We start from the raw sequence: 57,671 nt of genomic DNA, 5'->3' as shown, positions 1-57,671 counted from the left end.
TGCGGCGTGTAGAGCATGACGCCGTCATAGCCCCAGCCACGCGTGCCGCCGTACTGGGCGATGGGCAGCAGCTCCAGGCAGGTGACGCCGGTATCGGCAAGGTGATCGAGCTTGCGGCAGATCGCGTCGAACGTACCTTCCGGGGTGAAGGTGCCGGTGTGGAGTTCGTAGAATACGGTTTCTTCCCAGGGACGCCCCTTCCAGTCACCCGTCTTCCATTCATAGGCCTTGGGGTCCCACAGGCGGCTCGGAGAGTGGACGTTGCCGGTCTGGGCGCGGGCGGCGGGATCGGGGATGCAGAAGCCGTCCGGCAGGACGAAGCGATAGCCGCCGCCGACCGGCACCTCGTCGGTTTCCAGCTCGAACCAGCCGCCGTCCGTCTTGGTCATCGGAACGTCGCGGCCGCTTTCCTCCGACCGCACCTGCATCGTCTCCGATGTCGGCGACCAGATCCGGAAGCGTGCGCCGCTCCCGGAACCGCTCCCGCCGATCAGCTCCGAGCCCCATTGCTTCTCAAACTGGAATGTCTTGCCCATCACGCCCGCCTGCCGCGCCAGCCGCCCTGCGCGGCTCATCGACCTGTCTCGCTGCGTCGACCCTGCTCTCGAGAAGAACAAGTGACCGTGCTTCAAGGGTGAAAGCGGCTCCGGGTTCCAGCGATTCCTCTTCGGGAAGGATTGTTCCTGTCGCCGTGTCCGTGAGAACCTGCCACGACGTCACCTTTCCCTGCTCCGGCAAGGTGAACGGGATCGCGTCGTGATGGGAGTTGACGAGGATCAGGAGCCGCTCCCCGTCGGCGCCGGAGAGCAACAGGCCGAGCACCCGCGATTGCGGGTTGGTCCAGTCCCCGTCCTGCATCTCCAGCCCGTCCGGCCGCAGCCAGACCACGTCTCGCGTGCCATGATCGTCGACCGGGCAGGCATGAAGGAAGCGGCTCTGGCGCAACAGCGGCCGCGTCTTTCGCAACGCGATCAGCCCGCGGGTGAATTCCATCAGCGCCTTGTCGCGGTCGCTGATCTTCGTCCACTCCATCCACGCGAGGTCGCTGTCCTGGCAATAGGCATTGTTGTTGCCGTTCTGCGTCCGGCCGTTCTCGTCGCCCATCAGCAGCATGGGCGTGCCCTGCGAGAAGAACAGGGTGGCCAGCGCGTTGCGCCGCATGCGGTCGCGCAGATTCAGGATCTCGGGGTTGCGGGTCTGGCCCTCGACGCCGCAGTTCCAGCTGCGGTTGTCGTCATGCCCGTCGCGATTCTCTTCCTTGTTCCCGGCATTGTGCTTCTCGTTGTAGGAAAACTGGTCCTTCAGCGTGAAGCCGTCATGGGCGGTGTAGAAATTGACGCTCGACCAGGCGCGCCGCCCCCGGCGCTCGAACATGCCGGACGAGCCCAGCGCGCCCGCCGCGAAAGCCGGGAGCATGCCCTCGTCGCCCTTCCAGAAGCTGCGCATGTCGTCGCGGTAGCGCCCGTTCCACTCCGCCCAGCCCGGCGGAAAGTTGCCGACCTGATAGCCGTTCGGGCCGATGTCCCAGGGTTCCGCGATCATCTTGACGTGGCTGAGCACAGGATCCTGCTGGACCGCGTCGAAGAAGACGGCGCTCGGGTCGAAGGAATCGTATTCGCGGCCCAGCGATGTCGCGAGATCGAAGCGGAAGCCGTCGACGTGGCAGTTCTCCACCCAGTAGCGGAGGGAATCCATCACCATCTGCAGCACGCGGGGATGGCGCAGGTTCAGCGTGTTGCCGCAGCCGGTCGTGTCGTAATAATAGCGGCGGTCCTGCCCGAGGAGGTAGTAGTTGGCGTTGTCGATGCCCCGGAAGGACAGCGTCGGCCCCATCCGGTTGCCTTCCGCCGTGTGGTTGTAGACCACGTCGAGGATCACCTCGATGCCGGCCTCGTGCAGGCGGCGCACCAGTACCTTGAACTCGTGCAGGTCCGCCCCCGGCGAAATATAGCGCGGCGACGGGGCGAAATAGGCGATCGTGTTGTAGCCCCAGTAGTTGGTGAGGCCCTTCTCCACGAGGAACCGGTCGTCGAAGAAGGCCTGGATCGGCATCAGCTCCACGGTGGTGACGCCGAGCTTCACGAGATGGTCGATGTTGCGGGGGTCGGCGAAGCCGGCGAAGGTGCCGCGCAGGCGTTCGGGCACGTCCGGCCGCTCCGCCGTCATGCCCTTCACATGCGCCTCGTAGATGATCGTATCCGCCCACGAGGTCTTCGGGCGGCGGTCGTCGCCCCAGGTCACGGCCGGGTCGATCACCACGCATTTCGGCATGACGAAGGCGGAATCGCGCCGGTCGAGGCTCATGTCCTCGCGCGCGGAGCCGACGCGATAGCCGAAATGCGCGTCGTGCCAGCGAAGGTCCCCCTGCAGCGCCTTCGCATAGGGGTCGATCAAGAGCTTGTTGGGATTGAACCGGTGTCCGTTGCGGGGATCGAACGGCCCGTGCACCCGGTAGCCGTAGAGCTGGCCGGGCCGCACGTCCGGAAGATAGCCGTGCCACACCTCGTGGGTATGCTCCGGCAGGACGACGCGGGCGATCTCCCGCCGCCCCGCCGGATCGAAAAGGCAAAGCTCGACTTTGTCCGCGTTGGCGGAAAACAGGGCGAAGTTCACCCCCGAGCCGTCCCACGTCGCTCCCAGGGGGTGCGGTGAGCCCGGCTCTACGCGTGTCTGCGCCATGTAATCGCTGTTCCCTTATCCCGTATATTCAAGCACGATTGTCGAGAGCGGGGGCAAGGTCACGATCAGCGAAGCCGGACGGCCCTGCCAGGCTTCCGCCTCGGTCTGGACGCCGCCGCCATTGCCGACATTGGAGCCGCCATAGATGCCTGCATCCGTGTTGAGCTTCTCCGCCCAGTAGCCTTCCAGCGGCACGCCGAGCCGATAGCCATGGCGCACCACGGGTGTGAAGTTGGAGACCACCAGCACGGGCCGGTCTCCCTCCTCGCCGCGGCGAAGATAGGCGAGCACGCTCTGGTCGGCATCGCTGCCGTTGATCCACTCGAAACCGCTCGGGTCGCAATCCCTGACGTGCAGGGCGCGGCTGTCGCGATAAAGGTGGTTCAGGTCGCGGATCAGGCTCTGCACGCCCTTGTGCAGCCCGTCCTCAAGCAGGTGCCAGTCGAGCGAGAAATCGTGCTGCCATTCCCGCTCCTGGCCGAACTCGCCGCCCATGAAGAGCAGCTTCTTGCCCGGATGCGTCCACATGAAGCCGAAATAGGCGCGCAGGTTCGCGAACTTCTGCCAGCGGTCGCCCGGCATCTTGTTCAGGAGCGAGCCCTTGCCGTGCACTACCTCGTCATGGCTCAGCGGGAGGACGAAGTTCTCGCTGAAGGCGTAATGCAGGCCGAAGGTCATCTGGTTGTGATGATAGCGGCGATGGATCGGATCCTGCTGCATGTATTCCAGGGTGTCGTGCATCCACCCCATGTTCCACTTGAAGCCGAAGCCGAGGCCGCCGGCATGAACCGGCGAGGTCACCTGCGGCCACGCCGTCGATTCTTCCGCCATGGTCGTCGCACCGGGCGCGTCGCCGAAGGAATGCGTGTTGACGGCCTTCAGGAACTCGACCGCTTCGAGGTTTTCCCGCCCGCCATGGACGTTGGGAACCCACTCGCCGGGATTGCGGCTGTAGTCGAGGTAGAGCATCGAGGCGACCGCGTCGACGCGGAGTGCGTCCACATGGTAGCGCTCCAGCCAGAACAGGGCATTGGCGAGCAGGAAGTTGCTCACCTCTCGCCGGCCGAAATTGTAGATCAGCGTGTTCCAGTCCTTGTGGAAACCGAGACGCGGATCCTCGTGCTCGTAAAGCGCCGTGCCGTCGAAGCGGACGAGGCCGAAGGCATCGCTGGGGAAGTGGGCGGGCACCCAGTCCACGATCAGGCTGAGGCCGGCGTCGTGGCAGCGTTCCACGAAGCGGGAGAAGGCTTCCGGATCGCCGAAGCGGCTGGTCGGCGCGAACAGGCCCACCGGCTGGTAGCCCCACGACCCCGAGAACGGATGCTCGCTGACCGGCATGCACTCGATATGGGTGAAGCCGAGATCCTTCACGTAGGGGATCAGCTCGTCCGCCAACTCGTCATAGCCGAGCGTGACGTTGCCGTCCTTGCGCCGCCAGGAGCCGAGATGCACCTCGTAGATGGAGATCGGTGCCGTGCGGTCCTGCTTGGCCGCACGTTCGGCCATCCACGCGCCGTCGTTCCATTCGCGGCTGGGCAGGCCATGCACGCGGGAGGCCGTGGACGGCGGGTGCTCCTGCGAGAAGGCGAGCGGGTCGGCCTTCTGCGGCAGGAGCTCGCCATGCGGCCCGACCAGTTCGAACTTGTAGAGCGCGCCGATCTCGACGCCGGGAACGAACAATTCCCAGATGCCGGCCTCGACCCGCTTGCGCATCGGATGGCGACGGCCATCCCAGTAATTGAATTCGCCGATGACGCTGACGCGTTGCGCGTTCGGCGCCCAGACGGCGAAGCTCACGCCCTGCACGCCGTCCACGGTGGCGGGATGTGCGCCCAGCCGCTCGTAGATGCGGCGGTGGCTGCCTTCGGCGAAGAAGTAGACATCCATCTCGCCGAGGATCGGCGGGAAGCGATAGGGATCTTCCGCTTCCCAATGCTGGCCGTGGCCGCCAAGCCGCAGCCGGTACTTGAAGGGGGCGTTGCGTCCCTTCACCGGGCCGGCGAAGAACCCGGAAGGATGGATCTGTTCGAGTTCCCCCACCGTCTGCCCGGAGACGGCATCGAGAATCTCGACGCTTTGCGCACCCGGCCAGAATACGCGGACCGAAAGCGTCCCGTCGGAGGCCGTGTGCATGCCCAGGAGCCCGAAGGGATCGCCATGGCGCCCGGAAACCAGGGACTCGACGGCCGCGGGATGCGGCCGCCATGCCTGCGAAATTTCAGTCACGTCCGAGCTCATGAAAGTCCCTTCGCTTCTGCAATCAGCTCAAGCACGCCCCGAACGGGGATGCCGAGCCAGGCCGGACGGTTCGCCGCCTCATAGCCCACTTCGTAGAATGCCTTCTGCAGAAGGAAGAGCTGCAGCAATCCGTTCCGCGTGCTTTCGTCTTCCGGCAGGAAGCAGCCCGAGGATGCGACCGACGAGTAGGCCCCGATGAAGTCCTTCTCCGCGCTTGCCTGCCAGGCCAGCGAAAGCTCGCGCAGTGCCGCTTCCTTCTCCGTGGAACGGGCGCGCGCCCGGTCGAAGGCGGTGAAGGCGGCATAGTCGAAGGAGCGGATCATGCCGGCCACGTCGCGCAGGGCCGAAGCCTTGGCGCGGCGTTCCTCCAGCGGGCGCTGCGGCTCGCCTTCGAAGTCGATGATCATGACATCGTTCTGCGCCACGAGCACCTGGCCGAGATGATAGTCGCCGTGGATGCGCGTCTTGCAACCGGACGGCTTCAGGCCGCGGAACTTCTCCAGCTTCGACAGGATCTGCTCGGACGACGAGAGAAGCTTCTCCGCGTTGGCCCGCGCGGCGTCCGGCAGGCCGGCCTTGGTGTTCTCCAGCGTGGCGAAGGCCTTGCGGGCCTCGCTCAGGGCGTCGTCCACCCAGGCGGATATATCGGTCGCGGTGATCTCTTCGCGGGCGAAGGCCGGATTGTCGGTCTCGGTGGAAAGGGCGGCGTGCATTTCCGCCGTGCGCTGACCGAGAACGCTGGCGATATCCAGCGGGAAGGGGAATTCCGCTTCCGCGCCGGTGTTTTCAGAGGTGATCTGGAACGTATCGAGGTGATGGTCCAGAGCATCCACCAGCGCGCTCCACGCATCGCCCTGGTTGGCGACGAAGCCGAAGACCGCGGCCAAGGCCGTGGGCTCGCCCTCGTTCGGCACGTATTCCGCCGCGGCGAGGAAGGGAGGCGTGTTCTTGAAGCCCGCCACTTCCGTCAGGAAGCGCGAGATCTCGATTTCCGGCTGCTCACCTTCGCGCGCCTGACGGTAGATCTTGAGCAGCGCGCTCTGGTCGAGAGCGATGGACGCGTTGCTCTGTTCCACCGAAAGCGGACGGATCGGAACGTCGAGGTCCAGTTCGTCGAAGGCGGCGGTCTTGGTGAAGCGAACCACACCGCCGCGAATTGCGCGTTCGCCGCCTTCCTTCATGGCCTTCAGCGCCTGAACGGTGAACTGCTCGTCCTGGACCGCGTCGATCAGCGCGCCGATGCGGGCCCCATACCGGGCCTTGGCCAGCGTGTAGGAAAGCTTCGGAGCGCCGAAGCCGAGGTTTTCCTCGCCCCACAGCACCGACATCGGGAAGAAGTATTGCTGCTGGCGGTCGTCGTTCAGCGTCACGTCCAGAACGACAAGCTTCTGCGAGGGCGAGATCGTCGCCAGCGGCTTGACGCTGACGCTCTTGATGCCCGTGCTCTTGGCCGCGAACCAGCGCTGACGCATCAGGAATTCAGGGAGGGCCACCTTTTCCAGATGCTGCAGCTCGCGCCCTTCCAGAGCCCGGTCGAGATTGCCGCCGGGGATGGTGAGGGTGACGAATTCCGGCAGCGGCTCGGGAGCCTGCGTATGCCAGCGCGGCGAATCCGCCTCGCTTGCCAGCACGAACCAGAAGAAGCCATAGGCCGGCAGCGTCAGCATGTAGGGCAGATCGCCGACAGGCGGGAACGCAGCGCGACCGATCATCTCGATCGGCACCGCGCCCTTGAAGGCGGAAAGGTCGAGCGTCACGGCCTGCGCGGTGCGCGACAGGTTCGCGACGCACAGGATCTTCTCGTCGCCCTCCTCGCGGAGATAGGCGAGCACCTTGCGATTGTTGGGATAAAGGAAGTTGATCGTGCCGCGGCCGAAAGCGCGATGCTCCTTGCGCACGGAGATCATGCGCCGCGTCCAGTTCAGGAGCGACGAGGCGTCGTTCTGCTGCGCTTCCACGTTCACGGCCTGGAAGCCGTAGATCGGATCCTGAACCGGCGGCAGGTAAAGCGCCTGCGGATTGGCGCGCGAGAAGCCGCCATTGCGGTCGGCCGACCACTGCATCGGCGTGCGCACGCCGTCGCGATCGCCGAGATAGTAATTGTCGCCCATGCCGAGCTCGTCGCCGTAATAGAGGACGGGCGTACCGGGCATGGAGAGCAGCAGGGCGTTCATCAGCTCGATCTTGCGCCGGTCGTTCTCCATGAGAGGAGCCAGACGGCGGCGAATGCCGAGATTGATACGGGCGCGCCGGTCGTTGGCGTAGGTGCTCCAGAGATAGTCGCGCTCTTCCGAGGTGACCATTTCCAGCGTCAGCTCGTCATGGTTGCGCAGGAAGATCGCCCACTGGCAGGCCTCCGGGATATCCGGCGTCTGGCGCATGATATCGGTGATCGGATGCCGGTCTTCCTGGGCGACCGCCATGTACATGCGCGGCATCAGCGGGAAGTGGAACGCCATGTGGCATTCGTCGCCGTCGCCGAAATAGGGGCGCGTATCTTCCGGCCACTGGTTGGCTTCCGCCAGGAGCAGGCGGTCGGAATAGCGCCGGTCGAGCTCGGTGCGGATGTCCTTCAGGACCTCGTGGGTCTCCGGCAGGTTCTCGTTGTTGGTGCCGTCGCGCTCCTTCAGGTAGGGGATCGCGTCCAGGCGCAGGCCGTCGACGCCCATTTCCAGCCAGAAGTTCATCACGCGCAGCACTTCTTCCAGAACGCGCGGATTGTCGAAGTTGAGATCGGGCTGGTGGGAATAGAACCGGTGCCAGAAGAACTGCTGGGCGACCGGATCCCAGGTCCAGTTCGATTTCTCCGTATCGAGGAAGATGATGCGCGTTTCCTCGTACTTCTCGTCCGTGTCGGACCAGACGTAGAAGTCGCGCGCGGCCGAGCCCTTCTTGGCAAGGCGGGCCTTCTGGAACCAGGGATGCTGGTCGGAGGTGTGGTTGATGACCAGTTCGGTGATCACGCGGATGCCGCGCCGGTGCGCCTCGGCTACGAACTCCTTGAAGTCGCGCATGTCACCGTAGGACGGGTTGATGGCGCGGTAATCCGCGATGTCGTAGCCGTCGTCGCGCAGCGGCGAGGGGTAGAAGGGCAGGATCCAGATCGCCGTGACGCCCAGGCTTTCGACATAGTCGAGCCTCTGCATCAGGCCGGCGAAATCGCCCATGCCGTCATTGTTGGAATCCTGGAACGCCTTGATATGCAGCTGATAGATGATCGCGTCCTTGTACCATTGGGTATCGGTGCGATCGATCTTGCCGTCGCGCGACGGCCGGCGGCGCGGCCTGGCGACTGCCTGGTCGTTCGTCATCTCGGGGGACACGGCTTCTTCTTGTGTCACTTTCGTATCCATCAGCGGATTTCTCCAGGCGGAACCAGACGCCAGATTGCATAGGGGCGCTGGTTCGGATCGAGCCACCAATGCTGTGTCTTGCCGTGCCAGACGATGCGCTCGCCGGTCACGAGATCTTCCATTTCGATCGATCCCTCGTCGGGCAGTCCGAACTCCCAGAGCGGAATTTCGAAGTGCGCGCCCTGCGGGTTATGCGGGTCGAGATTGACCATGAAGAGCAGGAAATCGTCCCGGCCCGGCGTCGCCTTGCCGTAGAACAGGATGTTGTCGTTCCAGGCGTTGTAGAAGGTGACGTTGGTGAAGCTCTGCAGCGCCGGATGGTCGCGGCGAAGCTTGTTCATCAGCCGGATGTCCGGGCGAATGTGGCCGGGACGGTCCCAGTCCCAGGCGCGGATCTCGTATTTCTCGGAGTTGAGATACTCTTCCTTGCCCGGCACCGGCTCCGCGTCGAGAACCTCGAAGCCGTTGTAGATGCCGTAATTGCCGCCGAGCGTGGCCGCCAGCAGCAGCCGGATCTGGAAGCCCGCGCGCCCGCTGGCGTGCAGGAAGACCGGGTTGATGTCGGGCGTGTTGGCGAAGAAATTCGGCCGCATGAAGTGGCGCGTTTCCGACGTCGTCAGCTCCGTCAGGTACTGCGTCAGCTCCGCCTTGGTGTTGCGCCAGGTGAAGTAGGAATAGGACTGGTTGAAGCCGACCTTCGCCAGCCGCGCCATGACCTTGGGGCGGGTGAAGGCCTCGGCCAGGAAGATCGTCTCGGGATAGCGATCCTGCACGCCGCGGATCATCCATTCCCAGAAGGGGAAGGGCTTGGTGTGCGGATTGTCGACGCGGAAGATCTTGATGCCCTTCTCGCACCAGAACAGCACGACATCGCGCAGCGCATACCAGAGCGACGGGAACGCGCCTTCGCGGTAGAAGTCGACGTTGACGATGTCCTCGTACTTCTTGGGCGGATTTTCCGCGTATTTGATCGAGCCGTCCGGCCGCCAGTCGAACCATTCCGGATGCTGCTTGATCCAGGGATGATCGGGCGAGCACTGGATCGCGAAGTCGATGGCGATCTCCAGCCCGTGGTCGCGCGCGGCGTCGATCAGCCGGGCGAAATCCTCGAAGGTGCCGAGTTCCGGATGCAGCGCATCGTGGCCGCCCTCTTCCGATCCGATTGCATAGGGGCTGCCGGGATCCGTCTCCGAAGGCGTCAGGCTGTTGTTCTTGCCCTTGCGGTTCTTCTTGCCGATCGGGTGGATCGGCGGGAAGTAAAGCACATCGAAGCCGAGGTCGCGCACGTAAGGCAGACGCTTGATGACGTCGTCGAAGGTGCCGTGGCGGTTCGCGTCGCCCGACTGCGAGCGCGGCATCATCTCGTACCAGGCGCTGAAGGCCGCTGCCTTGCGGTCGACGATCAGCTCCAGTTCGTTGTCGTAGCGCGAGAGATCCGTGCGCGGCCCGGCGCGCTTCATCAGCGCGGCGGTATCGTGCGCCATCAGGTGCGAGAGATGGTCGCCGTCGTCCTCGGTGGCATCGATGCAGGCAAGAAGATCCCGCAGCGCCGCCTTGTCCTTCTCGCCGCCGCGCTCGCCCTTGAGCGCGCGCTCCACGAGAGTCCGGCCCTCCATCAGCTCCAGATGGATGGGCACCCCGGCGCCGTGCTTCTTGGTGACCTCATAGCGCCAATAGGCGAAGAGGTCGCGCCAGGCGATGACGGTGTAGAGATAACGCGTGTTCTGGCCCAGCACGACGGAGCCGCGCCAGCGGTCGTTCTCGACGAAGACGAGCGGGTGCTCGTGCCACTCCGTCTCGTCATGCCGGCGGACCAGGAAGGCGGCGTCGATCTTGTCGTGGCCGTCGCAGAACACGTCCGCTTCGACCTGGAAGGGCTCGCCCACAGCGATCCGCGCGGGAAAGCGGCCGCCGTCGATTTCAGGGGAGACGTTCTCGATGGCGACCCGGTTCCCGGCGATCTCCTTCAGGAAATCGCCGATGTCGTGGGTGGTCTCGACCTGCGCTGCTTCTGGGCTCTTGTCCTTCCGGCCTTCCTTAACGTGCTGTGGGGTCTGAACTTTGTTCATGGGGGACGGCCTCTGAGCGCAGCGCGTTTCGGGTTGATGGCCCGCCGGGGGTCGCCGGTTGACCGTTCGTCTCGTGAAGGACGGCGAGGAAGCGTTCCCGCCACCATCCTACGCTCTCGGACACGATCTGGTTCCACAAAGCCTTGTGCCGCGCGCGACGTTCTCCGAGCGGCATCTCCAGCGCACGGCGGATCGCCGTGGCGGTTTCCGCCGGATCGTGCGGGTTCACCATCAAGGCTTCTTCCATCTGCTCCGCGGCGCCGGCGAACTGCGACAGCACGAGCACGCCGGGATCGGCGGGATCCTGCGCGGCCACATATTCCTTGGCGACGAGGTTCATGCCGTCGCGAAGCGGCGTGACGAGGCCTACGCGCGAGCGGCGGAAAAGCCCGGCCAGCATCGCCCGGGGCACCGGACGGTTCACGTAGCGCACCGGCGACCAGACGAAATCGCCGTAGCGGCCGTTCACCTCGCCGGTGATGCGCTCCAGTTCCGAGCGGATCTCGTCATAGGCCTGCACGCCCTCGCGGGTGGGCGGCGCGATCTGCAGAAGCTGCACCTTGCCGATATAGTTGGGCCACTTCTCCAGAAGGGAGCCCATCGCGCGCACGCGCTCCGGCAGGCCCTTGGAATAATCGAGCCGGTCCACGCCGACGATCAGCCGCTCGCTTTCCACCTCGCGGGCGAGCGCCCGAAGCTCCGGAGCCCGCGCGTTCTTCTCCGCTTCCGCCGCGAAGCTTTCCGCGTCGATGCCGATCGGGAAAGCCTCGATCCTGAGCGTCCGGCCGAAGCCGCGCAGCCGCCCGTCGTTGAGGCGGCGGCAGTTCAGATACTCCTCGGCGTAGCGGGCGAAGTTCTCGCGGTCGCGCACCGTCTGGAAGCCGACGAGATCGTAGGCGAAGAAGGTCTTTGCGAAATCGCGATGATGCGGCAACGCGGAGAACAGCTCCGGAGCCGGGAACGGGATGTGGAGGAAGAAGCCGATCCTGTTCGTCACCTGCTTCTGCCGGAGATGCGCGGCGAAGGGGATCAGGTGATAATCGTGCACCCAGATCGTGTCGTCGGTCTGGATCAGCGGCGCCACCTCGGCGGCGAAGCGCTTGTTGACCTCGAAATAGGTGGCTTGGCCGGTGGTATGGAGTTCGGCGAGATCGAGCCGGTAATGGAAAAGGGGCCAGAGGCAGCGGTTGGAGAAGCCTAGATAATAGTCCTCGAACTCCTTCTCCGTCAGGTCGACCGTGGCCGTGCTGACATTGCCGAAGGTCTGAATGTTCGGCCCCTTGCTGTGGGCCTCCGCGGATCGGGCGCCGCTCCAGCCGAACCAGAGACCGCCGGACGATTTGAGAGCCTCGCCAACTGCCACGGCCAATCCGCCGGCCAGATTGCCCTTGGACAGGTCCGCCACGCGGTTGGAGACGATGACAAGACGACCTGTCTTCGAGGCAGGCTGCCCTTGCCCGTCGCCGCGCATCGGCACTGCCCGCGATCGATCGAACTTTAATGACGCCATTAAACCCTCCTGATCGACGCTTTTACGTCAATCAGTAACAAAACATTTCAGGGTTGTCTGTGGTTCCGAGGGTGGAGGCCCGAAGGCGAACACTCCGACAGCCTCGACGGGCCGGCGAAACCCGGCCCAGGCGTCTGGAGGAAAAACTAGAGGAGGAAGCGCCAGGCCGGAAAGCCCGGCGTTTCGGAGCGGGCGGCGAAGAGCCCGCCGGAGAGCGGCAGCTTCTGAAGCTGCTCGGGATCGCGACCTTCGCGCAAGCTCGTCACGAACAGCGTGTGGAAGTCGGGGCCGCCGAAGCAGGGCATGGTGGGTCCGACGGCGGGCAACGGATGGAAGCCGAGCAGCTCGCCGTCGCGGTTGAAATGGTTAATGCGGCCGGCCGAGACGCCGGCGCTCCAGTAGGAGCCCCGCGCATCGCAGGCGCCACCGTCCGGCCGTCCGGTCGGATTGTCGAGCACGGCGATGCGGGTGCGGTCGGAAAGATCGCCGGTGCGCCGGTCGAAGCGCCAGCGGTCGATCCAGGGGCCGCGCGTGTCCGTGTTGAACATCCACTCGCCGTCGGGCGTCCAGGCGATGCCGTTCGGGATCTGGTAGCCTTCGACCTTCTTCTCCACCCGGCCGCCGGAGGTCACGCGGTAGAGAGAGCCGATCGGCTCCTTGTCCTTGCGGTCGTCCATGGTGGCGATCCAGAAGGCACCGTCGGGGCCGACCTTGCCGTCATTGCAGCGCGTCGCGGGCTGGTCCTGTTCGATCTCGCAGAGCACCTCGCGGCGCTCGGTCGCGGGATCGAACAGGACGATCCGGTCGCGGAGCGCGACGATAAGGTCGCTGCCCTCGGTCAGCCCGACGCAGGCGACCTCGCGGTCGAAGTCCCAGGAGCGCAGCTCCTTGGTCTCCACGCCGTAGGCGTAGAGCTTGAAGGCCGGAATATCGACAAAATACAGCGTGTCCGTCCGCTCGTCATAGACGGGGCTTTCGCCCGTCCGGCATTTCAGGTCGAGCAGGCAGGTGAACGCGAATTCCATCGAGGGCTCCCAGGCAGGACTAACGCGCGGAAACCGTCTCCAGCGCCTTGCGGAGGTCTTCTTCCCAATAGGGCTTGTTGACCACCGCGGTCGGCGCGTCGGCGAGTTCCGGCGGAACGGACATGGGGTAGCCGGTGGCGAAGACAACCGGCAGGCCCGGATGCATCTCGCGCGCCCTGGCGGCGAGCTCGGGCCCGCGCAGGTCCGGCAGGTTAACGTCGGTCAGCAGAATGTCGATGGTCTGGCCGTCGGAGAGATGGCTGAGGGCCTTGCCGGCGTTCGGCGCTTCCAGCACCCGATACCCCATATCCTCGACCATATCGACGGCGGCCATCATCAGCAGCGCCTCGTCCTCAACCAGAAGGACAGTCAGACGGCGAGCCGTATCAGTTTCAGTTCCAGACATTCTGTGCTTTCGTCCTTTTGGGCGAAGACCTGCGTTATAGCGCGAGCTTAAATGGGATGCGCCGCGGCAAATCCAATCCCTTTGTACCTCTTCACGCGCTAGTTAATGCGTCAGCTCGCAGGTGTCGCGCAAAACGAGGTCCGGGAAGCGCTGCTTGATGTTGTCGAGCTCCCACGAGTTGCGCGCCAGGAACACCATACGCCCGTCGCGATCCTCGGCAAGGCTGGTCAGCGCCTCCGCCTTCAGCTTCTCGATAGCGTCGCTGCCGGCCGGTGCCGTGATCCATCGCGCCGTCTGGAACTGCACCGGCTCCACCGTGATCTCCGCGCCGTATTCGCCGGCCACGCGCGAGGACAGCACGTCGAGCTGCAGGATGCCGACCACGCCGACGATCCACTGCGAACCGATCAGCGGCTTGAAGACCTGCACCAGGCCCTCCTCGGCGAGGTCCTGAAGCGCGGTGCGGACCTGCTTCACCCGGCCGGAATCTCCGGGCATGACGCGGCGGAGTACTTCCGGGGCGAAGGAGGGAAGGCCGGTGAAGTTCAGCACCTTCTGCTCCGACAGCGTGTCGCCGACGCGCAGCGTGCCGTGGTTCGGGATGCCGATCACGTCGCCGGCCACCGCGTCGTCCGCGATCTGCCGCTCCTGGGCAAAGAAGAGCACGGGGCTGTGCACCGTCAGCGCCTTGCCGGTGCGCACATGGTTGAGCTTCATGCCGCGGCGGAAACGCCCGGAGCAGAGACGCAGAAAGGCGATACGGTCGCGATGGTTGGGGTCCATGTTGGCCTGGACCTTGAAGACGAAGCCGGTGACGTTCTCGTCCGTGGGCTCCACCGGATCGCCGTCGGTCGGCTGCGTGCGCGGCGGCGGGGCAAAACCGGCGATCAGGTCGAGCAACTGGTCGACGGAATAGTCGCGCAGCGCGCTGCCGAAGATCACCGGCGTCAGGTGCCCTTCGCGGAAGGCCTCGGCGTCGAACTCCGAGTAACCTTCCCGGGCGAGCGACAGGCTGTCGCGGAATTCCGAGATGATGTCGCCATGCACCGCCTCGTCCAGGCGCGGATCGTCGGGCCCGTCCATGGGACGTACCGTGTCGAAGGCATGGCTGCGGCCCTGGCTGGAGGTCAGGAAGTTGTTGGTCAGCACATCGAAGCAGCCGTAGAAATCGGTGCCCATGCCGACAGGCCACACGACCGGGGCGGCATCCAGCGCCAGCGTCGATTCGATTTCGTCCAGCAGCTCGAACGGATGGCGGGCTTCGCGGTCGATCTTGTTGATGAAGGTGATGATCGGAATGTCGCGCAGGCGGCAGACCTCGAAGAGCTTGCGGGTCTGGGCCTCGATGCCCTTCGCCGCGTCGATCACCATCACGGCGGAATCGACGGCCGTCAGCGTGCGGTAGGTATCCTCGGAGAAGTCTTCGTGGCCGGGCGTGTCCAGCAGGTTGAAGACGAGGCCGTTCCGCTCGAAGCGCATGACGGTGGACGACACGGAGATCCCGCGCTCGCGCTCGATCGCCATCCAGTCCGACCGTGTGCGCCGGCGCTCGCCACGGGCGCGCACAGCGCCGGCCATACGGATCGCGCCGCCGGCCAGGAGCAGCTTTTCCGTCAGCGTGGTCTTGCCGGCGTCCGGATGCGAGATGATCGCGAAAGAGCGACGCAGCCGGAATTCGTCCTCCGGGGCGACGTCGGCTTGGGCGCCGGAAAGGGCCGCCGTGGATCCGGCTGCGGAGGAAAGATCGGTCATGTGCTTCGAGAACCCCAGTCGGCGGTGTCGTGAAACCAGCCGGCAATGGCGCGGATTGCGCGCCTCGTTGCCCGCTCCTTACGCGATTTTGCGCCGCTTGTGGAGAGCGCGGGCCTCGGCAGGATCGACACTCCTGATCTATGGGGCGCGACCCTTTCGCACAAGGCGCGCAAGCGCATTTGACAGGCGGCCCTTCCTTCCTGTTAAACTCGACATCTGTTTTCAAGTCATCTCGTGATCTCTGGGCCTTGAACCCGTCGATGCGGAGAGTGGACATGTTTCTGGCGGTTTCCAGCGGGTGCAGGGCGGCATGATCGTCTGTTCCTGCAATCTGATTACGCGCGGCGATATCGAGAATGTCATCACGCGCCTGGTGGTCGATGATCCCTATGCGGTGCTGACCCCGGGCCTGATCTATCGCGAGCTCGGCAAGCGCGGCAAATGCGGCGGCTGCTTTCCCCAGGTCAGTCGACTGATCGTCGATTTCGGCGCCGAGATCCGTGATCGTGTCCTGGCGGGGCAGGCGATCGAGCAGGCGCCCCACGCCAACGACGATCAACCCGATCGGGTCAATTGGAATTTGAAACGATTCTAATCTGGCATCTTCGCAAAAATCGTCCTATGAGGATCGTGAAATCCGCATTGAGGAGATTTTTTCGTGAAGGGTGCACCCCAGGTCATCGAACGTCTCAACCAGGCCTTGAAGCTGGAACTGGGCGCTATCAACCAGTACTGGCTTCATTATCGCCTGCTGGACGATTGGGGCTTCACGCTGCTGGCCCGCAAGGAGCGCGCCGAATCCATCGAGGAGATGAACCACGCTGACCGTCTCGTGTCGCGCATCATCTTCCTGGAAGGCCATCCCAACCTGCAGACGGTCGCGCCGCTGCGCATCGGCCAGAACATCCGTGAAGTGCTTGAGGGCGACCTGGCCGGCGAATACGATGCCGTCCAAGCCTACCGCGAAGCTCGCGATGTCTGCCACGAAGTTCGCGACTACGTTTCCATGAAGATCTTCGAGGAACTGCTGCGCGACGAGGAAGGCCATGTGGACTTCCTGGAAACGCAGATCGACCTCCTGAACTCGCTGGGCGAGCAGAACTACATGCTGCTCCAGTCCGCTTCCGCGGACAAGGCGGAGAGCAACGCGGCCGGTGGCGGCGAGGAGCACTAGGCTTCCCGCCTCCCAAGGCTTCGCTGGAATCGAAAAGGGCGGCCTGGCCGCCCTTTTTCTTGCGCGCTGTCTCGAGCCCTAGCCCTGCAGTTCTTCCTTCAGGGCCTCCAGCGTCAGCCAGCGGTCCTCCATCTGGGCAAGCTTCATCTGCGCCGCTTCCAGCGCGGTTGCTGACTTGTTGAAGCTTTGCGGGTCACGCGCGAAGAGATTGCCGTCGGCGAGCTGCGCCTGAAGCTTCGCGATCTCGGCCTCCGTCGCCGCGATCTGGCCGGGCAGCTTTTCCAGTTCGTGCTTCTCGTTGAAGCTCATCCTCCGCTTTCCTTGGCGGGAGGCGTCCTGCCCATCCCTGGCCGCCGCTGACTGCTGCTTCTTCGGCGTCGACTTCGATCCGGCTTCTGCCGTCGCCGGGCGGCCCTTGCGCTGGCGCAGCATGTCGGTATAGCCGCCGGCATATTCCAGCCAGTTGCCGTTGCCTTCCGAGGCGAGCACCGAGGTCACCGTCCGGTCCAGGAAGTCACGATCGTGGCTGACCAGCAGGACGGTGCCGTCATAGTCGGAGATCATCTCCTGCAGGAGGTCCAGCGTTTCGAGGTCGAGATCGTTGGTCGGTTCGTCCAGCACCAGGAAGTTGGACGGCATCGCAAGCGCGCGAGCCAGCATCAGCCGCCCGCGTTCGCCGCCGGACAGCACGCTCACGGGGCTACGCGCCTGCTCCGGCGTGAACAGGAAGTCCTTCATGTAGGACATGACGTGCTTGGGCTGGCCGCCGACCTCGATCGTGTCGCCGCGCCCTCCCGTCAGCGCCTCCGTCAGCGTCCAGTTCGGATCGAGTTCGTCGCGCCGCTGGTCGAGCTTCACGACCTGCAGATTCGCGCCGAGCTTCACCGTGCCGCTATCGGGTTTGGAAAGCCCCGTCAGCATGTTGATCAGCGTCGTCTTGCCCGCGCCATTCGGGCCGACAAGGCCGAGCCGGTCGCCGCGCTGCACCCGGAGCGAGAGGTCGCGGACGATCGACCGCTCGTCATAGGACTTGGCGATGTTCTTCGCCTCGATCACCAGCTTGCCGGAGGTCTCGCCCGACGTGACCGTCATCTTGACGGAGCCGGCGACCTTGCGCTGCTCGGTGCGCTCCGTCTTCAGGTCCTGCAGCGCGCGCAGGCGGCCCATGTTGCGCTTGCGCCGGGCGGTCACGCCATAGCGCACCCAGTCGAGCTCCCGCTCGATCTTGCGGTCGAGCTTGTGCCGCTCAATCTCTTCCTGCTCCAGCGTGGTGTCGCGCCAGGCCTCGAAGGCGCCGAAACCCTGATCCAGCCGGCGGCTCTGGCCGCGGTCTATCCAGACGGTCGCATTGGAAAGCTGCTCCAGAAAGCGGCGGTCATGGCTGATCAGCACGAATGCGGAGCGCATGCCGCGAAGCTCGCTTTCCAGCCATTCGATCGCCGGGAGATCCAGGTGGTTGGTGGGCTCGTCGAGCAGCAGCACGTCCGGTTCGGGCGCGAGGGCCCGCGCGATGGCGGCCCGGCGGCCTTCACCGCCCGACAGATGCGACGGGTGTTCCTGGCCGGTGAGACCGAGCGCGTTCAACAGGTAGAGCGCGCGGTAGTGATCGTCGCCCTGCGTGAGGCCCGCCGCGACATAGGCCTCCGTCGTCTCGAAGCCGGAAAGGTCCGGCTCCTGCGGCAGGTAGCGGATGGTGGTGCCGCTCTGGACCACGCGCTCGCCGCCATCGGATTCCACGAGGCCGGCCGCGATCTTGAGAAGGGTCGACTTGCCCGAGCCGTTCCGCCCGACAAGGCAGAGCCGCTCGCCGGAGCCGACGGAAAGGTCCACGCCCTCCAGAAGGGGCGTGCCGCCAAAGGTCAGGCGAATATTCTGCAGGCTGAGAAGGGGCGGGGAAGCGGCCAAGACATGTTTCCGGAACTGATCCGGTTCCACGTAGCAATCCCGCCGCCCCTATACCAGTGCCGTGCCACCGTCTTTGCCGCGGCACCGGTGCTTCCGGGGAGGGGCTTTGGTCAGACGACCTTCACCTCGAGATCGCCGATGCCGTCCACATGCGCCTGCATGACGTCGCCGCGCTCCACCGCGCCGACGCCGGCGGGGGTGCCCGTCATGATGACGTCGCCGGCCGCCAGCCGGAACAGGCCGGAAAGGTAGGAGATCGTCTCCGACACCTTCCAGATCATCTGGTCGAGATTGCCTTCCTGCCGGGTCTCGCCATTGACCTTGAGCCAGATCGCGCCGCCCTGCGGGTGGCCGATCTCCGTTGCCGGGACCAGGGCGCCCGCCGGGGCGGATCCCTCGAAGGCCTTGGCGATCTCCCACGGGCGGCCGAGCTTCTTGGCTTCCGCCTGCAGGTCCCGCCGCGTCATGTCCAGGCCGATGCCATAGCCGAAGACATGGTCCAGGGCCTGCTCCTGCGGAATATCCATGCCGCCTCTGCCGAGCGCCACGATCATCTCCACCTCGTGGTGAACGTCGTGGCTTGCCGGGGGATAGGGAAAGACGCCGTCGGAGACGAGATTGTCGGGGTTCTTCTGGAAGAAAAAGGGCGGCTCGCGGTTCGGATCGTGGCCCATTTCCACCGCATGGGCGGCATAGTTCCGGCCGACGCAATAGACGCGGCGCACGGGAAAGAGCTGGTCGCTGCCGCGGATCGGCAAGGTGGGGCAACTGGCGGGCTGGAAGAAATAGGACACGGACGCTCCTCGAAACGCGGACAGGTCGTAGGGAGCGATTAGACCTATTCGGCCCGCCGTGCCATGCCTGTTGCTCAGGCGCGACGAACGGCGTCGATAAGCCGGGCCAACGTTTCGCGAAGCAGCGGCTCGCCGCCGAAGCAGAGGCCGAGATCATGGAGGCCGGCGCAATCCATGACATTGGCGGGCGGGGAGCCGGGCTCGGGCAGCGGACCCTCCCGGCCCGTGAGCTCACGAACCAGCGCGACGACATCGCGAGTGGAGACGACGCCGTCGCTGCAATTGAAGGCACGGCCGGCCACCGCCCCGGCCGGCGCGGTCAGGAGCCGCCAGACGGCATCGGCCACGTCGTCACCGTGAACCTCGGTGGCCGCGCGCGGCGCCGGCAGTTTCCCTTCGGTCAGGAGATTGCGGACGAGGTCGAACCACTTGCTGCGCTCCACGGGATTGACCAGCCCGTAGACGCCGGTGGGGCGGAGGGCGGCGACCGGCCAGCCTTCGCCGAGCCCCCAGCTCTGGACGAAAGCCTCCATCGCGGCTTTCACGGCGCCGTAATGCGTGTCGGCGGAAAGGGATGCGTCGTCCGCAACGGAGCCGGTGCGCGGCGCGGCGCCGAAGACCGCGCGGCTGGACAGCACGACGCAGCGGCCGACGCCCGCGTCGCGCGCTTCCCGCATCAGGTTCAGGCTGCCGCCCACATTGGCCTCGATAAAGCCCGCGGGGTCCGTACCCTCGCCGCCACGAAACCGGCCGGGCACATGCTCCAGCGCGGCGTGGATCAGCAAATCGGCACCGGCGACGAGCGCCCTGGCGGATTGCCGGTCGGACAGGCTGCCGGGCAGCCATTCCACCGCGGCAGGCAGCAGGGATATGTCGGAAGCAGGCCGTCGCCACGCGCGAACGTGCACGCCTTCGGCCAGCAGGCGGTTCGTGATGAACTGGCCGATCGTCCCCGTCGCGCCGGTGACGGCTGCGATCAAGCGGTGCGGTCCTGGCGATCCTGCGGCGGCAGCACGGGCAAGTGCTCGGGCGCCGCGCCCCCTTCATGCATGTGCCACCAGAGGTCGATCAGCGGCTGCAGCAGGTGCCGCTTCGGGTTCACCGCCGCCCATGGCTTCTCGTACTGGTAATGCACGACGCGAATGCTCTCCCACACCCAGAGCTGGGGCAGGTTGAAATAGACGTACTGCATCGTGTTGAAGATATAGGGGAGCTTGTGCCAGTCGGGGAAGAAGCTCTGCAGGAAGGTCTGGTCGGTCCGCCGCCAGAATATGCCGGGCTGGTCCAGTTCCTCGATCATCCGGTCATAGGTGGCGCGGTTGGGCTCGGCGACGAAGATGCCGGAATTCAGCCGGTGGAAGTCGGCCAATTCTTCATAAAGGTTCGGTGCGCCGGAAAATTCGGGAAAGCCGAACAGCATGTCGATCGGCTTCACCACCAGCGAGTCGGCGTCCAGAAAGACGACCTTGCGGAACTGGTCGAGCTTCCAGAGTTCCAGCTTGCAGAAATTGTCGATCGGGTCGTGGAATGCCGGCTTGTTGCCCTTGTTGAAGGGCGCGGCGCGGTGGAGCGCCTCGCGGCTGTGCTTCTCCCGGAAGCCGTCGGAAAGCTGCGGCTGCGACACCGGAACGACCATGGCGCCTTCGGCTTCCAGCGCTTCCAGTCCCTCCGCCTCGGCGGTTGCGAGCACGACCAGCGGCGCCTGCGTGCCGGTGTGCTTCAGCGAGCGGGCAAGGGCGAGCGCTCCCATGCCGTATTCGGCGTTGGTAACCAGCGTGGCGTAGGCGACATCGCCGCCGGCCTTCCCCGGCGCGGGCGGGAGAGCCGTGCTCACGGACGTCTTTTCCATTCGCGATCTCCTTGTCCCGCCTACAGCCGAATTGCCGGGCATCCGGGAGCGCCGACATGACGTGGCAATCGCAGCTTATATCGTCGTTTCCCGACGATTTGCCAACAGCTTGCGCCTTTATCCAACGCCTGGATCAGGCCGCCGGTTGCGCTGGCAGGGCGCGAAGATGCGCGTCGAAGTTGCGGGGAAGCGTGCTGGCGGCAAGGCTTTCGCCGCCAACGGTCGCTTCCACCACGGTGCCGGAGCCGGAGCTGACCATGAAACGGCCCGTTCCGGCGGCACGGATGCCGGAACCATCCATCACGCCGGTGCGCCCGACGAGCTTGCCCGAAGCCGCGTCGAGATAGACGACCACGCCGCCGGGCGGGGACGATGCGGCGATCACCGAGCCGTCGCCGCTGGCGGCCATGCCGCCGATATAGCCGCGGAGCATGCCGAGATCGGCACCGGGCATGTCGGCGAGGCGGATCTCGCCATCCACCCGGGCGCGGCCGAGAAGCTGCGGCTGCTCGCCTTCGCTGCCCTGCCACTGCGTCCCGAACCAGACCTGCCCGGTCGCATCGGCGGCGAGATGGCGGATGGAAAGCTGGTGCAGATCTGTCGGCAGGGTATGGCGGGCGACGAGGTCGCCGCTGGCGACGTCCAGGAAGCACAGCGAGGGTTGCATGGTGGCCAGGTTCAGCTTGTCGCGGCCATAAAGCGGATTGGTCTCGATGCCGCCATTGGCGACGGCCAGAGTGCGGCCGTCCGGCATCAGGATCAGCTCGTGCGGACCGATGCCGTAGGTCGGGAACTCCCCGATCCGGTGATAGCCCGCGCCGACGTCGTAGATTCCAACGACGCCGCGCGCCGCGCCGAAATCGTTCTCGCTGGCGTAAAGCACGCGCCCATCGGCGGAGAAGGCGCCGTGACCGTAGAAATGACGATCCGGCCGCGCGGTGAAGACCAGCGGCTCGGCCGTTCCCGCAGCGTCGAAGGCGACGGCGAACGTGCCGGGGCGGCGGGCGAAGGCCACCGCCCGGCCCGTCCGTCCGTCGATCGCCAGATCGTGCCCCCGGGCCGGCAGCGGCACTTCGCGCACGATCTCGCCGCGCTCCGAAAGGATGGTGATGGCGTAGCTCTGGTCCGGCCGTCGCGCGGCGGCAAGGAACAGCAATTCGCTCCGCTCCAGCGCCAGCGCCCCCTTGGGCGTCAGTCCGCTTGCGACCAGCGCGCCCGCGCCGGCCAGCAGCGTGCGCCGATCAATCGCCGTCGAGAGCATTGAAGCCCACCGAAAGCCCCACCGCGGGGGCGTATTTCTGCTGATAGAGGGTTCGCAGGCTCTGCAGCGAGATCACCGAGTAGGCGAGCCGGTCATGCTGGTCCTGATCGGCGACGGCGGCTTTCAGGTCGGGCGCCGTCACATGGGCGAAGGCGTCGTCGAGGTTGGCCCATTCGTCCCGGGTATTGCGGACGACGAAGCGATGGTCGGCGGGCAGCAGCTTCAGCATGCCGGAAGCATCGGAAAGACGCTTCAGCGCATCCTTGGACGCGCGATAATAGGCCAGCGCATTGCCGGACGCGGCATAAGGGGCCAGAGCGGGCCGGGCAGTCGCGGGCGCATCGCCGATGGCCGGCGCGATGCGCTGGTCCGCAAGCTGCTCCAGTCCGGTCAGCTCGGCCTTGAGCACCTCCGTCATCGGCTCGGCCGGGGCGCGATAGACGCTGTTCTGCGGACCCGGCGAAAGCATTCGGGCGCGCCAGCCGTCCGGCTTCGTCCAGTCCATGACGATCTCGCCGGAAAGCGCGACGAGATTGCGCCCGATCGCTTCGGCGAGACGGCAGCGGAACGGATCGGCACTGTCGGAAGTCAGCACGCCACCGGTGCCATAAAGCAGGGCTTCCAGCGCCGGGATGCCCTGCAGGGCGACGCTCTGCTTGGCGAGCGCGCCGGGCTGCAGGATGGCGGGATCGGGACGGGCGAGAAGCATGCGGATCTGCCGGGCGCCGACGCCATGCGGGTCGGGCCAGAAGGAAAAGCGCTCAAGCCTGCCGCCTTGCGCCATCGGGCCGAACTGCATGAAGTCCACGCCGGCGAATGCCTTCACCAGATCCGTCATGCCGGCTTTCAGCGCCTCGCGCCTGGTCGGATCCGGCGCGGCGCAATAGGCGCCGAGATCGTCGGCAAGCTTGCCGGCATCGGCCTGCAGGTCCCGGTAGGCCGGCAGGATGTAGCCGTCGATCGCCTGCGTCACCGCCGGCATGTAGTCGATCGCGGCCGCCGCCGAGGCCGCCGGTGCGGGGGCCTGCGGAGCAGCGGGCTGGGCGGAGGGCGCGGGCTGGGCTATCGCGGCGGGAATGCCGAGGGTTGTCCAGGCGACGGCGATGATGATCGATCGGAACGTCATAGGCCCTCCACATAGGCGATAAGCGCGGCTCGGTCGTCGGCACCGAGACCGGCAAAGGCAGCGGCGGCGTTGGCCGCCTCGCCGCCATGCGCCCGGACGGCCGCCTCGACGGTCGGCGCGCGGCCGTCGTGCAGGTAGCGCCGGAGCCCTTTGGAATTGGCCATATCGATCAGCGGTGCCGTGCGCCACTCGAAAGATGCCGCACCCACTTCCGGCATGCCGTCGTCCAGCCCCGGCCCCATGTCGTGCAGGAGCAGATCGGAGAAAGTCGGAACGGGCTTGCCGTCGCGGCCGGGCAGCGAAGGCACATGGCAGGCGGCGCAGCCGGTGCTGGCGAAAAGTGCCGCGCCGCGGCTGTCCGCTGGCGCCGCGTGAACCGGCAGGCTCGCGACATAGGCGGCGACGAGGCCAAGCATCTCACCGGAGATTTCCTGGTTGTCGAAGCCGGGGCTGTTGCCGTTCGGGGCGGCGAGGCAGTCCTTCTCCGCCTCGGTGCAGTCGCCATATGGCCGGGGCATGAGCGGACTGGAAAGCCCGATATCGAGGGCGAAAGCCTCCGCCGTCTGATGCCGGAGGTCGATATTGCGCGCTTTCCAGCCGAAGCGGCCGACCCGCTCCCGTCCGTCGATCTCGATCGTACGGGGGCGGCCATGAATGCCGCTGTCGGCAGCCGCTTCCCTTGCCGCCTGCGCGCGGATCGCCTCATCCGGAATTCGGTCGAAGCCGCCGCGGCCGAAAAGCGGACCCGCCTGCCGGACGGAGATATGGGCACGGAGCGGCGGCAGGCCCTCGCTGAGCGTGACCGAAGTGGCGAGACTCCCATCCGTGCCGGCGGCAAAGGCGAGGCGGCCTTCCGGCTCCAGCCCGGTCACCGCTGCCGTCTGGATCTGCTGGCCGTAGAAAGGATCGATCGTGCCGTCCGGCATGCCGAGCCGCGCGACGGCGCCGTGCACGCTCCAGCTTCCGTCGCCGTTTCGGAGAAACCGCGCCCCGCCCCCGCCGGCGTGGCAAAGCGCGCAGCCGCGCTCGTTATAAAGCGGCCCGAGCCCGTCATCGCCTTGGGTGGAGGAGGGCGCCTGCACCCACATGCGGTCGAAAAGCGCGCGGCCCATGATGCGGTCGAGACCGGCATCCGCGAAGGCCGCCGTCGCCAGCAGCGCGCCCGCGCCGGCCAGCGACCCGGCAAGAATTGCCCGCAGCTTCATGTGACGCGGACATAGCCCATCATCCCCGTCTCCTGGTGCTCGATGATGTGGCAGTGGAACATCCAGTCGCCGGGGTTGTCGGCGACGAAGGCGACCTGCACCCGCTCGTTGGGCAGGAGCAGCACCGTGTCGGCATGGTGGACCGGCAGGTGCTTGCGCTTGTTGGATTTCAGCACCTTCCACGTATGGCCGTGGAAGTGGATCGGGTGCATGTGCGGGGTGACGTTGATTAGCTCGAAGACGTAGCTCTTTCCCCGCGTAAGCGTCGCCAGCGGCGGCGGAACGTGGAGGTGGTCGCCCATCGGCCAGGACTGCTTGTTGATCGCCCAGTAGACCGTCTTGGACGTGCAGAGATCGTCAATGAAGCGGCCATCGGCGGGGCCGGTCGGGGCGACGGAATTGTCGGTCGCCTGCGAGAAGGTGAAGGGCAGCTTCTCCGCGGTGTCCAGATCGGGCACGGGGATCGGCGAGGCGATGAGCGGGGCCGGCGCTAAGGCCCCGGTTCGCCTGTCCGCGCCATGGGCGGCGAAATGGGCGAGTGGCACCGGCTCCGGCGCGAAATAGTCCACGAGCCGGGCGACCTTGCCGTCGGCGGGCGAGCGCATGGCGACGTCGATCCGCATGGCCGGTCCCATCTGCCAGGTCTTCAGCGGGAACGGCTCGACCGCGTTGCCGTCGATGGCGATGACGAAAGCTTCCGCGCCCTCGATGCCGGCCATCATGATCCGCGTGCGGTCGACATTCAGGATGCGCAGCCGGATATCGGCTCCCGCCGGCACGTCGTAGGTCGGCGCGATCTCGTTGTTGGTGCTGCGGATGTTGCCGAAGGTCCCGGAGCGCGCCGCCTCGTTGGTGACGAAGGGCAGGAACCGCCCGTTCTCGTCGATGCTCCAGTCGCGCAGGACGAGGATATGCTCGTCGTCAAAGGGGCGGCTTTCGTCACCCTCCACGATGAGGACGCCCATCAACCCGCGCCCGAGCTGCTCGGCCGTGTTGCAATGGGTGTGGAAGAAGAAGGTGCCGGCGTCGGGCGGCCTGAAGCGATAATCGAAGGACGCGCCGAACGGCACCGGGGCCTGCGTCAGGTTCGGGACGCCGTCCTCCCGGTTGGGGATGCGCAGGCCGTGCCAGTGAATGGTGACGTCCTGGCCCTTCAGGTCGTTCCGGAGGTGGGCGGCGATCGTGTCGCCGCGCCTGATGCGGATCACCGGCAGCGGGGTTTCCGCGCTGAGCGTCCAGATCGGCGCGGTGCGGCCGCCGAAGCAGGGCAGGGCGTTCGGCCGTTCGGCCGCGACATAGGTGAAATCGTGGACGACCGTCGTCGCGGATTCCGGCGGGAGTTCCCCGAGCGTCGCCTGAGTGGCGGCGGGCGCGGGAGCTGCCACCGAGGAGCCGTGGGATCGCAAGACGACCGCGCCAGCGGCTGCGCCGGCGAGGCCGATGAAATGTCTGCGTGTCAGCATATGAGCCGGGACGCGGACCTGCCGCGCCCCTTCACTGTTTCCAGTGGATCACTGGCTGGAGACAGCGGACGGATTGTCCAGACTGTCGGAGCCTTCCACTTCCACCTTGAGGTCCAGCGCCGCGACGACCGCTTCCAGCGCGCGCGTCTGCGCCACCAGAGCGTCCACCCCGTCGAGCACCAGCTTGTTGCCCTTGTCGTTGCCGGCAGCGAGCATCTGGTCGTAGGCCATCTCGCCGCTGTCGGCGGTCTTCTTGATCAGGCCGATCTTGTCCAGCGCGACCTTCATCGCATCGTCCACGCGCTTCACGCCGTCGGCCGACTTGGCGGCGGCGAGGTCGTGCAGGGACGCGCCCTTGTGTACCTTGCCGTCGGTGTCCTTGTAGGTGCCGTTCCAGATGTCCTGGATGCCGACCTCGTCATAGTAATGGCTGTTATGCGTGTTGTCGGAGAAGCAGTCGTGCTCTTCCTCCGGATCGTGCAGCAGCACGCCGAGCTTCATGCGCTCGCCCGCGAGTTCGCCATAGGAGAGGGAGCCGAGGCCGGTCATGATCGTGGCGAGCCCACCGGCCTCGCCCTTGCCGATCAGGTCCTTGCGCGCCGAGCCGTCCTTGGCCCAGTCCGCCGTCATCTCGTTGAGGTCGTCCACCAGGAGGTCGGTCGCGGCCTGAAGGTAGGCGGCCCGGCGGTCGCAATTGCCGTGCGTGCAGTTCTCCGTGCCGTAGTCGCTGGCGGGACGATTGCCCGCGCCAGGGCCGGTGCCGTTCAGGTCCTGGCCCCAGAGTAGGAACTCGATCGCGTGATAGCCGGTCGAGACATTGGCCTCGTTGCCCATGCCGGTCTCGAACTTCTTCAGGACGTCCTTGGTGATGGTCGAGGTATCGACCATGTCCGGGCCCATCCGCACCTGCTTGTTGGCGATGATGTTGGCCGTGTAGAGCGGGTTGTCGGCTTTTTCCGTGCCATAGCTCTTGGTGTCGACGTAATCGATCAGGCCCTCGTCGAGGGGCCAGGAATTCACCTCGCCCTCCCAGTCGTCGACGATCTTGTTGCCGAAGCGGAAGCCTTCCGTCTGCATGTAGGGCACACGCGCGGCCTTCCAGGCGGTGCGGGCGGCGGCCAGCGTCGCGTCGTTGGGATTGGCGACAAAGGCATCCACGGCCGTCTTCAGCTTCGCCGCCGACTTTGCCGCGTCGCCATACATGATGTTGGCGAGATCGGCGTAATGCGTCAGCACAGCGGGAGCCGTGGGCGCGGCCGGTGTCTCCGCGGCGCGCGCCGAGGAGAAGACGGCGACGGCCGTCAGCGAGACCGCAGCGGCCAGCCCGAAAAGATGCTTCTTGTAGTTCATCCCAGTCTCCGGATCAGTTCCGGCCCCCCTCGGTTGCCCGATCGGCCGTGTTCTTGTCAGTGCATTTTCTCCACCGGCGGACGGCCGGCGATTTCCTGGATGACGCAGCACGGCACCGGCATCAGCCTGAGACCGTTCTCCTTCATCGCCTCGGCATAGGCGACCGTCAGGCGCATCGTCTGCTCGATCCCCTCGGGATCGACGAGCGATCCCATGGCGGCGGCGAGGCAGTCGAGATCCTCGTTCTGGCTTGCCGAAATGGTTGCCAGCGCGAAGCATTCGTCCCGGCAGATATGCGGGCAACTGCCGGGAAAGCAGCGGATCGGCCCGACGGACCAGGCGCGGATGCTCGCTACCCATTGCGCCAGATGCTCCACCAGAGGCCGCGCCCGAACACCGCCGAGAGCCTCGGTGTAGATCGTCCACACGTCGTCCCACTGCTTCAGGTCGCCGGAGACGTACCCCGCCGTCCAAAGCCGGAAACCCTGCAACACCAGCCGCTCGGGAACCCGCTCGAAGAGCCCGCCCTGCCGTGGCATCAGCGCGCCCATCCCTTCCTCCCGCCGGCTCGGCAGCCGACGGCTGAAAGCCCTGGGATGGTCCGGTCGGGACCGGGCGCAAAGGCAAATGTGAACGCGGAGAGACCCCGGCGCCGGTTCGTCATGCTTCCTCCAATCGACGGGGTTCAAGGCCCCGACATCAAAGGCGGTTAAAACTTGAAGGGCATAGTGGATATTTCGAATTGGCTGTCAACGCCGATGTTTTGGAACAATTCCAGCCTGATCCGGCGAGATATTCTTGGGGCGGAGCCGGTTCGTCGGAGGGCGGTAAGTCAAGCCAAGGAATGAGCCTCGCGCCGGTAAGCAGGAGATCGTCGCGGTCGAGCGCTTCGTCGGGGTGGAATGCAGGCAAGGTGAGGAGGTTGGCGGCAAAGCCGCTTCGATCCTCGAACCGATGCCGCGAACGACGGAGCGGGGCGATTTGGGACGCTTCGCCGCAGCGCTCCCGGTTCGCTTATTCCGGGACAGCGCTGCCGGGCGGGGGCGTGGCCTGCGGCGGGGTCGGCTCGTCGGCGGCGCGGCCCAGCGTATCCGCCATCGTCGCGCCCCGCAGGCCCATGGGCTTGGGAGCCCCGACGGTGGTGTCCTGCGCCGTCTGGTGCTCGATCTCGGAATTCAGTTCCGCGCCCACGATGAAGATGATCATCGAGATCCAGGTCCACATCATGAAGCCGATGGCGGCGCCGAGCGAGCCATAGGTCTTGTTGTAGTCGGCGAAGCTGGAGAGATACCAGGAGAACAGGGCGGAGGTGAGCAGCCAGGCGATCGCCGCGAAGGTGCTGCCCCACCAGACCCACTTCCAGTGCGGGCGGCGGCGGCTCGGGCCGTAGCGGTAGAGAATCGAGATCGAGACGATCGCGATGATCATGATCGCCGGCCAGCGGCCATGCTTCAGGATGATCGCGCTGGCATCGTAGGGGCCGGCCCAGGCCGCGATCGCCGGCACCGCGGCGATGGCGAAGAGAAAGATGATTCCGAGCGCCAGCGCCCCGATCGTGAAGCCGGCCGAGACGAGATTGAGGCGAATGAAGCTGCGGCGCTCCTCCTCCTCATAGGCGACGTTGAGCGCCATGAAGAGCGTCTTGATGCCGGAATTGGCACTCCAGAGCGCCGTGGCGAGGCCGATGAGGAAGGTGACGCCATGCGCGGTATCGCTCTGCGAAATCAGCGTCTTCAATTGCTCGCGGATGATGTCGATGCCGCCGGCCGGCAGCACCCCCCGGAGGCGGTCGAGATTGTCCTGAATGGCGGCGGGGTTGGCGAAGAGGCCGTAGATCGAGACCAGCGCGCCGATGGCGGGAAAGAGCGCGAGCAGCAGGAAGAAGGTGGAACCGGCCGCGACCAGGCTCACATTGTCCTTTGAAATCTCGCTGACCAGCCGCCAGAAGATGTCCTTCCAGCCCTTGAAGGGAATCTGGTGCGGCGCTAGGGCGGCGCGCCCGTGCTGCTTCTGCTGCACGCGGGCGAGATCGTCGGCACGCGGAAAGGCCCCGCTGGTCTCCGCCCCTTCGGCGGGCGAGCGCCTTGCCACGGATTGAAACGACGAGACGGCCGCCACAATCAGCGTCGTCAGGCCGAGCGCTTCGAGAAGTCCCGCTCCCACGCGTAGCGCCGGTGCTGCCTTTTGCACCGGCACGGATGTCTGATCGGCCCCCGCCATTGTCTCAGGACGCCCGTCGGGCGTTCTCCTCTCCCTTCGAAAGATTGCGAGTGATCGCCGATAACTGGTTCTTGAGTTGCTGATGGTGCGACTCGACCTCGGTGAGAGCGGTGAACTCAAGCTCCCGCCAGATCGCGTCGATTTCCTTGATCTTCTCCCGCGCCGCATCCGTCAGGGCGATGCTGATCTTGCGCCGGTCCTCCGGATCGACCTCGGTGCGGATGAAGCCGCCGCTGGCCAGCCGGTTGACCATCTTGGTGACGGTCGGCGGCTGGATCGCCAGCGCGGCGGCCGCCTCGCCCATGGTCAGGGGACCGCGTTCGTCGAGCAGGCTCAGGAGGGCATCCTGGCCGGGATACAGGCCGATGCGGGCCAGCAATTTTCCGGCGCGCAGGCGGTAGGCCCTGGCCGCCTGTAATATTTCGAATGTGACGCTGCCGTTCATGCTGGATCCTTCGGATCCGGACGCTCCGGACAGTGGTGCTAACGAAAGATGTGCAACCGAGGTTCCCGGCCGCGAGGCGCTTCAGCCGGATTCATTAAACTTGCAACCAAAGTTGCTGAGTTCAGTCGCGGCCGCGAAGGTGTCGCGCCTCGCGCAGGGCGGGGAAGAGCTTCGCCCAGAGCATCGCCACCACGATGGTGCCGATGCCGCCGATGACGACGGCCGGCACCGTGCCGAAGGCGGAAGCCGACAGGCCGGCGCGGAACTCGCCGAGTTCGTTGGAAGCGCCGACGAAGACCTGGTTGACCGCGCTGACGCGGCCGCGCACGGCGTCCGGCGTCCAGAGCTGGATCAGCGTTTCGCGGATATAGACGCTGATCATGTCGAAGGCCCCCATGACGGCAAGCGCCAGCACGGAAACCCAGGTGACGTTGGAGGCGCCGAAGAGGATGGTGAAGGCGCCGAAGCCCGCCACGCACGCAAACATGATGATGCCGGCATGGTCGCGGATCGGGTGCTTGGTGAGATAAGCCGCAACCAGGATGGCGCCGATGCCCGAGCCCGCCCGCAGCATGCCGAGGCCGAGCGGGCCGACGGCGAGGATATCGCGGGCATAGACGGGCAGCAGCGCCGTCGCGCCACCCAGCAGCACGGCGAATAGATCGAGCGAGATGGCGCCCAGCACGATCTTCTCGCTCCAGATGTACTGGAAGCCCGAGGTCAGCGTCGTCCAGGTCGTCTTTTCGCGGACAGTCTTCTGCTGCGGCTTCGGGATCAGGAGGGCGGAGACGGAGGAGGCGAGGAGCAGCACCAGGGCGGTGATGAAGGAGGTTTCGGCGTTGATGCCGTAGAGCAAGCCGCCCACGACCGGGCCGAGGATCGTCGCGATCTGCCAGGAGGACGAATTCCAGGCGATCGCGTTGTTCAGGTCCTCCGGCGGCACGAGGTTAGGCACGATCGATTGCTGCGCCGGATTGTAGAAGGCGCGCGCCGCGCCGAAGCAGGCGAGCACCAGGAAGATCGGCCAGACCTGCCGGAGGCCGGTGTAGAGAAAGGCCAGGAGGGCGGTCGCGCAAAGCGCTTCGGTAGCGAGGCAGATGCCCATGATGGTGCGGCGGCTGAAGCGGTCGGCAGCGGCGCCCGTCACCAGCACCAGCATCAGCGCGGGCAGGAACTGCGACAGGCCGACAAGGCCGAGATCGAACGCGCTGTGGGTCAGATCGTAGACATGCCAGCCCACCGACACGCTCAGGATCTGCACGGCGAAGGCGGAGGCCAGCCGCGCGCCCCAGTAGTTCTTGAAACCGGGATTCCTGAAGGCTGTTCGCTGAGGCTTGGCTTCGCCGGGGGAAGGAGCGGTCATGGTGTCCGACAGGCAGGACGGCGCGGAGCGGCGGCCCTGGAAAGGGGAAGAGACGTTTACACCCGGCTTCGGGAAGCAACAACATTCATTCGCATCAGATCAATCAGGATGCCGATCCTTGGCTTCACAGTCTCGTCAGGAAGTCCGCCCAGGTCAGCGCGAAAAGCACGAAGAACCAGAAGAGCGACGCAGCGCCGGCGATCCTGATCAGCGGGGGGGAGGATTTCATGTGCATGAAGATCCAGACCACCAGCGCCGTCTTCACGATGGCCACGCCGTAGCTGATCACGCTGTTGAAGGCGCCGAGCGGGAGAAAGGCGCAGACGAAGGAAATCGCCACCAGCGCCAGGAGGGCCAGCCAGACGCCGAGTTCCGGCCAGAGCAGCGAACCGTGCTTCGCGCTCATCCCGAACGTCCCCCGAGGTAGAGGAGCGGCCAGAGAAAAATCCAGACGATATCCACGAAGTGCCAGTAGAGGCCGGCGACGGAGACGGCGGAACTGCGCGTCGGGTCGATCCGGCCGATGCGGAAGAGCACCAGCAGGGCGCTCCAGATGCCGAGGCCGATCGTGACGTGGACGGCATGGATGCCGGTCATGATCCAGTAGAACGACCAGAAGATCTGCGTCTGCTGTGGCGACAGCGGGAAGTCGTGAGCGCCGGGGATCAGGTGCTCATGCCAGTCCTCGCGATATTCGTAGCCCTTGAGAGCCATGAAGGCGAGGCCGAGCAGGATGGTCAGGCCGATCATCCAGGTGAGCACCCTCAGCCGCTTCTGCTCGGCCGCCTTCACCGCCAGAGCCACGGTCACGCTGCTGGTCAGCAGCACGGCGGTGTTGGTCGTGCCGATGGAGACCAGCGTCTCGCGCGCGGCCGTCAGGAAGGCGCCCGGATAGAGATGCCGATAGATCGTGAAGCCCAGGAACAGGCCGCTGAAGAACAGGATCTCCGTGCCCAAAAAGATCCACATGCCGAGTTCGGCCGAAAGCGATTGCTGCTCGCGGTCGTCGAACTGTTCGGCGACGATGCTGCCCTTGCCCAAGGCTTCCTCCGGCAGGGCGGCGTCAGACACGGGCGGCCTCGCCAGGCGGGTGATACCCGTAGGGGCCGCGCGTGATGCGCGGCGTGGTGTGGAAATTATGCTCCGGCGGGGGCGAGGTGGTCGTCCATTCCAGCCCCGTCGAATCCCACGGGTTGGCGCCGGCGATGCGGCCGCGGAAGAGCGAGGCCGTGAGATAGAAGAGCGGCAGGAGGTAGGCGACGGCCAGCACCACCGCCCCCAGCGACGACATCACGTGGTAGACCTGAAACTCCGGCGGATAGGTGTGATAGCGCCGAGGCATGCCGAGATAGCCCATGATGTATTGCGGGAAGAAGGTCAGGTTGAAGCCGAGGAACATCAACATCGCCGCCGTCCTCGCCCAGTTCTCGGAATAGAGCCGCCCGGTGATCTTGGGCCACCAGAAATGCAGCCCGCCGAAGAACGCCGAAACCATGCCGCCCACCATGATGTAGTGGAAATGGGCCACCACGAAATAGGTGTCGGTGACATGCACGTCGATGGGCACGGAGGCGAGGAACAGGCCCGTCAGCCCGCCCATGGTGAAGAGCCCGACGAAGCCCAGCGCATAGAGCATGGAGGCTTCGAAGGTGATCTGGCCGCGATAGAGCGTGGCCGTCCAGTTGAACACCTTGATGGCCGAGGGGACGGCGACCATGAAGGACAGGAACGAGAAGATCAGGTTGGAATAGGAGGACTGGCCGGACACGAACATGTGGTGTCCCCAGACGAAGAAGCCGATCACCGCGATCGCCAGCAGCGCCATCACCATCGTGGCATAGCCGAAGACCCGGCGGCGGGCGAAGCAGGTGATGATCTCCGTCACCACGCCCATGCCGGGCAGGATCATGATGTAGACCGCCGGGTGCGAATAGAACCAGAAGAGATGCTGGAACAGGATCGGGTCGCCGCCCCGGGTCGGGTCGAACACGGCGACGTCGAAGACCCGCTCCGCCGCCACCAGCAGCAGCGTGATCGCCAGCACGGGCGTCGCCAGGATCATGATCAGGCTCGTCGCGTAAAGCGACCAGACGAAGAGCGGCAGCCGCATCCAGGTCAGTCCCGGCGCGCGCAGCGTATGGATCGTGACGATGAAGTTCAGCGCCGTCGCGATGGTGGAGAAGCCGACGACGAAGACGCCCATCAGCGCCAGCGTGACATAGCCGTTGGCATAGAACGAGGTGAAGGGCTCGTAGAAGGTCCAGCCCGTCGCCACGCCGCCGAACAGGATGGCGGCGATGGTGAGCGCCCCGCCGGCGATGTTGAGGTACCAGCTGAACAGGTTGAGCCGGGGGAAGGCGAGGTCGCGGGCGCCCAGCATCAGGGGCAGCAGGAAGTTGCCGAGCGTGGTGGGAATCACCGGCACCAGGAAGAACCACACCATCACGATGCCATGCAGCGTGAAGAGCTTGTTGTAGGTGTCGTTGGTGAAGAAGTGGCCTTGCGGCGCGACCAGCTCGGCGCGGATCATGGTCGCCGCCATGCCGCCCACGAAGAAGAAGAACGTCGTGGAGGCGGCATAGAGGATGGCGATGCGCTTGTGGTCGATCGCCCCCAGCCAGGACAGGACGGAGTGGCCGGCGCGCAGATAGTCCGGTCCCGCATCGTGCAGCCCCTCGATATCAAGGGTGGCATCGCTCATCGGGTATCTCCGTCGGTATCGGCGAGGGATTTGAGGTAGGCGATCACCGTTTCAAGTTCGGCGTCGCTGAGGCGCCCGGCAAAGCTCGGCATCACCGGATCGAAGCCGGCGACGATCTGCTTGCGCGGCTGCAGGATGGAATCGCGCAGGTAGGTCTCGTCCGCCTGCACGACGGTGCCGTCCGCCAGCGGCACGGGCTGGCCGAAAACGCCCTTGAGGTCGGGCGCGCGCACCGCCGCCCGCGCATCGTGGCAGCCGGCGCAGCCGAGCCGTGTGAAGATGTCCCGCCCCTGGGCCACGAGATCCTCGCTGGCCGGCGAGGTGTCCAGCCAGCGGGAATAGTCCTCCGGCGTCATCACCACGATCTTGCCTGTCATCGCGGAATGGTCGGTGCCGCAATATTCCGCGCAGAGCAGGCGGAAGGTGCCGACCTTGATGGGCGTGAAGACGAGCTGCGTCGTCAGTCCCGGCACCACGTCCTGCTTCAGTCGGAACGAGGGGACGTAGAAGGAATGGATCACGTCCTCGGAATTCATGATCAGCCGCACCGGCTTGTTCACCGGGACGTGCAGGGCGTTGATCTCGCGCTGGCCTCCCGGATGCTGGAGCTTCCACATCCACTGCTTGGCGACCACGTGAATCTCCAGCCCGTTCGTCGGCACCGTGCCGAACGAGAAGTTCTCCGACACCGCCCAGCCGAAGATGGAGAGGAACAGGAACAGGGTGGCGAGCGTCCAGCCGATCTCCACTTCTCTCTGCAGGATCGGCGGCAGTTCCGAGCGATCCGCCTTCGATCCCCGGCGATAGCGGATGGAAAAGACCAGGATCAGCCCGGAGACGAGCAGGACGACCGCGACGGAGATGCCGAGCAGCGCATAGAAGAGGTGGTCGGTGGCGCTCGCGGCCTGGGATCCGACGGTCTCCGTGGGCAGGAAGTCGTTCACGAGAGAAGCTCCTGCCTTGCCGTCCTTCGCCGCTCCAGCCGGAGCAGGAATAGGATGCCGCCCGCGAGCAGGCCGACCGTGAGGAAGCAGAACGCCATCAGGATGCGGCCGATCAACGGGGTATAGGTGCCGGTCGCCGCGTTCCAGGCGTAACAGGTCAGGAAAATGCGGTTCACGATGGAGGCCTTGTCGCCCTGCGCCTCTGTCAGCGCGAGGCGCATGTCGAGCGGCTGCGCCTGGAAGGGATCGAGATAGCGCCGGATGGTGCCCTTCGCGTCCAGAAGCAGCGCGACGGTCGGATGGGCGAACTGGTCGTGCTCGGCATCGTAGGTGTAGCGAAGCCCGGCCGTATCGGTCAGCGAGTGCGTCGTCGCCTCGTCCTCCGTGGTGAAGCGAACGGAGGCGCGCTGCGCCGGGACCGTGACGTGCTCCTGCGCGAAGTCACGCGCCTCCTTCACCCCGTCCTTGGGATCGAGGCTCATGACCACGATGCGGTAGTCACGGGGCGAAAAGCCGGAAAGGCGATGCAGCAGCGCTTCCAGCGCGACGCCGCAGGAGGTCTGGCAGGTATAGTCGTCGAAGACTGCGAGCGCCGGCTGGCCGCCGAGCTCCTTTCCGAGCGTCGTCGGGCCGGAATCGATATCCGTCACGACGCTTTGCGGCGGCAGGATCTCGCCGACATGCTGGTCGACGCGCACCTCGTCCAGCGCCGCCTTGCTCAGCCCGGCATGGGCCGGCGACGCGGAGAGCCACGCCACGAGAGAAACCAGCAGCATCGGGGCGGAACGGCCGGCGATCATCGCCCGCTCCCGTTCGGCAGGGATGCCCCGCCGTCCGGCTGCGAGGCCGGGGGAAGCGGAGCTTCCGGCAGCGCCGGATCGAGACGGTCGTAGGCGCCGTTGCCACGCGCCGCGATGCGGTTCATCGCCTCGTTGATCGGCAGCGTCGCCCCCGTGGTGATCTGCTGCGTCTGCAGCCGGCGGAGCGCTTCCATGTCGGTCCGGGTGTTGAGCTGCAGATGCGGCTCGGTGGCGAGCGACGGCGGCGTCTCGATGGCGGCATGCGGCGCTTCCGGGTGAATCCACATCAGGAGACCGGCAAAGCCGACGCCGATCGCCAGGATCAGGAAGAAGGCGAGCATGCCGAGCCCGACGACCTTGAGCGGAACCCCGGCTTCCTCGTGGCGGGCGGCCTTGGTGCCGGGATCAGCCATGCCGCGCCTCCATCGGGCTCGCCGGCTTCTCCGCGCGGAAAGGCAGGGCCAAGCCCAGTGCGCCCAGCCAGAGAAGGCCGGGAGCGGCGACGGCCAGCGCCAGCAGCCACGCCGGAACGTCGACGAAGGTGGGCGCCACCAGCCAGAGCGTGTGCAGCATCAGGCCGACCAGCACGGCGAAAGCGGCGAGCCGGGTCCAGAACGGGCTCTGGCGAACGGGCTCCATGATCAGCGCCAGGAACGGCAGCGCCGCCCCTAGGCCGAATGCCAGGATCAGCACGACGCGCCAGCCGCCGGCGATGCGTGGCAGGTACCAGGCGACCTTTTCCGGCACGTTGCCCGCCCACATGACGATGGCCTGCATGAAACCGAGATAGGTGACGCCGAGCAGCCCCGCGATCAGCAGGCCCGCGAGATCGCCGGTGCTTTCCCCGTCCTCGTCAGCGGGATGGAAGAGAGTGGCGAGCCCGATTGCCGCAAGGATCTGGCTGATCGCGATGATGGCCGGGAAGAGGGTGGAGAACCACTTTTCCTGCACCGACATCGCCCAGTCCGTCACTGAGAAGGAGACGGTGACGCCGTAGACGATGAGGCCGATGCCGGCGATGAGCGGGGATGGCCGCCGCCGCGCGGCAAGCAGCGCCAGCAGCGACCAGAGCACCAGCACGACGACGCTGCGCGCGATGAAGCCGGGCACGTTCATGTAGAAATGCACGACGGCGGAGCGCAATTCCTCCGGTTCGCTCCAGCCATAGATCGCGTGGGCGCCGATCAGCACCGGCAGCGACGCCAGCGCGGCGAGCGGCATGGTGAGCGCGACGGGAGCCAGCACCGGCCGCACCGCCTCGCCCCAGCGGCCGCCGGTCAGCGCATGGATCAGCAGTAGCACGGTCGCGCCGATGGGGAAGGAGAGCCAGAACAGCCAGCCCACGAGATAGGCGCGAAGCGCCGTGCCGGGATGGAAGAGACCGGCGACGACAAGCCCGACCGAGCAGAGAAGGCCGAGGCCGAGCACCCAGCGGGGGCGATCCGCGATGCTGTGCAGCGGCGTCATGGCATTGCCTCCGGCTGCGGCTCGCCCGCCTGCGACAGTTGCAGGGCGCGGACATAGGCGGCGATTGCCCAGCGATCCCGCGGCGCGACGCGGTCGCCATAGGAATACATGACGCCGTACCCGTTCGCGATGACATCGACGACGTGAGAGGCCGGGGTTTGCCGCAGCCGTTCCGAATGGAAGGAAGGCGGCGCGGGAAAGCCGCGCTTCACGATCATGCCGTCGCCATAGCCGGAAAAACCGTGGCAGGGCGAACAGAAGATCTCGTAGCGCTCGCGGCCGCGCTGGACGAGAGCGGCGTCGACCGTCGGAGCGGCCATTGCCTCGGCGGGATCCACCGCTTCGTTGCGGGCGACCGTGCCTTCCGGCAGCGGCCGCGCGGCCTGTCCCTTGTCGAAGGCCGCCGCGCCGGAAAGCGGCAGGAGCTTCGGCTGCTCGTCCATGTCCTGCTTGCAGCCGGCCAGCGCCAGCGTCGCGAAAACCATTCCGATGGTGATGGCGGCGCGCTTCATGTCGGCACCACGTTGACGGCCACGGGCGAGAGGCGTTCCAGGAATGCTCGGGTTTCCACCGGATCGAACTTCGGGTCCTTCGCGTCGACGCGCAGGAAGAAACGGTCCTGGGTGACGCGCTCGAAGCCGCGCGTGGCGAAGACGGGGTTGGAGAGCTCCGTCAGCCCGGTGCGGATTATCAGGGCGGCAAAACCCGCGACCGCCGCGAAGAGGACCGCGATCTCGAAAGTCACGATCAGGAAGGCGGGCCAACTCGCCAGCGGCCGTCCGCCGGTGTTGATGGGATAGGCGCTGACCGCGCTCCAGTGCTGCAACCCGTAGCCCGCAACCGCGCCGATCACGCCGCCGACGAACATGACGACGCGCAGCCGCGAGGGTTTGAGGCCGAGCGCCTTCGGCATCTCCTCGATGGAGAACGGCGTATAGGCCTCCAGCCGCACGTAGCCTTCCGCCCGCGCCGCGCGGATCGCTTCCATCAGCGGTTCCGGCTGGGTGAACTCGGCCATGAGGTCGCGCTCGCTCACGCCGACCTCCGCTCGTGCGCGAGTTGCTTCACCTCATGCATGGAGACCACCGGCACGAGGCGGACGAAGCAGAGGAACATGAAGAGAAAGAAGCCGAGCGTGCCGATGAACAGCGACCAGTCCCAGATGGTCGGGGAATAGAGCCGCCACTGCGAGGGAAGTTGGTCGTGCGACGGCGTGACCGCGACGATCAGGATGCGCTCCAGCCACATGCCGACATTGATCATGATGGCGACGAAGATGAGGATCGCCGTGTTGATGCGGGCCGTGCGGAACCAGAGGAGCTGCGGCGCGAGCACGTTGCCGAACAGCATCAGCCAATACCAGGGCGCGTAGGGGCCGGTGAACTCGAAGGACACCACCGAGCGGTCCGCGTCGCTGCCGCCGTACCAGCTCATGAACCATTCCGTCGCGTAGGAAATACCCATGATCAGCGAGCCCATGAGCAGGATCTTGCCCATCAGGTCGAGATGGTTGTCGGTGATCAGGTGGCGGAGGCCGAAGCCCCAGCGGATCGCGATCGCCAGCGTCACCACCATGGCGAACCCGGAGAACATCGCGCCGACGACGAAGTAAGGCGGGAAGATCGTCTCCTGCCAGCCGGGAGCGAGGCCCGCGGCGAAGTCGAGGCCGACCACGCTGTGCACCGAGCAGACCAGCGGCACGCCGAGCGCGGCCATGGCCTTGTAGTATTTCTCGTAGCGCGCCCAGTCGCGGGCGGATCCCGTCCAGCCCAGCGCGAAGGCGCCATAGAGAACCCGGCCCGTGGTGGTGCGGGCGCGGTCGCGCATGGTCGCGAGATCGGGGATGACCCCGGTGTACCAGAAGAGGATCGAGAAGATCAGATAGGAGGCGATGGCGAAGAGGTCCCAGACCAGCGGGCTGCGCCATTGCGGCCAGAGATCCATCGTCGACGGATAGGGGACGAGCCAGAAGAAATAATAGGGTCGGCCGAGATGCAGGATCGGGAAGAGGCCGGCGATGGAGGCGGCGAACAGCGTCATCGCCTCGGCGAAGCGGTTGATCGACGAGCGCCATTTCTGCCGGGTCAGCAACAGCATGGAGGAGATCAGCGTCCCCGCGTTTCCGATGCCGATCCACCACACATAATTGGCGATGGCAAAGCCCCAGATGTTGCTGGTGTTGATGCCCCAGATGCCGATGCCTTCGATGAAGAGCCAGGCGATGGAGGCCAGCATCAGGCCGGTGCCGAGAATGCTGATGGCGAAGAAGATCCACCAGACGCGGCCGACGCGCTTGGTCAGGATCTGCTCGCTGACGTCGCGGGTGACCTCGTCATAGGTCATTTCGCGCGGCAGGAAGCGCGCCGCGGTTTCGCGCTCGGTCAGGTGGAGCTTGGTCGTCGCCATGACCTACCCCGCCTCCCGCGTGTCGCCAGGGCCAAGGGCGGGGCCGGAACTGCGAACGCGGCCGAGATAGCTGGTGCGCGGGCGCGTGCCGAGTTCGGCCAGGAGATCGTAGCCGTGCGGCTCCCGCTTCAGGCTGCTGACTGCGGAGTCATGGCGAGCCATGTCGCCGAACTGGATCGCCTGCGTCGGGCAGGCGGACTGGCAGGCGGTGACGACCTCGCCTTCGGCGACCTCGCGCCCTTCCTTTTCCGCGGTTCGCCGGGCGCGGCTGATGCGCTGGACGCAATAGGTGCACTTCTCCATCACGCCGCGCGCCCGCACCGTCACGTCGGGATTGTGCACGGCTTCCAGCATCGGTTCGCCCAGATTGGCATATTCCTGGCCGTTGCCGTAGCCGAAGAAATTGAAGCGGCGGACCTTGTAGGGGCAGTTCGCCTGGCAGAAGCGGGTGCCGATGCAGCGATTGTAGACCTGCACGTTCAGCCCCTCGTGATCGTGGACCGAGGCTTCCACCGGACAAACCGGCTCGCAGGGCGCCTTCTCGCAATGCATGCAGGGCACGGGCTGGAACATCACGTCTGGGTTGTCCGGCGCGCCGTCGTAATAGGCATCGACCCGGAGCCAGTGCATCTCGCGGCCGCGCTCGATCTCCTCCGGGCCAACGACGGGGACGTTGTTCTCCGCCTGGCAGGCGATCACGCAGGCGTTGCAGCCGATGCAGGTGCTCTCGTCGATCACCATGGCCCAGGCGTAATCCGGCTTGGTCGATCCATCCGGTCTTTTCGGATGCAGCGGATCGTCGGGATAAAGCGTCGCCGGCGCCTCGCGCTCGTGCTCGGGCGTGGCACGGGCGAGTTCCTGAAAATCTTCCAGCGTATGGCTGCGGACGATGTCGCGGCCTTCCATCGAGTGGTGGCTCTGCGTGGTCAGCAGCGGCTGCTTCGCCCCGGTCTTCTTCACCGCGATATCGGCGGCGGACCACAGCGCATCGGAGGTGCGGAGCAGCGAGGCGTTCGCTCCGATCCGCGAGCCGATCTCCCCGGCATTGCTGCGGCCATAGCCCAGGTGCAGCCCGATGCTGCCTTCCGCCTGGCCCGGCGCGATCATCGCCTGCGCATCGAGGAAGACGCTGCCGCGCGAGAGGCGGACGATATCGCCGTCGCCGACGCCGAGGCGCTGCGCATCCGCTTTGGAGATGAGCGCCGCATTGCCCCAGACCTGCTTGGAGACAGGCTTCGGCAGCTCCTGCAGCCATGCATTGTTGCTGAAGCGCCCGTCATAGACGGAGGGATCGGGCAGGAAGCAGAGCTCCACCCGGCCTGCTGCGGCAGGCATGGCCGGCGCCGTGGGCGGGAACCGCGGCTCGGGCGGGGTAATCGTGGGAAAGGCGGAGCCGGCGACGAAGCCGTCCCGGAGCGCCTTGCGCCACCAGAGATCGAACGCCCCTTGCGAGGCGATCGCCTCCGGCGGGCCGAAGCTGCGCCAATGCGCCTGCACCGCCAGCCGGTCCGCATTGGCGATGTTCCCGTAGCCGCCGAACAGCGCGCCGAGGATCTCGAAGCCCGACTTGCCGTCGTAGAGCGGCGTGATCAGCGGCTGCGCGATCGTGGCGGTGCCGTCCAGCGTCCGCGCATCCGTCCACGTCTCGAAGGGATGCAGGCCCGGCACATGCCAGTGGCTGTGCGCCGCCGTCTCGTCCACGTAGATCCCATAATGCACGGAAAAGGGGATGTTGCGCAGCGCGTTGGCGAAGTCGAGTTCGGCCGGCGCATCGTAGGCCGGGTTGCAGTCGAGCATCAGCAGCGTGTCGACGTGGCCGGCCTTCATGTCGGCCGCAAGTCCGGCGATCGGGGCGCCCGTCGGGGCGTTCTGTTCGATGAAAGTGACCGGGCCGCCGAAGGCGCCGATGCGGCCGTTGATCCAGTGGGCGAGGGCATGGACCTCCGCCGGCTGGCCCTCGCCGACCACGACCAGTGCACGGCCGGGCGCATCGCGAAGATCCGCCGCCGCTCTCCGCGCCCAGTCCCGCGCCCAGTCCCGCGCCGACGGGACGATCGCGGTAGTCGCGGCCGGTGCCCCGAATTCCTGCGCCAGCGCGCGGGCGAGCGACGCGATGTCCGCACGCCTCAGGGCCAGGCGGTGATCGGCGTTCGCGCCGGTGATCGTCAGCGTCGGCTCCGCCACATGGAGGCGCGTCAGTTCCCGGCTGTCCCTCCGCGCGCGGCGTCCCTCGGAAAAGCCGCTGGCGAAGGCGACCTGATGCGGGCCGGGGCCGAGGAAATCGGCATCCAGCGAAACGATCCGCAACGCCTTGTCGAAATGCGGCACCGCCCGGAGCGACCGCCCGAAGGCTAGCGCCGCCCCGGCGGCTGCGTTCGTTTCGCCCAGCGACTCCCATTGGTGCCAGCGCGCGCGGGGGTACTTTCGGAGAAGCGCGCCGATCTGGTCGATGAGGCTCGGCGAGGTCAGCGCGCCCGTGAGGATGCGCAGTCCCTCGCCGTCATTGCTTTCGAAGGTCGCGACCTTTTGCGAGACCACCCGGATGAAGCTGTTCCAGGAAGCGATGTCGCCGTCATGCAGCAGCGAGCGCGAGCGGTCGGGATCGTAGAGGGTCAGCACCGACGCTTGCCGGAAGGGATCGCTGCCGCCGCCCCCGAACGGGTGGTCGGGATTGGGCTCGACCTTGGTCGGCCGCCCCTCCCATGTCTGGCCGAGGATCGGCTGCGCGTAGCCCCCGAGCGTCAGCGCCGTCGCGAACAGGAGATCCGTGCCGGGCACCACGCGCTCCGGCATGTTCACGTAAGGCACGATCTCGTTCTGCGGACGCGGCGAGCAGGCGGCGGTGGCGAGCGCGCTGGCGGCGGCCATCAGCTTCAGCGCCGTGCGGCGGCTGACCGGTCCTTCCCGGATGATCGCGGGAAATTCCGGCCGGCGAACGGGCGCGGGACCGCCTTCGCTCAGGCGCTGCCAGTCGTCGAGGCTTTGCCAGCCTCGGGCCGGCGCGGGCGTTTCCAGATCCGCGTGGCAGCCGCAAGCGGCGCCGCCGCATCCGCCGCTGGGCCCCGCCTCCGGGGTGATGGGGCGCCTTAGCGGTGACATACCGAGCAATCCGTGAGCTTGGAGGGATCGACACCGTAGGCCTTCAGCAGTTCGTGCCCTTGCTTGCGGCGCTCGTCCATCGGCGGGTTCCAGTCGGTTGCGAAGATCTCGTTCTTCGGCCGGAGATTGGGCGCGGGATCGCGGTGGCAGTCGAGGCACCATTGCATCTGGAGCGAGGCCGACTTGGCCGTCAGCGGCATCTGGTCGATCTGCCCGTGGCAGGTTGTGCAGCCCACGCCCTTCGCGATGTGCACGGAATGGTCGAAATAGACGTAGTTCGGCAGGTTGTGCACGCGGTTCCAGCGCAACGGCTGGTCCTTCGCGAGGCTCTGGCGGACGGGCGCCAGGATGTCGGCATTGGTCCAGACCTGAGAATGGCAGGTCATGCAGGTATGCGTCGGCGGAACGCCGGCGAAGGCGCTGTTCTCCACGCCGGTGTGGCAGTAGCGGCAATCGAGCCCCAGCCCCGCGACATGATGCTGGTGGCTGAAGGGCACGGGCTGGTTCACGGCCATGCCGACGCGGGTGATGTAGTCGGAGCGCACCAGCGTGCAGGCCAGCGCCACGCCGGCGGCAGGTAGCAGAACGATCGCCAGCAGCACCAATCTGGCGATCGTATTGGCTCGAGGTCTGAAGACCTGTGGCATTGCCCCCCGGCAGGTTGCGCCGGATCTATGTTCCGGCTGGCCTTGAATGAGCATATGGCTAAATGGTTTCGGCGTTCGCGACGCCTGACCATTTTGTCGCGAGAGGCGGTTTCGCTTAGCCCTCGAAGTATTATCCCGCGCCGGGCTCCGCTTCCGGCTTCAGTGCGAACAGCATGTAGTTGACGCCCATGTCGGAGGAGAGCTGCCAGCGGTCGCCCAGCACATTGTAGGTGACGCCGCTGCGACCTTCGACCCGAAGACCCATCTCGTTCAGCGCCGCTTCCAGTTCCGACGGGCGGATCAGCTTGGCATAATCGTGCGTGCCCGGCGGCAACCAGCGCAGCACGCGCTCCGCCGCGACGATCGCCAGCGCGTAGGCCTTCAGGTTCCGGTTGATGGTGGACAGGAAGATGAGGCCGCCCGGGCGGAGCAGGCGGGAAAGCGTCGCCAGGAACGCCTCCACGTCGGCGACATGCTCGATCACCTCCATGGCCAGCACGACGTCGAAGGTCTCGCCGGCTTCAGCGACAGCTTCGGCCGTGGTGGCGCGGTAGTCGACCGCGAGCCCGCCTTGCGCGGCATGCAGCCGCGCCATCTCGATATTCGCCTCGCCGGGATCGACGCCGACCGTCTCGGCACCGAGCCGCACCATGGGTTCGGTCAGCAAGCCGCCGCCGCAGCCGATATCGACGATGCGGAGGCCGGCGAAGGGACGGGGCTGATTCGGCTGGCGACCGAAATGGGCGGCCACATGGTCGCGGATATAGGCGAGACGAAGCGGATGCAGCCGGTGCAGCGGCTTGAACTTGCCCTCCGGATCCCACCATTCCGCCGACATGCGGGCGAACTTCTCCAGTTCGCCCGCATCAACCGTTCCGCCGGCCCTGCCGATATCCGTCATTCCATCTCCAAACGCTCTGCCCGGCGGTGCTGCCTTCGTTCCAGCCGCCGGCCAGGCTCGCCTCAGGGTGCCCCGTCCCGCCGTCGGGAGCAATGGCCCGCACGCCGCGCCGCCGTCTCCCCCGGCTCGCCGCCATTCCGCCGTCCTCTCCGTCGAAGGGGGCGCGGGGTGGCTTATGCGGTTGCTCATAGCCGCTTATGTCGATAAAAGCCCGCCCTGCCGGTTTCTCGCCGGCGATCTGAATTTCCAGGGAAACGCGGCGGTCATCCGGAACCGCCGGCAACGGACACTTCATGGCCCGGCTTGTTCTGAAATTCGGCGGCACATCGGTCGCCGACCTCGGTCGCATCAGGAACGTGGCGCGCCACGTCAAACGCGAGGTGGACGCGGGGCACGAGGTCGCCGTCGTGGTTTCCGCCATGTCGGGCGTCACCAACCAGCTCGTCGGCTATTGCCGCGACGCGTCCGTGCTGCACGACGCGCGCGAATACGACGCGGTGGTGGCTTCCGGCGAGCAGGTGACCGCCGGCCTTCTCGCGATCACGCTGCAGTCGCTCGGCGTCGAGGCCCGCTCCTGGCTCGGCTGGCAGATCCCGATCCGCACCGACGGCGCCCATTCCGTCGCCCGCATCACCGGCATCGATTCGCCGCTGCTCCTGGAGCGGATGGCCAAGGGTCAGGTGGCCGTCATCGCCGGCTTCCAGGGCATCGGCCCGGACAACCGCATCTCCACTCTGGGACGCGGCGGCTCCGACACCAGCGCCGTCGCCATCGCCGCCGCGGTGGGCGCGGACCGCTGCGACATCTATACCGACGTGGACGGCGTCTACACGACCGATCCGCGCATCGTTTCCAACGCCCGCCGGCTGGACAAGGTGGCGTTCGAGGAAATGCTGGAAATGGCATCGCTCGGGGCCAAGGTCCTGCAGGTCCGCTCGGTGGAGCTCGCCATGGTGCATGGCGTGCGCACCTTCGTGCGCTCCTCCTTCGCGGACCCGGACGCCCCGCAGGTCAATGAGCGCGGCGAGCCGGTCGGCACGCTGATTTGCGACGAGGATGAAATCGTGGAAAAGCAGCTCGTAACAGGCATCGCCTATTCCAAGGACGAGGCGAAGATCACGCTGCGCCGGGTGCAGGACAAGCCCGGCATCGCGGCCGGCATCTTCGGCCCGCTGGCCGCCGCCAACGTCAATGTCGACATGATCGTCCAGAACATCTCCGAGGACGGCCGGACGACCGACATCACTTTCACCGTTCCCACCGCCGATTACGAGCGCTCGCTGGCGCTGATCGACGGGCTGAGCTCCGCCATTTCGATCGAGCAGGTCTCCGGCTCCAAGGACGTGGCGAAGGTGTCGGTGATCGGCATTGGGATGCGAAGCCATGCCGGCGTCGCGGCGCAGGCTTTCGAAGCGCTCGCATCGCGTGGTATCAACATCCAGTTGATCACCACATCGGAGATCAAGATTTCTATTTTGATCGATGCGGCCTACACCGAGCTTGCGGTCAGGACGCTCCATTCAATATACGAACTCGACAAGACCTGACGGCTGATCCGGACACGGCAATCCGGCTTCTCGCCGCGTGAGAGGGGGTTGACGTGGTTGGAACCCGGGGAGCGCTGGCCGGGCCGAGAGTGCTGCTCAGGCGGCTCCGCGAGGTCATGGCCGAGCCAATCGGCGCACAGGAGCGACTGGACAAGATCGTCCGGATCATCGCGGCCAACATGGTCGCGGAGGTCTGCTCGGTCTATGTGCTGCGCGCCGATGGCGTGCTGGAACTCTATGCCACCGAAGGCCTGAACTCGATCTCCGTTCACCGCGCGACGCTGACCGTGGGCCGCGGCCTGGTCGGCCTGATCGCGTCCGAGGCGCGGCCGCTGAACCTGCCGGATGCGCAGTCCCACCCCGCCTTCGCCTATCTCCCGGAGACGGGCGAAGAGATCTACCATTCCTTCCTCGGCGTGCCGATCCTCAGGGCAGGGCGCACGCTGGGCGTTCTCGTCGTGCAGAACCGCTCCTACCGGAACTACACGGAGGAGGAGATCGAGGCGCTGCAGACCACCGCCATGGTGCTGGCGGAAATGGTGGCGGCCGGCGAGATCGAGGATCTGGCCGCCCCGGGCGCCGATCTCGACCTCAACCATCCCGTCCACATCAAGGGCGCCGCCTTCTCGGAGGGCATCGCGCTCGGCCACGTGGTGCTGCACGAGCCGCGCGTCGTTGTCACGCAGCTGATCGCCGAGGATACCGAGCACGAGCTGAAGCGGCTCGACGCCGCCATGGCGGGACTGCAGCTTTCCGTCGACGACCTCCTGGCGCGCGGCGCGGCGGCCGGTACCGGCGAGCACCGCGAGATCCTGGAAGCCTATCGCATGTTCGCGCAGGATCGCGGCTGGACGCGGCGGTTGCGCGAGGCGATCGAGAACGGCCTCACCGCCGAGGCGGCGGTGGAAAAGGTGCAGAGCGACACCCGCGCCCGCATGTCGCGGCAGACGGATCCGTTCCTGCGCGACCGGCTCCATGATTTCGAGGATCTCGGCAACCGACTGCTCCGCGAGCTGATTGGGCGACCGCACGGGCCTTACGCAGCCGACATGCCGGAAGACGCCATCATCGTCGCCCGCAACATGGGCGCGGCGGAACTCCTGGATTACGACCGCGACCGCGTGCGCGGGCTGGTGCTTGAGGATGCGGGCCCGACGAGCCACGTCACCATCGTCGCCAAGGCGCTCGGCATCGCCGCGGTCGGCCAGACGCAGGACGTGGTCGCGCTGGCGGAAGCCGGCGACCCGATCATCGTCGATGGCGAACTCGGCGAGGTGCATCTTCGCCCGCCAGCCGATATCGAGACGGCGTATGCCGACCGGGTGCGGTTCCGCGCCCGCAAGCAGGAGCAGTATCGCAAGCTCAAGGACGAGCCGGCGGTGACGCAGGACGGCGTCGGCGTTTCGCTGCAGATGAATGCCGGCCTGATCATGGACCTGCCGCGCCTGGAAGAATCGGGTGCCGCGGGCATCGGGCTCTTCCGCACCGAGCTGCAGTTCATGATCTCGTCCGCCTTTCCCAAGCAGAGCGAGCAGCAGGCCTTCTATGCGCAGGTGATCGAGGCGGCCGGCGACAAGCCCGTCATCTTCCGCTCGCTCGATGTCGGTGGCGACAAGGTGCTGCCCTATCTCCGCTCGCAGAAGGAAGAAAACCCCGCGATGGGCTGGCGGGCGATCCGGCTGGGGCTGGACCGCCCGGCGCTGTTGCGCACGCAGCTCCGTTCGCTGCTCCGCGCCTCGGTCGGGCGGGAACTTCGGCTGATGTTCCCGATGGTGACGGAAGTCTCCGAATTCGAACGCGCCAAGGCGATCCTGACGCGCGAACAGGCGCATCTGGAGCGCCATGGTCATGGCGTGCCGACGCGTGTGATGCTCGGCGCGATGCTGGAGGTGCCGGCGCTGCTCTGGCAGCTCGACGAACTTCTCAGCGCCGTCGATTTCCTGTCGGTCGGTTCCAACGACCTCATGCAGTTCATGATGGCGAGCGACCGCGGCAATACCCGGCTCGCGGGGCGCTACGACCCGCTGAGCCCGGCGTTCCTGCGGGCGCTCCGCAAGGTTGCCGACAAGGCCAAGGCCTATGGCAAGCCGGTTTCCGTCTGCGGCGAGATTTCCGGCAAGCCGCTGGAGGCCATGGCGCTGCTCGGCATCGGCTACCGTTCGCTGTCCATGGCGTCGGCCGCGATCGGTCCGGTGAAGTCCATGATCCGGGCGATGGAACTGGCACCGCTCGAAGCGCGGCTGAAGGAACTGGTCGACCAGGGATCTTCGGCGTCGGACGTTCGCACGGAGCTTCGCGCCTGGGCGGCCGCCCACAACATTCCGGTTTGACGCTTCCTCGGTTATAGACGCGCGATGATACCCCAGGAACGACTCCGCACGCTGATTCACCGCCATGAGGCGGTGACCGCGATGCTCAACGGCACTCTCGGGCGCGACGACTTCGTGAAGCTGTCGCGCGAACTCTCCGAACTGGAGCCGGTGGCGGCCAAGGCGCGCGAGCTGCGCGCCGCCGAAACCGAGTTCGCCGAGGCCGAAGCGCTGCTCGCCGATCCGGAAACGGACCGCGAGATGCGCGCTTTGGCCGAGGATGAGCGGGCGACCCTGTCCGACCGCATCGAGGAACTGAGCCAGGAACTCCGCAAGCTGCTGATCCCCAAGGATGCCGCCGACGACAAGAGCGCTATTCTCGAAATCCGCGCCGGAACCGGCGGCGACGAGGCAGGGCTTTTCGCCGGCGATCTCTTCCGCATGTACGAGCGCTATGCCGCCGCGCATGGCTGGAAGGTCGAGGTGCTCTCCATCAGCCAGGGTGAGGTCGGTGGCCTGCGCGAAGTGGTCGCCTCCGTGCGCGGCGACGGCGTCTATGCGCGGCTGAAGTTCGAGTCGGGCGTTCACCGGGTCCAGCGCGTGCCGACGACGGAGGCCGGTGGCCGCATCCACACGTCCGCCGCGACGGTCGCGGTGCTGCCCGAGGCCGAGGACGTGGATATCGAGATCCGCGACCAGGACATCCGCATCGACACCACGCGCGCGTCCAGCGCCGGCGGCCAGCACGCCAATACGACCGAGACCGGCGTGCGCATCGTCCATCTGCCCACCGGCATCATCGTGACGGCCGGCGAGAAGTCGCAGCACCAGAACCGCGTGCGCGCCATGCAGGTGCTGCGCGCCCGGCTCTTCGATCTGGAACGCCAGCGCGCCGACACCGAGCGCGCTGCCGCCCGCAAGGACCAGGTCGGCTCCGGCGACCGGTCCGAACGGATCCGCACCTACAATTTCCCGCAAGGGCGCGTCACCGATCATCGCATCAACCTGACGCTCTACAAGCTCGACAAGGTGCTCGATGGCGAGGCGCTGGACGAACTCGTGGAGGCGCTGATCGCCGACGATCAGGCGCGCAAGCTTTCCGAGATCGAAGGCGAGGCGGCTTGACCACCATCGGGGAAGCGCTGGCGGAGGGGCGGGCCCGGCTCGCCGCCGCCGGTCTTCCCACAGCGGCGCTGGACACGCGCCTGCTGCTCTGCCGCGCGGCCGGGCTGGATGTATCGGCCGTGCTGTCCCGCCCGGATCGGAATCTCGACCCCGCGTCCCTTGACCTTTTCGGCGAGTTCATCGCGCGCCGCGGGCGGCACGAGCCCGTGGCGCGGATCCTCGGCGAACGCGAATTCTGGGGCATCCCGTTCCGCCTCAACGCGGCCACGCTGGTGCCACGCCCGGATACGGAAATCCTTGTCGAAGCGGCGCTGGACCAACTCCCCGCCGACCGCGATCTCGACATTGCCGATCTCGGCACCGGCTCCGGTGCGATCATCGTCGCGCTGCTTCACGAGCGGCCGCGCGCGAGGGGCGTGGCGGTGGACCTGTCCGAAGAGGCTCTGCAAGCCGCCGGCGAGAACGCCAGGGCGGCGGGTGTTGCGGACCGGCTCGCGCTTTCCCATATGAGCTTTGCCGATGGGCCGCAGGGTTTGTTCGACGCGATCGTATCAAACCCGCCCTATATCCGCAGCAACGACATGCCGGGCCTCGAGCGGGAAGTGCGGGACTTCGATCCGGCGCTGGCGCTGGATGGCGGCATGGACGGGCTGGACGCCTACCGGATCATCACCCGGCGTGCCGCATCGGCGCTGAAGCCCGGCGGTATCATGGCGCTCGAGATCGGCTATGATCAGTCGCAAGAGGTCGAATCGCTTTGCTCGGAAGCCGGACTGGTGCTGGTGGAAACCCGCCGCGATCTTGCCGGGCATCCGCGCGTCGTGGTCGCCCGGCAGAGCTGAACCGATCCTGTCGCAATTGTAAAAAAGTGCTTGGAAAACCTTGGCGATCAAGCTAGCGTCCGGGCGCGAACCAAGACAAAGGCCACGTGGTGGCCAGCGTCCCGCTCCTGATCCGATGGTCAGAGTTTTAGCCGGATGGGGTTCGCTCGCGTCGTCATCAGATAGACTTGGATCGACCGCGCCCATACGCGCGGGGACTGATCGAAGGACGCGGGACTGAATTTCCGGAACGGGCTTCAGCGCGGAGCCGCTCCGGCTTGTACATCAGCCGTCAACAACGAGAACGGTTTCATGAGACATAATCAGAATCGGCGTTCGCGCGGCCGTCCCAACAATCCCGGCAGTAACGGCGGCGGCGGCGGCGGTGGCGGCGGCGGTGGAAACCGCAAGGGACCGAACCCGCTGACGCGCAGCTACGAGTCCAACGGACCCGACGTGAAGGTCCGCGGGACCGCAGCGCATGTTGCCGAAAAGTACATGACGCTCGCCCGGGACGCCCTGTCGTCCGGCGACAACGTGGCCGCTGAGAACTACCTGCAGCATGCCGAGCACTACAACCGCATCATCTTTGCCGCCCAGGCCCTGCAGCAGCAGAGCCAGCCGGTCCAGACCCGTGAATACGGCGACGACGAGGACGGCGAGGAAGAGGATCGCTTCTTCGCGCCGCGCGGCGGTCGCGATCGCAGCGAGCAGAACGGCGAGCAGCGCAGCGCCCCCGCCGACGAGGGCGAGGAAGGCGAGGGCGGCTACCAGCAGCAGCCCCGCGAGTTCCGCGAACGCAGCCGCGAGCCGCGCGAAGGCGATTTCGGCCGCCAGCAGCGCCCGCGCAACATGAACGGCGACAACGACCGCGAGCAGCGGGCGCCCCGCGAAGCGAACGGCGAGCGCCGCGAGCAGAGTGGCGAACGCCGCGAGCGCTATCAGGACGGCGAGAACGGCCGCGAGCGTAACCGCGAGTACAATGGAGAGCGCGGCGAACGGCGCGAGCGCCCCCGTGACTTCAACGGCGAGGGCAACCGCGAGCAGCGTTACGAGCAGCGCCCGCGCGACTTCAATGGCGAAGGTCGCCGCGAGCGCAGCCGCAACCAGGATCAGGACGGCGGCTACGAGCGGCCGCGCGGCGAAGTTGCCGAAGCCGCTGCTCCGGCCGGCTTCGAGGACGAAACGAACCGGAACGTGGCTCCCGTCGCGGCTCGGTCCGGCGAGATCGATGGCGCTTACGAGGCGCCCGTGAACGGCACCTCCAACGGCGCGCCGATCGAGTCTGCCGCCGACGTCGCCGAGGAAATCCGGCCCCGTCGTCGTCGCCGCGTTCGCGCCGATGAAACCGGCGAAGCCGGTGCCGACGCTCCGGTCGCCGCGCCCGTGACTGCCGCATCCCCGGCGGCCCCTTCTCCGGCCCCGGCATCCCCGGTTGTCGAGAGCGAAGCCCCGAAGGCGGCGCCCGAGGCGGCCGCCGATGCGGAAGCCCCGCGCCCGCGCCGTCGCCGCGTTCCGCGCGCGGCCGCTCCGGAGGCCGGTGCTGCACCGGCCGAAGGCGAGGCCACCCGCGACGGTGAAGCCGCGCTGGCTGCCTTCCCGGAATAACCCGCTTCAGCCCGGAAAACGGGCTGGAAGGCTCGGACATTGCTCGAAAGGGTCGGCTTTGCCGGCCCTTTTTCGTTTCTGCCGCTCCTCAGGCGAGGAGGGCGTCACCGATCCGAAGCGCGCCCGCCGCGGTCACCTTGAGATAGATGCCGAAATCGGAATGGCCGTAGCGCTGCATGAGCCCGCGCGGGATCTGCATGTCGCGCCGACCGGTTTCCGGATCGACGTTTGTCGCCGCGCAGCGAACCGTCCGCTCCTCGCCCGTCAGCCCGACGCCGCCGATCCGCACGTCGCGGCCCGGCCATTCGAGCTCGGCGAAGGGCTCGGCTCCGTCGATCAGGATATTGGGGCGGAAGCGAAGCGGGTCGATCGCCGCTCCGAACTCCTCCTCCAGCGCCCGGACGCTGGCGAGGTTGACGAGGTGGATCACCTTGTCCGGCTTGTCGGAAAAACTGTGCCCGGGAGCGGACAGGATCCTGGGCGCGCCGCGAAGCTCCGCCGCAAAGTTTTCCGCCAGCCAGTTCTCCAGCCGGGCGCGACCCTCCTCGGTTTCCAGCGAGGCCGAGACGGCGAGGGCACCGTCCCGTTCGATGAAGAACTCGCCGGTCTGCGGATCGAACCGCGTCCGGAACTCCGCCATGCGTTCGTTGCGCATCAGCATGAGAAACCGGGCTTTAGGGAAATAGGACGGCGCGGCGGGATCGAAGCCGCTCGGCCCGTTTTCGATCGCGTAGGCCCGGTCGTGCGGCACCGTTTCCCCGACGGCCAGGACGATGCTGTCGAGGGGTTCCGGCGAGAAGCCCTTCACGGGATAGCGGTAAAGCGCGGCAACGTGGATCGGGGCGGGCATTTCGGAACTCGGATTGAGGCGTCGCCCTTTTCATAGCACGGCGCGAATTCGGGGTTGACCGGAGTTGCGTGGCAGAAGTGCCACACCCATATTCCGGATACGGTCGCCTGAAGGGGCCGAGTAGAGGAAAGGTGGCCGCCCGGTCGAGGCTTCGGATCGCGGGGCGGGCCAAAGGGGAGACCCATGAACTTCGACAAATATACCGACCGCTCGAAAGGCTTTATCCAGTCGGCGCAGACCTATGCGCTCGGACAGGGCCATCAGCAATTTGCCCCGGAGCACCTGCTCAAGGTGCTGCTGGATGATCAGGAAGGGCTTGCTTCCGGGTTGATCGACCGCTCCGGCGGACGCGCCCGCGATGCGGCGCTCGGTGTCGACGCCGCGCTGGCCAAGCTGCCCAAGGTGTCCGGCGGCAGCGGCCAGCTTTATCTCGCGCAGCCGCTCGCCAAAGTGTTCCAGACCGCCGAGCAGATCGCCGACAAGGCGGGCGATTCCTTCGTCACGGTGGAGCGTCTGCTGCTGGCGCTCTCGATGGAGAAGGACGCCGCGACCGCCGATATCCTCGCCAAGGCGGGCGTGACGCCGGCCGGGCTGAACACCGCGATCAACGATCTCCGCAAGGGCCGCACCGCGGATTCCGCTTCCGCCGAGCAGAGCTACGACGCGTTGAAGAAATATGCCCGCGACCTGACGCAGGATGCCCGCGACGGCAAGCTGGACCCGGTGATCGGCCGTGACGAGGAGATCCGCCGGGCGATCCAGGTGCTCTCGCGCCGTACCAAGAACAATCCCGTGCTGATCGGCGAACCCGGCGTCGGCAAGACCGCGATCGCGGAAGGCTTGGCGCTGCGCATCGTCAACAAGGACGTGCCTGAATCGCTGCGCGACAAGACGCTGATGTCGCTCGACATGGGCGCGCTGATCGCGGGGGCGAAATATCGCGGCGAATTCGAGGAGCGCCTGAAGGCCGTGCTCTCGGAAATCGGTTCGGCCGCTGGCGGCGTGATCCTGTTCATCGACGAACTGCACACCCTGGTGGGCGCCGGCAAGGCGGACGGGGCGATGGACGCCTCCAACCTCCTGAAGCCTGCGCTGGCCCGGGGCGAGCTGCACTGCGTCGGAGCGACCACGCTCGACGAGTACCGCAAGTACATCGAGAAGGATGCGGCGCTCGCCCGTCGTTTCCAGCCGGTCTTCGTCTCGGAGCCCACGGTGGAGGATACGATCTCCATCCTGCGCGGCCTGAAGGAGAAGTACGAGGTCCATCACGGCGTCCGGATCACCGATTCCGCGCTGGTGGCCGCCGCGACTCTCTCGAACCGCTACATCACCGACCGCTTCCTGCCGGACAAGGCGATCGACCTCATGGACGAGGCCTCGTCGCGGCTGCGCATGCAGGTCGATTCCAAGCCGGAGGTCCTCGACGAGCTCGACCGCCGCATCATCCAGCTCAAGATCGAGCGGGAGGCGCTGCGCAAGGAAACCGACGACGCCTCGAAGGACCGGCTCGCCCGGCTGGAGAAGGAACTCGCGGATCTCGAGGAGCAGTCCAGCTCGATCACCACGCGCTGGCAGGCTGAGAAGGAAAAGCTCGGCGCCGCTTCCAAGCTGAAGGAGCAGCTCGACCAGGCACGCTTCGATCTGGAGCGGGCGCAGCGCCAGGGCGATCTCGCCAAGGCCGGCGAGCTTGCCTATGGCACGATCCCGCAGCTTGAGAGACAGCTGCACGAGGCCGAGCAGGCCGGGCGCGGCGGCGCGCTGGTGGAAGAGGCGGTGACGCCCGACCACATCGCCGGCGTCGTCTCGCGCTGGACCGGCGTGCCCGTCGACAAGATGCTGGAAGGCGAGCGCGACCGCCTGCTGCGCATGGAAGACGAACTCGGACGCCGGGTCGTCGGCCAGGCCGAGGCGGTCCATGCGGTGGCGACCGCCGTCCGCCGCGCCCGCGCCGGCCTGCAGGACCCGAACCGGCCGATCGGCTCGTTCATGTTCCTGGGACCGACGGGCGTCGGCAAGACGGAGTTGACCAAGACGCTGGCGAGCTTCCTCTTCGACGACGAGACGGCAATGGTGCGCCTCGACATGTCGGAATTCATGGAGAAGCACTCCGTGGCCCGGATGATCGGCGCGCCTCCCGGTTATGTCGGCTATGAGGAAGGCGGTGTGCTCACCGAAGCCGTGCGGCGCCGCCCCTATCAGGTCGTGCTGCTGGACGAGGTGGAGAAGGCCCATCCGGATGTCTTCAACGTGTTGCTGCAGGTCCTCGACGACGGCCGCCTGACCGATGGCCAGGGCCGGACCGTGGACTTCCGCAACACGCTGATCATCATGACGTCGAACACGGGCGCGGATTATCTGGCGAGCCTGCCGGAGGACCAGGACGTGGACTCCGTCCGCGAGCAGGTCATGGCCGTAGTTCGCGGCAATTTCCGTCCGGAATTCCTGAACCGCATCGACGAGGTGATCCTGTTCCACCGGCTGAAGCGCAACCAGATGGAGACGATCGTCGACATCCAGCTCGCCCGGCTTCGCAAGCTGCTGGAAGAGCGCAAGATCGACCTCGAGCTCGACGAGAGCGCCCGCAAATGGCTGGCCGAGCGCGGCTATGACCCCGCCTATGGCGCGCGTCCGCTGAAGCGCGTGATCCAGAAGCAGGTGCAGGACCCGCTGGCGGAGAAGATCCTCTCCGGCGAGATCCGCGACGGCGCGCATGTGAAGGTGACCGCCGGCACCGACCGGCTGCTGTTCAGGTCTCGCGAAAGCGGCCTAGACCAGGCCGCGGCCTGAACGGTCTCGCTCCCACAGAAACCCCCGCCTCGGCGGGGGTTTTTCTTTGTCCGAAGCGTTTGGATTTCGTCTGCTAGTTCGTGGATTCGGCGAAGCGCTGCTGGCTGTTATCCTGCTCCAGCAGCGCGTCCAGCCGGTGCCGTTCCTTCTCGAAATTCGCGAGGATCGGCCCCTGCAGCACGCGTCCGCGCGGCAGCTTGATCTTCATGGGGTCGACGAAATGGTCGTTCACCAGGATCTCGAAGTGGCAGTGCGGGCCGGTCGCGTAGCCGGTCTGGCCTACATAGCCGATCACCTGGCCCATATGGACGCGCGTGCCGACGCTGATGCCCTTGGCGAAAGCGCTCATATGACCGTAGGCCGTCTTGTAGCCGTTGTTATGGGTGATCTGGATGTACCGGCCGTAACCGGTTTTCCAGTTGACGAAGCTGACGGTGCCGTCGCCCGCGGCGGTGATCGGGGTGCCGTTCGGCGCTGCCCAGTCCACGCCGGAATGCAGGATCATGCGGCCGAGGATCGGGTGCAGGCGATAGCCGAAGGGTGAGCTGAAGCGGGCGTTCGCGACCGGCTTGCGCACAAGGAAGCGCTTCGAATTCTTGCCTTCGGGATCGTAATAGTCGGTGAGGCCGTCATCCGGCGTGCGGAAGCGGTAATATTCGTGCTCGACGCCGCCCAGCGTCAGGTCTGCGTAAAGGACTTCCGGCTGCGTGCCCGGTTCATCGCCGGAGGAGAAGACCACGTTCAGGCTGTCGGACGGCGCGAGGCGGCTCTGGAAGTCGACGTCGTATTGCACCATGCCGACCAGGCTCTTGATCAGTGGCTCCGGCATGCCGAGCGTCAGCCCGGTCCGCCAGATCCCGGCGAAGATGGTGGGCAGTCCACCCGAGGCGGCGTGGCTGCTGGTCGTTTTCGGATCGTTGCTGACGAGGGCGTCGTCCGAGCTCGGCGGGGAGGCCGCCATGAACTCGCCCCGGTCGGACATCGCGACAGTGCCGATGTGGTTGTCATCGTCATAGAGGCTGACGCGGATCGGTCGCTTGCGTCCGTCGGCATCCGGCGAGATCGCCAGCGTCAGCTTCTGGCCGGGGGTGAACCGGAAGGCGAAATTGGCGAGGAACGCGGCCGAGACCGAGGCGGCCTCCTGGTCCGAAGAGCCGTTGGACTTCAGGATGTCGGAAAGGGTGTCGCCATCCGCGACCGTGATGACCTTCTCGTCGATCTCCGGGTCGGCAGCCGCGGTTTCGCTTTTCTGGATACTGGAAACGTTCTCGATCACGCTTTCCAGCGGAATAGCGGGAAGGGTGCCGGCTTCGGCGCTGGCAACCTGGAAGCGAGCGGGATCGACATACGGCATGGACGAGGCGTCCACCGCCCCGTCGGCCAGGAAGGATGCGCTCTGGCTGACCTTCTCGCGTACTTCCGCCGTGCCGATCTCCGCCTTGGGATCGAGCGCGGAGGCTTCGTCGCCGGGAAAGTCGACCACCTTGATCGTCAGGTCGGCGTCGGCCTTGGCGGAATAAAGCGAATCGACCGGGGCCGGAGTGTCGCCCGCCTTGCCCTCTTCGGCGTAAAGCGCATTCGGATTGAAGGCCGGCACCTTGGCGGCGATCTCGTCAGCCACCGGCGCGGCAAGGCTCGCCTTCACATGCGCGAAGGGGCGCACCCGGATCACATCCCGGTCCTGCACTCTGGTCACGGTGGAAACCTGGATGACGTGGCGCGTCAGCTCGCTTTCCGGCTCGGGCTGAAGCTTGTCACCCTTTTCGGCAAGGCCGTTCCCGGTCCGGTCGCCGGTCAGCGCCAGTGTCGGGCGAAGGATCCTGTCCTCGTCGATGCCGACGGCTGCCTGTAGCGAGCCGCCGACGAGAATGGCGGAAAAGAGGCCGGTCAGGACGGACCCGGCGAGCCAGCGTATGCTGACGCGGCGGCGGTCCGGCGGTCCCTTGTTGATGGTCCGGATATAAAGGGGGTCTTCGAGCCCGAGATCCACGACTGGACGGGGAATGCGCTGTGTCTTCGCGAAGCTCACGCCTGTCCCTCGTCCATTCCTCTCATGCGAGACGTCCCCTCAGAGCGCACTCTTTAAGGGCGTTGAATGTGGTCCATTCGTGACGATCGGTGCCAGCCGGGGGCGGGGAAGTCAACCGGCGCGGGCCGGGAGAACCGGATGCGCACGCCTTAAGGAGAGCGGCCGCACTTATAGAAGGACCGCGCGTCGAATGTGGGCCGGACCCGCGCGCCCGGTAGAGGACTCTTGAGGCCGAGCGGGGCAGAAAGGCCGGGTAAACGGGGAGTCCCCAAAAGAGGCCCGGAGGTAAGTCTCTGAAAAGATGAGGCAAAGAGATTTCCCAACGCTTTTAGCGAAGTTTTTGCGACGGCCTTGTTGACACCCTCGGCTGCCCTGTCTATATCAGCGTCACACCGGACGACGGGGCGCGGTTAGCGGCACTGAGGTCTGGTTGTTCTCGATTG

Annotated in this window: 45 protein-coding genes (1 of these 45 running past the window's edge); 8 read left to right on the top strand and 37 right to left on the bottom strand. The window is 66.3% G+C overall.

Translation table 11 applies throughout. The features are described from left to right. The 9 genes from treZ to BMY25_RS14970 all read right to left on the bottom strand — a co-directional run. Positions 1–575 carry the beginning of a malto-oligosyltrehalose trehalohydrolase gene (gene treZ, locus BMY25_RS15010; RefSeq protein WP_238858359.1) on the bottom strand. The gene continues 1,324 nt to the left of window position 1, outside the view, so only the first 575 of its 1,899 coding nucleotides appear in the window; the start codon lies at positions 573–575; the stop codon falls past the left edge of the window. Next, on the bottom strand, positions 514–2,679 hold the full coding sequence (gene glgX, locus BMY25_RS15005) for a glycogen debranching protein GlgX (RefSeq protein WP_092497981.1): 2,166 nt from the start codon (positions 2,677–2,679) through the stop codon (positions 514–516). The genes treZ and glgX overlap by 62 nt, the downstream gene beginning before the upstream one ends. A gap of 15 nt (positions 2,680–2,694) precedes the next feature. Beyond that, entirely contained in the window at positions 2,695–4,917 is a 2,223-nt protein-coding gene (gene glgB, locus BMY25_RS15000; protein WP_092497979.1) for a 1,4-alpha-glucan branching protein GlgB, read from the bottom strand. Continuing rightward, positions 4,914–8,228 carry a maltose alpha-D-glucosyltransferase gene (treS, locus tag BMY25_RS14995; RefSeq protein WP_092498118.1) on the bottom strand — a complete coding sequence of 1,105 codons (3,315 nt, stop codon included), beginning with the start codon at positions 8,226–8,228 and terminating at the stop codon, positions 4,914–4,916. Before treS ends, glgB begins: the two co-directional genes overlap by 4 nt. Before the next feature lie 41 nt (positions 8,229–8,269). Next, a complete protein-coding gene (locus BMY25_RS14990) occupies positions 8,270–10,339 on the bottom strand; it encodes an alpha-1,4-glucan--maltose-1-phosphate maltosyltransferase (RefSeq protein ID WP_092497977.1) in 2,070 nt (689 codons plus the stop codon). Next, entirely contained in the window at positions 10,308–11,849 is a 1,542-nt protein-coding gene (locus BMY25_RS14985; RefSeq protein ID WP_238858357.1) for an alpha,alpha-trehalose-phosphate synthase (UDP-forming), read from the bottom strand. Before BMY25_RS14985 ends, BMY25_RS14990 begins: the two co-directional genes overlap by 32 nt. A 146-nt stretch (positions 11,850–11,995) precedes the next feature. Beyond that, complete coding sequence (locus BMY25_RS14980) at positions 11,996–12,874, bottom strand: SMP-30/gluconolactonase/LRE family protein (protein WP_092497973.1); 879 nt, start codon at positions 12,872–12,874, stop codon at positions 11,996–11,998. Between the two features lie 19 nt (positions 12,875–12,893). Continuing rightward, positions 12,894–13,280, bottom strand: coding sequence for a response regulator (locus BMY25_RS14975; protein WP_092497971.1), 387 nt, complete (start codon positions 13,278–13,280; stop codon positions 12,894–12,896). Positions 13,281–13,382: 102 nt separating this feature from the next. Further along, a complete protein-coding gene (locus tag BMY25_RS14970; RefSeq protein WP_092497969.1) occupies positions 13,383–15,032 on the bottom strand; it encodes a peptide chain release factor 3 in 1,650 nt (549 codons plus the stop codon). A 310-nt stretch (positions 15,033–15,342) separates the two neighbouring features. Here BMY25_RS14970 and BMY25_RS14965 point away from each other — a divergent pair, with 310 nt between their 5' ends. Then, complete coding sequence (locus tag BMY25_RS14965; protein WP_143061987.1) at positions 15,343–15,627, top strand: (2Fe-2S)-binding protein; 285 nt, start codon at positions 15,343–15,345, stop codon at positions 15,625–15,627. 63 nt (positions 15,628–15,690) lie between these two features. Next, entirely contained in the window at positions 15,691–16,206 is a 516-nt protein-coding gene (gene bfr / locus BMY25_RS14960; RefSeq protein WP_092497965.1) for a bacterioferritin, read from the top strand. Positions 16,207–16,284: 78 nt separating this feature from the next. On the opposite strand, the gene BMY25_RS14955 is transcribed toward bfr, so the two are convergent. The 26 genes from BMY25_RS14955 to ubiG form a co-directional block, all read right to left on the bottom strand. Then, positions 16,285–18,111 carry an ABC-F family ATP-binding cassette domain-containing protein gene (locus BMY25_RS14955; protein ID WP_092497963.1) on the bottom strand — a complete coding sequence of 609 codons (1,827 nt, stop codon included), beginning with the start codon at positions 18,109–18,111 and terminating at the stop codon, positions 16,285–16,287. 110 nt (positions 18,112–18,221) lie between these two features. After that, positions 18,222–18,905, bottom strand: a complete 684-nt coding sequence (locus tag BMY25_RS14950; protein ID WP_092497961.1) for a fumarylacetoacetate hydrolase family protein — start codon at positions 18,903–18,905, stop codon at positions 18,222–18,224. Positions 18,906–18,979: 74 nt separating this feature from the next. Further along, a complete protein-coding gene (locus BMY25_RS14945) occupies positions 18,980–19,885 on the bottom strand; it encodes an NAD-dependent epimerase/dehydratase family protein (RefSeq protein ID WP_092497959.1) in 906 nt (301 codons plus the stop codon). Then, on the bottom strand, positions 19,882–20,754 hold the full coding sequence (locus tag BMY25_RS14940; RefSeq protein WP_092497957.1) for a glycosyltransferase: 873 nt from the start codon (positions 20,752–20,754) through the stop codon (positions 19,882–19,884). Before BMY25_RS14940 ends, BMY25_RS14945 begins: the two co-directional genes overlap by 4 nt. Before the next feature lie 133 nt (positions 20,755–20,887). Then, positions 20,888–22,015 (bottom strand): DUF1513 domain-containing protein, encoded by a 1,128-nt coding sequence (locus BMY25_RS14935; protein ID WP_092497955.1) that lies wholly within the window; start codon positions 22,013–22,015, stop codon positions 20,888–20,890. Then, positions 21,996–23,141: an imelysin family protein gene (locus BMY25_RS14930; protein ID WP_092497953.1), complete on the bottom strand. Its 1,146-nt coding sequence runs from the start codon at positions 23,139–23,141 to the stop codon at positions 21,996–21,998. Before BMY25_RS14930 ends, BMY25_RS14935 begins: the two co-directional genes overlap by 20 nt. Then, a complete protein-coding gene (locus BMY25_RS14925; protein WP_092497951.1) occupies positions 23,138–24,346 on the bottom strand; it encodes a di-heme oxidoredictase family protein in 1,209 nt (402 codons plus the stop codon). The genes BMY25_RS14930 and BMY25_RS14925 overlap by 4 nt, the downstream gene beginning before the upstream one ends. Beyond that, entirely contained in the window at positions 24,343–25,809 is a 1,467-nt protein-coding gene (locus tag BMY25_RS14920; RefSeq protein ID WP_092497949.1) for a multicopper oxidase family protein, read from the bottom strand. The genes BMY25_RS14925 and BMY25_RS14920 overlap by 4 nt, the downstream gene beginning before the upstream one ends. Before the next feature lie 48 nt (positions 25,810–25,857). Continuing rightward, a complete protein-coding gene (locus BMY25_RS14915; RefSeq protein WP_092497947.1) occupies positions 25,858–27,159 on the bottom strand; it encodes an imelysin family protein in 1,302 nt (433 codons plus the stop codon). A gap of 56 nt (positions 27,160–27,215) precedes the next feature. Next, positions 27,216–27,710: a hypothetical protein gene (locus BMY25_RS14910; protein ID WP_092497945.1), complete on the bottom strand. Its 495-nt coding sequence runs from the start codon at positions 27,708–27,710 to the stop codon at positions 27,216–27,218. Between the two features lie 463 nt (positions 27,711–28,173). After that, positions 28,174–29,379: a YihY/virulence factor BrkB family protein gene (locus BMY25_RS14905; RefSeq protein WP_092497943.1), complete on the bottom strand. Its 1,206-nt coding sequence runs from the start codon at positions 29,377–29,379 to the stop codon at positions 28,174–28,176. Positions 29,380–29,383: 4 nt separating this feature from the next. Then, the gene (locus BMY25_RS14900) at positions 29,384–29,824 is read right to left on the bottom strand and encodes a MarR family winged helix-turn-helix transcriptional regulator (RefSeq protein ID WP_092497941.1); all 441 of its coding nucleotides are present in this window, start codon (positions 29,822–29,824) and stop codon (positions 29,384–29,386) included. A gap of 121 nt (positions 29,825–29,945) precedes the next feature. Next, positions 29,946–31,187, bottom strand: coding sequence for an MFS transporter (locus tag BMY25_RS14895; RefSeq protein ID WP_092497939.1), 1,242 nt, complete (start codon positions 31,185–31,187; stop codon positions 29,946–29,948). Between the two features lie 124 nt (positions 31,188–31,311). Next, positions 31,312–31,593: a cytochrome C oxidase subunit IV family protein gene (locus BMY25_RS14890; RefSeq protein ID WP_092497937.1), complete on the bottom strand. Its 282-nt coding sequence runs from the start codon at positions 31,591–31,593 to the stop codon at positions 31,312–31,314. Next, positions 31,590–32,258 (bottom strand): cytochrome c oxidase subunit 3, encoded by a 669-nt coding sequence (locus BMY25_RS14885; protein ID WP_238858356.1) that lies wholly within the window; start codon positions 32,256–32,258, stop codon positions 31,590–31,592. The genes BMY25_RS14890 and BMY25_RS14885 overlap by 4 nt, the downstream gene beginning before the upstream one ends. Then, positions 32,251–33,888, bottom strand: a complete 1,638-nt coding sequence (ctaD, locus tag BMY25_RS14880) for a cytochrome c oxidase subunit I (protein WP_092497935.1) — start codon at positions 33,886–33,888, stop codon at positions 32,251–32,253. Before ctaD ends, BMY25_RS14885 begins: the two co-directional genes overlap by 8 nt. Next, positions 33,885–34,832, bottom strand: a complete 948-nt coding sequence (gene coxB, locus BMY25_RS14875; protein WP_238858355.1) for a cytochrome c oxidase subunit II — start codon at positions 34,830–34,832, stop codon at positions 33,885–33,887. Before coxB ends, ctaD begins: the two co-directional genes overlap by 4 nt. After that, positions 34,829–35,632, bottom strand: a complete 804-nt coding sequence (locus BMY25_RS14870) for an SCO family protein (protein WP_092497933.1) — start codon at positions 35,630–35,632, stop codon at positions 34,829–34,831. The genes coxB and BMY25_RS14870 overlap by 4 nt, the downstream gene beginning before the upstream one ends. Then, positions 35,629–36,045: a hypothetical protein gene (locus BMY25_RS14865; protein WP_092497931.1), complete on the bottom strand. Its 417-nt coding sequence runs from the start codon at positions 36,043–36,045 to the stop codon at positions 35,629–35,631. Before BMY25_RS14865 ends, BMY25_RS14870 begins: the two co-directional genes overlap by 4 nt. Beyond that, on the bottom strand, positions 36,038–37,099 hold the full coding sequence (locus tag BMY25_RS14860; RefSeq protein ID WP_092497929.1) for a hypothetical protein: 1,062 nt from the start codon (positions 37,097–37,099) through the stop codon (positions 36,038–36,040). Before BMY25_RS14860 ends, BMY25_RS14865 begins: the two co-directional genes overlap by 8 nt. Further along, entirely contained in the window at positions 37,096–37,611 is a 516-nt protein-coding gene (locus BMY25_RS14855; protein WP_177176878.1) for a c-type cytochrome, read from the bottom strand. The genes BMY25_RS14860 and BMY25_RS14855 overlap by 4 nt, the downstream gene beginning before the upstream one ends. Continuing rightward, a complete protein-coding gene (locus tag BMY25_RS14850) occupies positions 37,608–38,135 on the bottom strand; it encodes a DUF3341 domain-containing protein (protein WP_092497927.1) in 528 nt (175 codons plus the stop codon). Before BMY25_RS14850 ends, BMY25_RS14855 begins: the two co-directional genes overlap by 4 nt. Continuing rightward, the gene (gene nrfD, locus BMY25_RS14845; RefSeq protein ID WP_428976973.1) at positions 38,132–39,505 is read right to left on the bottom strand and encodes an NrfD/PsrC family molybdoenzyme membrane anchor subunit; all 1,374 of its coding nucleotides are present in this window, start codon (positions 39,503–39,505) and stop codon (positions 38,132–38,134) included. Before nrfD ends, BMY25_RS14850 begins: the two co-directional genes overlap by 4 nt. A 3-nt stretch (positions 39,506–39,508) precedes the next feature. Next, positions 39,509–42,604 carry a 4Fe-4S dicluster domain-containing protein gene (locus BMY25_RS14840; RefSeq protein WP_346432148.1) on the bottom strand — a complete coding sequence of 1,032 codons (3,096 nt, stop codon included), beginning with the start codon at positions 42,602–42,604 and terminating at the stop codon, positions 39,509–39,511. After that, positions 42,592–43,251, bottom strand: coding sequence for a cytochrome c3 family protein (locus tag BMY25_RS14835; protein ID WP_092497925.1), 660 nt, complete (start codon positions 43,249–43,251; stop codon positions 42,592–42,594). Before BMY25_RS14835 ends, BMY25_RS14840 begins: the two co-directional genes overlap by 13 nt. Positions 43,252–43,381: 130 nt before the next feature. Then, entirely contained in the window at positions 43,382–44,152 is a 771-nt protein-coding gene (gene ubiG, locus BMY25_RS14830) for a bifunctional 2-polyprenyl-6-hydroxyphenol methylase/3-demethylubiquinol 3-O-methyltransferase UbiG (RefSeq protein ID WP_092497923.1), read from the bottom strand. A 293-nt stretch (positions 44,153–44,445) separates the two neighbouring features. Here ubiG and BMY25_RS14825 point away from each other — a divergent pair, with 293 nt between their 5' ends. From BMY25_RS14825 to BMY25_RS14805, 5 genes are all read left to right on the top strand, one after another. Next, positions 44,446–45,699, top strand: a complete 1,254-nt coding sequence (locus BMY25_RS14825; RefSeq protein ID WP_092497921.1) for an aspartate kinase — start codon at positions 44,446–44,448, stop codon at positions 45,697–45,699. A gap of 116 nt (positions 45,700–45,815) precedes the next feature. Then, positions 45,816–48,029, top strand: a complete 2,214-nt coding sequence (gene ptsP / locus BMY25_RS14820; protein WP_092498106.1) for a phosphoenolpyruvate--protein phosphotransferase — start codon at positions 45,816–45,818, stop codon at positions 48,027–48,029. A 24-nt stretch (positions 48,030–48,053) separates the two neighbouring features. After that, positions 48,054–49,133 (top strand): peptide chain release factor 1, encoded by a 1,080-nt coding sequence (gene prfA, locus BMY25_RS14815; protein ID WP_092497919.1) that lies wholly within the window; start codon positions 48,054–48,056, stop codon positions 49,131–49,133. Continuing rightward, positions 49,130–49,975 (top strand): peptide chain release factor N(5)-glutamine methyltransferase, encoded by an 846-nt coding sequence (prmC, locus tag BMY25_RS14810; RefSeq protein ID WP_092497917.1) that lies wholly within the window; start codon positions 49,130–49,132, stop codon positions 49,973–49,975. The genes prfA and prmC overlap by 4 nt, the downstream gene beginning before the upstream one ends. A gap of 291 nt (positions 49,976–50,266) precedes the next feature. Then, a complete protein-coding gene (locus tag BMY25_RS14805; RefSeq protein WP_092497915.1) occupies positions 50,267–51,562 on the top strand; it encodes a DUF4167 domain-containing protein in 1,296 nt (431 codons plus the stop codon). Between the two features lie 88 nt (positions 51,563–51,650). Here the strand turns inward: BMY25_RS14805 and BMY25_RS14800 are convergent, their stop codons facing one another. After that, the gene (locus tag BMY25_RS14800; protein ID WP_092497913.1) at positions 51,651–52,412 is read right to left on the bottom strand and encodes an MOSC domain-containing protein; all 762 of its coding nucleotides are present in this window, start codon (positions 52,410–52,412) and stop codon (positions 51,651–51,653) included. Positions 52,413–52,595: 183 nt separating this feature from the next. On the opposite strand from BMY25_RS14800, the gene clpB reads away from it, so the two are divergent. Beyond that, entirely contained in the window at positions 52,596–55,199 is a 2,604-nt protein-coding gene (clpB, locus tag BMY25_RS14795; RefSeq protein ID WP_092497911.1) for an ATP-dependent chaperone ClpB, read from the top strand. A 73-nt stretch (positions 55,200–55,272) separates the two neighbouring features. On the opposite strand, the gene BMY25_RS14790 is transcribed toward clpB, so the two are convergent. Next, positions 55,273–57,228, bottom strand: coding sequence for a M23 family metallopeptidase (locus BMY25_RS14790; protein ID WP_143061986.1), 1,956 nt, complete (start codon positions 57,226–57,228; stop codon positions 55,273–55,275). Between the last annotated feature and the right edge of the window lie 443 nt (positions 57,229–57,671).

Source organism: Faunimonas pinastri (genome assembly GCF_900110915.1).
In the GTDB taxonomy this organism is placed as follows: Bacteria; Pseudomonadota; Alphaproteobacteria; order Rhizobiales; family Afifellaceae; genus Faunimonas; species Faunimonas pinastri.
This window is presented reverse-complemented; position numbering and strand designations above follow the sequence as displayed.

Bases quoted from the DNA above. Each gene is read 5' to 3' on its own strand.
- glgX (WP_092497981.1), bottom strand. From the start codon at position 2,679: ATGGCGCAGACACGCGTAGAGCCGGGCTCACCGCACCCCCTGGGAGCG.
- glgB (WP_092497979.1), bottom strand. From the start codon at position 4,917: ATGAGCTCGGACGTGACTGAAATTTCGCAGGCATGGCGGCCGCATCCC.
- treS (WP_092498118.1), bottom strand. From the start codon at position 8,228: ATGACGAACGACCAGGCAGTCGCCAGGCCGCGCCGCCGGCCGTCGCGC.
- BMY25_RS14990 (WP_092497977.1), bottom strand. From the start codon at position 10,339: ATGAACAAAGTTCAGACCCCACAGCACGTTAAGGAAGGCCGGAAGGAC.
- BMY25_RS14985 (WP_238858357.1), bottom strand. From the start codon at position 11,849: ATGGCGTCATTAAAGTTCGATCGATCGCGGGCAGTGCCGATGCGCGGC.
- BMY25_RS14980 (WP_092497973.1), bottom strand. From the start codon at position 12,874: ATGGAATTCGCGTTCACCTGCCTGCTCGACCTGAAATGCCGGACGGGC.
- BMY25_RS14975 (WP_092497971.1), bottom strand. From the start codon at position 13,280: ATGTCTGGAACTGAAACTGATACGGCTCGCCGTCTGACTGTCCTTCTG.
- BMY25_RS14970 (WP_092497969.1), bottom strand. From the start codon at position 15,032: ATGACCGATCTTTCCTCCGCAGCCGGATCCACGGCGGCCCTTTCCGGC.
- BMY25_RS14965 (WP_143061987.1), top strand. From the start codon at position 15,343: ATGATCGTCTGTTCCTGCAATCTGATTACGCGCGGCGATATCGAGAAT.
- BMY25_RS14940 (WP_092497957.1), bottom strand. From the start codon at position 20,754: ATGGAAAAGACGTCCGTGAGCACGGCTCTCCCGCCCGCGCCGGGGAAG.
- BMY25_RS14935 (WP_092497955.1), bottom strand. From the start codon at position 22,015: ATGCTCTCGACGGCGATTGATCGGCGCACGCTGCTGGCCGGCGCGGGC.
- BMY25_RS14930 (WP_092497953.1), bottom strand. From the start codon at position 23,141: ATGACGTTCCGATCGATCATCATCGCCGTCGCCTGGACAACCCTCGGC.
- BMY25_RS14925 (WP_092497951.1), bottom strand. From the start codon at position 24,346: ATGAAGCTGCGGGCAATTCTTGCCGGGTCGCTGGCCGGCGCGGGCGCG.
- BMY25_RS14920 (WP_092497949.1), bottom strand. From the start codon at position 25,809: ATGCTGACACGCAGACATTTCATCGGCCTCGCCGGCGCAGCCGCTGGC.
- BMY25_RS14915 (WP_092497947.1), bottom strand. From the start codon at position 27,159: ATGAACTACAAGAAGCATCTTTTCGGGCTGGCCGCTGCGGTCTCGCTG.
- BMY25_RS14910 (WP_092497945.1), bottom strand. From the start codon at position 27,710: ATGGGCGCGCTGATGCCACGGCAGGGCGGGCTCTTCGAGCGGGTTCCC.
- BMY25_RS14905 (WP_092497943.1), bottom strand. From the start codon at position 29,379: ATGGCGGGGGCCGATCAGACATCCGTGCCGGTGCAAAAGGCAGCACCG.
- BMY25_RS14900 (WP_092497941.1), bottom strand. From the start codon at position 29,824: ATGAACGGCAGCGTCACATTCGAAATATTACAGGCGGCCAGGGCCTAC.
- BMY25_RS14895 (WP_092497939.1), bottom strand. From the start codon at position 31,187: ATGACCGCTCCTTCCCCCGGCGAAGCCAAGCCTCAGCGAACAGCCTTC.
- BMY25_RS14890 (WP_092497937.1), bottom strand. From the start codon at position 31,593: ATGAGCGCGAAGCACGGTTCGCTGCTCTGGCCGGAACTCGGCGTCTGG.
- ctaD (WP_092497935.1), bottom strand. From the start codon at position 33,888: ATGAGCGATGCCACCCTTGATATCGAGGGGCTGCACGATGCGGGACCG.
- BMY25_RS14870 (WP_092497933.1), bottom strand. From the start codon at position 35,632: ATGATCGCCGGCCGTTCCGCCCCGATGCTGCTGGTTTCTCTCGTGGCG.
- BMY25_RS14865 (WP_092497931.1), bottom strand. From the start codon at position 36,045: ATGGCTGATCCCGGCACCAAGGCCGCCCGCCACGAGGAAGCCGGGGTT.
- BMY25_RS14860 (WP_092497929.1), bottom strand. From the start codon at position 37,099: ATGACGCCGCTGCACAGCATCGCGGATCGCCCCCGCTGGGTGCTCGGC.
- BMY25_RS14855 (WP_177176878.1), bottom strand. From the start codon at position 37,611: ATGAAGCGCGCCGCCATCACCATCGGAATGGTTTTCGCGACGCTGGCG.
- nrfD (WP_428976973.1), bottom strand. From the start codon at position 39,505: ATGGCGACGACCAAGCTCCACCTGACCGAGCGCGAAACCGCGGCGCGC.
- BMY25_RS14840 (WP_346432148.1), bottom strand. From the start codon at position 42,604: ATGTCACCGCTAAGGCGCCCCATCACCCCGGAGGCGGGGCCCAGCGGC.
- BMY25_RS14835 (WP_092497925.1), bottom strand. From the start codon at position 43,251: ATGCCACAGGTCTTCAGACCTCGAGCCAATACGATCGCCAGATTGGTG.
- ubiG (WP_092497923.1), bottom strand. From the start codon at position 44,152: ATGACGGATATCGGCAGGGCCGGCGGAACGGTTGATGCGGGCGAACTG.
- BMY25_RS14825 (WP_092497921.1), top strand. From the start codon at position 44,446: ATGGCCCGGCTTGTTCTGAAATTCGGCGGCACATCGGTCGCCGACCTC.
- ptsP (WP_092498106.1), top strand. From the start codon at position 45,816: ATGGCCGAGCCAATCGGCGCACAGGAGCGACTGGACAAGATCGTCCGG.
- prfA (WP_092497919.1), top strand. From the start codon at position 48,054: ATGATACCCCAGGAACGACTCCGCACGCTGATTCACCGCCATGAGGCG.
- BMY25_RS14805 (WP_092497915.1), top strand. From the start codon at position 50,267: ATGAGACATAATCAGAATCGGCGTTCGCGCGGCCGTCCCAACAATCCC.
- BMY25_RS14800 (WP_092497913.1), bottom strand. From the start codon at position 52,412: ATGCCCGCCCCGATCCACGTTGCCGCGCTTTACCGCTATCCCGTGAAG.
- clpB (WP_092497911.1), top strand. From the start codon at position 52,596: ATGAACTTCGACAAATATACCGACCGCTCGAAAGGCTTTATCCAGTCG.